General features: G+C 69.7%; 77 protein-coding genes and 1 pseudogene (1 of these 78 running past the window's edge). 53 read left to right on the plus strand and 25 right to left on the minus strand.

Going from position 1 to position 50,345, the window contains the following annotated elements; genetic code table 11:
• The 35 genes and pseudogenes from ACFZA0_RS35590 to ACFZA0_RS35760 all read left to right on the plus strand — a co-directional run.
• Positions 1-412 (plus strand): annotated as a pseudogene (locus ACFZA0_RS35590) (DUF721 domain-containing protein); the annotation flags it as partial.
• Positions 413-717: 305 nt separating this feature from the next.
• Complete coding sequence (locus tag ACFZA0_RS35595; RefSeq protein ID WP_391024701.1) at positions 718-1,296, plus strand: hypothetical protein; 579 nt, start codon at positions 718-720, stop codon at positions 1,294-1,296.
• A gap of 96 nt (positions 1,297-1,392) precedes the next feature.
• Positions 1,393-1,542: a hypothetical protein gene (locus tag ACFZA0_RS35600; protein ID WP_391024702.1), complete on the plus strand. Its 150-nt coding sequence runs from the start codon at positions 1,393-1,395 to the stop codon at positions 1,540-1,542.
• Complete coding sequence (locus tag ACFZA0_RS35605; RefSeq protein WP_391024704.1) at positions 1,539-1,730, plus strand: hypothetical protein; 192 nt, start codon at positions 1,539-1,541, stop codon at positions 1,728-1,730. Before ACFZA0_RS35600 ends, ACFZA0_RS35605 begins: the two co-directional genes overlap by 4 nt.
• 172 nt (positions 1,731-1,902) lie before the next feature.
• On the plus strand, positions 1,903-3,183 hold the full coding sequence (locus tag ACFZA0_RS35610; RefSeq protein ID WP_391024706.1) for an AAA family ATPase: 1,281 nt from the start codon (positions 1,903-1,905) through the stop codon (positions 3,181-3,183).
• Entirely contained in the window at positions 3,180-4,265 is a 1,086-nt protein-coding gene (locus tag ACFZA0_RS35615; protein WP_391024708.1) for a ParB/RepB/Spo0J family partition protein, read from the plus strand. The genes ACFZA0_RS35610 and ACFZA0_RS35615 overlap by 4 nt, the downstream gene beginning before the upstream one ends.
• Before the next feature lie 744 nt (positions 4,266-5,009).
• The gene (locus ACFZA0_RS35620; RefSeq protein ID WP_391024710.1) at positions 5,010-5,375 is read left to right on the plus strand and encodes a hypothetical protein; all 366 of its coding nucleotides are present in this window, start codon (positions 5,010-5,012) and stop codon (positions 5,373-5,375) included.
• Positions 5,376-5,608: 233 nt separating this feature from the next.
• Positions 5,609-6,148 (plus strand): hypothetical protein, encoded by a 540-nt coding sequence (locus tag ACFZA0_RS35625; RefSeq protein WP_391024712.1) that lies wholly within the window; start codon positions 5,609-5,611, stop codon positions 6,146-6,148.
• A gap of 144 nt (positions 6,149-6,292) precedes the next feature.
• Complete coding sequence (locus ACFZA0_RS35630) at positions 6,293-6,568, plus strand: hypothetical protein (protein ID WP_391024713.1); 276 nt, start codon at positions 6,293-6,295, stop codon at positions 6,566-6,568.
• A 166-nt stretch (positions 6,569-6,734) separates the two neighbouring features.
• The gene (locus ACFZA0_RS35635) at positions 6,735-7,070 is read left to right on the plus strand and encodes a hypothetical protein (protein WP_391024715.1); all 336 of its coding nucleotides are present in this window, start codon (positions 6,735-6,737) and stop codon (positions 7,068-7,070) included.
• A 74-nt stretch (positions 7,071-7,144) separates the two neighbouring features.
• Positions 7,145-7,576: a hypothetical protein gene (locus ACFZA0_RS35640; protein ID WP_391024717.1), complete on the plus strand. Its 432-nt coding sequence runs from the start codon at positions 7,145-7,147 to the stop codon at positions 7,574-7,576.
• 15 nt (positions 7,577-7,591) lie between these two features.
• The gene (locus tag ACFZA0_RS35645) at positions 7,592-7,918 is read left to right on the plus strand and encodes a hypothetical protein (RefSeq protein WP_391024719.1); all 327 of its coding nucleotides are present in this window, start codon (positions 7,592-7,594) and stop codon (positions 7,916-7,918) included.
• Positions 7,915-8,373, plus strand: coding sequence for a hypothetical protein (locus tag ACFZA0_RS35650; protein WP_391024720.1), 459 nt, complete (start codon positions 7,915-7,917; stop codon positions 8,371-8,373). The genes ACFZA0_RS35645 and ACFZA0_RS35650 overlap by 4 nt, the downstream gene beginning before the upstream one ends.
• Before the next feature lie 24 nt (positions 8,374-8,397).
• Positions 8,398-8,778: a hypothetical protein gene (locus ACFZA0_RS35655; RefSeq protein WP_391024721.1), complete on the plus strand. Its 381-nt coding sequence runs from the start codon at positions 8,398-8,400 to the stop codon at positions 8,776-8,778.
• A 120-nt stretch (positions 8,779-8,898) separates the two neighbouring features.
• Positions 8,899-9,525, plus strand: a complete 627-nt coding sequence (locus tag ACFZA0_RS35660; RefSeq protein ID WP_391024723.1) for a hypothetical protein — start codon at positions 8,899-8,901, stop codon at positions 9,523-9,525.
• A complete protein-coding gene (locus ACFZA0_RS35665) occupies positions 9,522-9,914 on the plus strand; it encodes a hypothetical protein (protein WP_391024724.1) in 393 nt (130 codons plus the stop codon). The genes ACFZA0_RS35660 and ACFZA0_RS35665 overlap by 4 nt, the downstream gene beginning before the upstream one ends.
• Positions 9,907-10,857: a DUF5131 family protein gene (locus ACFZA0_RS35670; protein WP_391024726.1), complete on the plus strand. Its 951-nt coding sequence runs from the start codon at positions 9,907-9,909 to the stop codon at positions 10,855-10,857. Before ACFZA0_RS35665 ends, ACFZA0_RS35670 begins: the two co-directional genes overlap by 8 nt.
• Positions 10,850-11,092 carry a hypothetical protein gene (locus ACFZA0_RS35675; protein ID WP_391024728.1) on the plus strand — a complete coding sequence of 81 codons (243 nt, stop codon included), beginning with the start codon at positions 10,850-10,852 and terminating at the stop codon, positions 11,090-11,092. Before ACFZA0_RS35670 ends, ACFZA0_RS35675 begins: the two co-directional genes overlap by 8 nt.
• Positions 11,085-11,522: a hypothetical protein gene (locus ACFZA0_RS35680; RefSeq protein ID WP_391024730.1), complete on the plus strand. Its 438-nt coding sequence runs from the start codon at positions 11,085-11,087 to the stop codon at positions 11,520-11,522. Before ACFZA0_RS35675 ends, ACFZA0_RS35680 begins: the two co-directional genes overlap by 8 nt.
• Positions 11,519-11,983, plus strand: a complete 465-nt coding sequence (locus tag ACFZA0_RS35685; RefSeq protein ID WP_391024731.1) for a WhiB family transcriptional regulator — start codon at positions 11,519-11,521, stop codon at positions 11,981-11,983. Before ACFZA0_RS35680 ends, ACFZA0_RS35685 begins: the two co-directional genes overlap by 4 nt.
• Positions 11,980-12,897: a hypothetical protein gene (locus tag ACFZA0_RS35690; protein ID WP_391024733.1), complete on the plus strand. Its 918-nt coding sequence runs from the start codon at positions 11,980-11,982 to the stop codon at positions 12,895-12,897. Before ACFZA0_RS35685 ends, ACFZA0_RS35690 begins: the two co-directional genes overlap by 4 nt.
• Entirely contained in the window at positions 12,894-13,406 is a 513-nt protein-coding gene (gene ssb, locus ACFZA0_RS35695) for a single-stranded DNA-binding protein (RefSeq protein WP_391024734.1), read from the plus strand. Before ACFZA0_RS35690 ends, ssb begins: the two co-directional genes overlap by 4 nt.
• A 138-nt stretch (positions 13,407-13,544) precedes the next feature.
• Positions 13,545-13,991 carry a hypothetical protein gene (locus ACFZA0_RS35700; RefSeq protein WP_391024736.1) on the plus strand — a complete coding sequence of 149 codons (447 nt, stop codon included), beginning with the start codon at positions 13,545-13,547 and terminating at the stop codon, positions 13,989-13,991.
• A 123-nt stretch (positions 13,992-14,114) separates the two neighbouring features.
• A complete protein-coding gene (locus ACFZA0_RS35705) occupies positions 14,115-14,984 on the plus strand; it encodes a hypothetical protein (protein WP_391024737.1) in 870 nt (289 codons plus the stop codon).
• A 40-nt stretch (positions 14,985-15,024) separates the two neighbouring features.
• Positions 15,025-15,483, plus strand: coding sequence for a hypothetical protein (locus ACFZA0_RS35710; protein WP_391024739.1), 459 nt, complete (start codon positions 15,025-15,027; stop codon positions 15,481-15,483).
• Entirely contained in the window at positions 15,480-16,037 is a 558-nt protein-coding gene (locus ACFZA0_RS35715; RefSeq protein ID WP_391024741.1) for a hypothetical protein, read from the plus strand. Before ACFZA0_RS35710 ends, ACFZA0_RS35715 begins: the two co-directional genes overlap by 4 nt.
• Positions 16,038-16,051: 14 nt before the next feature.
• Entirely contained in the window at positions 16,052-16,624 is a 573-nt protein-coding gene (locus ACFZA0_RS35720) for a DUF1643 domain-containing protein (protein WP_391024743.1), read from the plus strand.
• A complete protein-coding gene (locus ACFZA0_RS35725) occupies positions 16,621-17,127 on the plus strand; it encodes a helix-turn-helix domain-containing protein (protein WP_391024744.1) in 507 nt (168 codons plus the stop codon). Before ACFZA0_RS35720 ends, ACFZA0_RS35725 begins: the two co-directional genes overlap by 4 nt.
• 78 nt (positions 17,128-17,205) lie before the next feature.
• Positions 17,206-17,475: a hypothetical protein gene (locus tag ACFZA0_RS35730; RefSeq protein WP_391024746.1), complete on the plus strand. Its 270-nt coding sequence runs from the start codon at positions 17,206-17,208 to the stop codon at positions 17,473-17,475.
• Positions 17,472-18,113: an NERD domain-containing protein gene (locus tag ACFZA0_RS35735; protein ID WP_391024747.1), complete on the plus strand. Its 642-nt coding sequence runs from the start codon at positions 17,472-17,474 to the stop codon at positions 18,111-18,113. The genes ACFZA0_RS35730 and ACFZA0_RS35735 overlap by 4 nt, the downstream gene beginning before the upstream one ends.
• 171 nt (positions 18,114-18,284) lie before the next feature.
• Positions 18,285-18,911: a hypothetical protein gene (locus ACFZA0_RS35740; protein WP_391024749.1), complete on the plus strand. Its 627-nt coding sequence runs from the start codon at positions 18,285-18,287 to the stop codon at positions 18,909-18,911.
• 83 nt (positions 18,912-18,994) lie between these two features.
• Complete coding sequence (locus tag ACFZA0_RS35745; protein ID WP_391024751.1) at positions 18,995-19,240, plus strand: hypothetical protein; 246 nt, start codon at positions 18,995-18,997, stop codon at positions 19,238-19,240.
• Positions 19,240-20,247, plus strand: coding sequence for a hypothetical protein (locus ACFZA0_RS35750; RefSeq protein ID WP_391024752.1), 1,008 nt, complete (start codon positions 19,240-19,242; stop codon positions 20,245-20,247). Before ACFZA0_RS35745 ends, ACFZA0_RS35750 begins: the two co-directional genes overlap by 1 nt.
• A 215-nt stretch (positions 20,248-20,462) precedes the next feature.
• Positions 20,463-20,792, plus strand: a complete 330-nt coding sequence (locus ACFZA0_RS35755) for a DUF6233 domain-containing protein (RefSeq protein WP_391024754.1) — start codon at positions 20,463-20,465, stop codon at positions 20,790-20,792.
• Between the two features lie 70 nt (positions 20,793-20,862).
• Positions 20,863-21,075, plus strand: coding sequence for a hypothetical protein (locus ACFZA0_RS35760; protein WP_391024756.1), 213 nt, complete (start codon positions 20,863-20,865; stop codon positions 21,073-21,075).
• A gap of 15 nt (positions 21,076-21,090) precedes the next feature.
• On the opposite strand, the gene ACFZA0_RS35765 is transcribed toward ACFZA0_RS35760, so the two are convergent.
• The 14 genes from ACFZA0_RS35765 to ACFZA0_RS35830 all read right to left on the minus strand — a co-directional run bounded on the left by ACFZA0_RS35765 (position 21,091) and on the right by ACFZA0_RS35830 (position 28,675).
• Positions 21,091-21,636, minus strand: coding sequence for a hypothetical protein (locus ACFZA0_RS35765; protein WP_391024757.1), 546 nt, complete (start codon positions 21,634-21,636; stop codon positions 21,091-21,093).
• Positions 21,637-21,738: 102 nt separating this feature from the next.
• Positions 21,739-21,915 (minus strand): hypothetical protein, encoded by a 177-nt coding sequence (locus tag ACFZA0_RS35770; RefSeq protein WP_391024759.1) that lies wholly within the window; start codon positions 21,913-21,915, stop codon positions 21,739-21,741.
• Positions 21,916-22,068: 153 nt separating this feature from the next.
• A complete protein-coding gene (locus tag ACFZA0_RS35775) occupies positions 22,069-22,482 on the minus strand; it encodes a hypothetical protein (RefSeq protein WP_391024761.1) in 414 nt (137 codons plus the stop codon).
• A gap of 113 nt (positions 22,483-22,595) precedes the next feature.
• Entirely contained in the window at positions 22,596-23,645 is a 1,050-nt protein-coding gene (locus ACFZA0_RS35780; protein ID WP_391024763.1) for a PhlD, read from the minus strand.
• 128 nt (positions 23,646-23,773) lie between these two features.
• Entirely contained in the window at positions 23,774-24,595 is an 822-nt protein-coding gene (locus tag ACFZA0_RS35785; RefSeq protein ID WP_391024765.1) for a helix-turn-helix domain-containing protein, read from the minus strand.
• 327 nt (positions 24,596-24,922) lie between these two features.
• Positions 24,923-25,294, minus strand: coding sequence for an HIT domain-containing protein (locus ACFZA0_RS35790; protein ID WP_391024766.1), 372 nt, complete (start codon positions 25,292-25,294; stop codon positions 24,923-24,925).
• Positions 25,295-25,305: 11 nt separating this feature from the next.
• Positions 25,306-25,734: an SLOG family protein gene (locus tag ACFZA0_RS35795; RefSeq protein ID WP_391024768.1), complete on the minus strand. Its 429-nt coding sequence runs from the start codon at positions 25,732-25,734 to the stop codon at positions 25,306-25,308.
• Positions 25,734-26,042 (minus strand): DUF6011 domain-containing protein, encoded by a 309-nt coding sequence (locus tag ACFZA0_RS35800; RefSeq protein ID WP_391024770.1) that lies wholly within the window; start codon positions 26,040-26,042, stop codon positions 25,734-25,736. Before ACFZA0_RS35800 ends, ACFZA0_RS35795 begins: the two co-directional genes overlap by 1 nt.
• Positions 25,967-26,311, minus strand: coding sequence for a hypothetical protein (locus tag ACFZA0_RS35805; RefSeq protein WP_391024772.1), 345 nt, complete (start codon positions 26,309-26,311; stop codon positions 25,967-25,969). Before ACFZA0_RS35805 ends, ACFZA0_RS35800 begins: the two co-directional genes overlap by 76 nt.
• A 25-nt stretch (positions 26,312-26,336) precedes the next feature.
• Positions 26,337-26,558, minus strand: a complete 222-nt coding sequence (locus ACFZA0_RS35810) for a hypothetical protein (RefSeq protein WP_391024774.1) — start codon at positions 26,556-26,558, stop codon at positions 26,337-26,339.
• Entirely contained in the window at positions 26,555-26,848 is a 294-nt protein-coding gene (locus tag ACFZA0_RS35815) for a hypothetical protein (RefSeq protein WP_391024776.1), read from the minus strand. The genes ACFZA0_RS35810 and ACFZA0_RS35815 overlap by 4 nt, the downstream gene beginning before the upstream one ends.
• Positions 26,845-27,009: a hypothetical protein gene (locus tag ACFZA0_RS35820; RefSeq protein WP_391024778.1), complete on the minus strand. Its 165-nt coding sequence runs from the start codon at positions 27,007-27,009 to the stop codon at positions 26,845-26,847. Before ACFZA0_RS35820 ends, ACFZA0_RS35815 begins: the two co-directional genes overlap by 4 nt.
• Positions 27,006-28,172, minus strand: coding sequence for a ParB N-terminal domain-containing protein (locus ACFZA0_RS35825; protein ID WP_391024780.1), 1,167 nt, complete (start codon positions 28,170-28,172; stop codon positions 27,006-27,008). Before ACFZA0_RS35825 ends, ACFZA0_RS35820 begins: the two co-directional genes overlap by 4 nt.
• Positions 28,169-28,675: a hypothetical protein gene (locus ACFZA0_RS35830; protein WP_391024781.1), complete on the minus strand. Its 507-nt coding sequence runs from the start codon at positions 28,673-28,675 to the stop codon at positions 28,169-28,171. The genes ACFZA0_RS35825 and ACFZA0_RS35830 overlap by 4 nt, the downstream gene beginning before the upstream one ends.
• A 279-nt stretch (positions 28,676-28,954) precedes the next feature.
• On the opposite strand from ACFZA0_RS35830, the gene ACFZA0_RS35835 reads away from it, so the two are divergent.
• Positions 28,955-29,521 (plus strand): hypothetical protein, encoded by a 567-nt coding sequence (locus ACFZA0_RS35835; protein WP_391024783.1) that lies wholly within the window; start codon positions 28,955-28,957, stop codon positions 29,519-29,521.
• Positions 29,522-29,582: 61 nt separating this feature from the next.
• Here the strand turns inward: ACFZA0_RS35835 and ACFZA0_RS35840 are convergent, their stop codons facing one another.
• Both ACFZA0_RS35840 and ACFZA0_RS35845 read right to left on the minus strand, forming a co-directional pair.
• A complete protein-coding gene (locus ACFZA0_RS35840; protein WP_391024785.1) occupies positions 29,583-30,893 on the minus strand; it encodes a hypothetical protein in 1,311 nt (436 codons plus the stop codon).
• Between the two features lie 105 nt (positions 30,894-30,998).
• The gene (locus ACFZA0_RS35845) at positions 30,999-31,163 is read right to left on the minus strand and encodes a hypothetical protein (protein WP_391024787.1); all 165 of its coding nucleotides are present in this window, start codon (positions 31,161-31,163) and stop codon (positions 30,999-31,001) included.
• Between the two features lie 211 nt (positions 31,164-31,374).
• Between ACFZA0_RS35845 and ACFZA0_RS35850 the strand changes: the two genes are divergently transcribed.
• The gene (locus ACFZA0_RS35850) at positions 31,375-31,656 is read left to right on the plus strand and encodes a hypothetical protein (RefSeq protein WP_391024789.1); all 282 of its coding nucleotides are present in this window, start codon (positions 31,375-31,377) and stop codon (positions 31,654-31,656) included.
• A gap of 90 nt (positions 31,657-31,746) precedes the next feature.
• Here the strand turns inward: ACFZA0_RS35850 and ACFZA0_RS35855 are convergent, their stop codons facing one another.
• The 4 genes from ACFZA0_RS35855 to ACFZA0_RS35870 all read right to left on the minus strand — a co-directional run bounded on the left by ACFZA0_RS35855 (position 31,747) and on the right by ACFZA0_RS35870 (position 34,835).
• Positions 31,747-32,421, minus strand: a complete 675-nt coding sequence (locus ACFZA0_RS35855; RefSeq protein ID WP_391024791.1) for a DUF6225 family protein — start codon at positions 32,419-32,421, stop codon at positions 31,747-31,749.
• Positions 32,418-33,344, minus strand: a complete 927-nt coding sequence (locus tag ACFZA0_RS35860) for a hypothetical protein (RefSeq protein ID WP_391024792.1) — start codon at positions 33,342-33,344, stop codon at positions 32,418-32,420. The genes ACFZA0_RS35855 and ACFZA0_RS35860 overlap by 4 nt, the downstream gene beginning before the upstream one ends.
• 237 nt (positions 33,345-33,581) lie before the next feature.
• Positions 33,582-33,887, minus strand: a complete 306-nt coding sequence (locus tag ACFZA0_RS35865; RefSeq protein WP_391024793.1) for a hypothetical protein — start codon at positions 33,885-33,887, stop codon at positions 33,582-33,584.
• 159 nt (positions 33,888-34,046) lie between these two features.
• Complete coding sequence (locus ACFZA0_RS35870) at positions 34,047-34,835, minus strand: GntR family transcriptional regulator (RefSeq protein WP_391024795.1); 789 nt, start codon at positions 34,833-34,835, stop codon at positions 34,047-34,049.
• A gap of 249 nt (positions 34,836-35,084) precedes the next feature.
• On the opposite strand from ACFZA0_RS35870, the gene ACFZA0_RS35875 reads away from it, so the two are divergent.
• The 16 genes from ACFZA0_RS35875 to ACFZA0_RS35950 all read left to right on the plus strand — a co-directional run bounded on the left by ACFZA0_RS35875 (position 35,085) and on the right by ACFZA0_RS35950 (position 46,453).
• Entirely contained in the window at positions 35,085-35,423 is a 339-nt protein-coding gene (locus ACFZA0_RS35875; protein ID WP_391024797.1) for a hypothetical protein, read from the plus strand.
• Positions 35,423-35,602: a hypothetical protein gene (locus ACFZA0_RS35880; protein ID WP_391024799.1), complete on the plus strand. Its 180-nt coding sequence runs from the start codon at positions 35,423-35,425 to the stop codon at positions 35,600-35,602. Before ACFZA0_RS35875 ends, ACFZA0_RS35880 begins: the two co-directional genes overlap by 1 nt.
• Positions 35,602-36,435 carry a hypothetical protein gene (locus ACFZA0_RS35885; protein WP_391024800.1) on the plus strand — a complete coding sequence of 278 codons (834 nt, stop codon included), beginning with the start codon at positions 35,602-35,604 and terminating at the stop codon, positions 36,433-36,435. Before ACFZA0_RS35880 ends, ACFZA0_RS35885 begins: the two co-directional genes overlap by 1 nt.
• On the plus strand, positions 36,432-36,650 hold the full coding sequence (locus tag ACFZA0_RS35890) for a hypothetical protein (RefSeq protein ID WP_391024802.1): 219 nt from the start codon (positions 36,432-36,434) through the stop codon (positions 36,648-36,650). Before ACFZA0_RS35885 ends, ACFZA0_RS35890 begins: the two co-directional genes overlap by 4 nt.
• Positions 36,647-37,120, plus strand: coding sequence for a hypothetical protein (locus ACFZA0_RS35895; protein WP_391024804.1), 474 nt, complete (start codon positions 36,647-36,649; stop codon positions 37,118-37,120). Before ACFZA0_RS35890 ends, ACFZA0_RS35895 begins: the two co-directional genes overlap by 4 nt.
• 104 nt (positions 37,121-37,224) lie before the next feature.
• On the plus strand, positions 37,225-37,440 hold the full coding sequence (locus ACFZA0_RS35900; protein ID WP_391024806.1) for a hypothetical protein: 216 nt from the start codon (positions 37,225-37,227) through the stop codon (positions 37,438-37,440).
• Complete coding sequence (locus ACFZA0_RS35905) at positions 37,440-37,613, plus strand: hypothetical protein (protein WP_391024808.1); 174 nt, start codon at positions 37,440-37,442, stop codon at positions 37,611-37,613. Before ACFZA0_RS35900 ends, ACFZA0_RS35905 begins: the two co-directional genes overlap by 1 nt.
• A 41-nt stretch (positions 37,614-37,654) precedes the next feature.
• Positions 37,655-38,848: a hypothetical protein gene (locus ACFZA0_RS35910; RefSeq protein WP_391024810.1), complete on the plus strand. Its 1,194-nt coding sequence runs from the start codon at positions 37,655-37,657 to the stop codon at positions 38,846-38,848.
• Positions 38,849-38,874: 26 nt separating this feature from the next.
• Positions 38,875-39,414: a hypothetical protein gene (locus ACFZA0_RS35915; RefSeq protein ID WP_391024811.1), complete on the plus strand. Its 540-nt coding sequence runs from the start codon at positions 38,875-38,877 to the stop codon at positions 39,412-39,414.
• Positions 39,411-39,638, plus strand: coding sequence for a hypothetical protein (locus ACFZA0_RS35920; RefSeq protein ID WP_391024812.1), 228 nt, complete (start codon positions 39,411-39,413; stop codon positions 39,636-39,638). Before ACFZA0_RS35915 ends, ACFZA0_RS35920 begins: the two co-directional genes overlap by 4 nt.
• 121 nt (positions 39,639-39,759) lie before the next feature.
• Positions 39,760-41,967, plus strand: a complete 2,208-nt coding sequence (locus tag ACFZA0_RS35925) for a hypothetical protein (protein ID WP_391024814.1) — start codon at positions 39,760-39,762, stop codon at positions 41,965-41,967.
• A 5-nt stretch (positions 41,968-41,972) separates the two neighbouring features.
• Entirely contained in the window at positions 41,973-42,464 is a 492-nt protein-coding gene (locus tag ACFZA0_RS35930; protein ID WP_391024815.1) for a conjugal transfer protein TraB, read from the plus strand.
• Positions 42,465-42,523: 59 nt separating this feature from the next.
• Positions 42,524-44,761 (plus strand): hypothetical protein, encoded by a 2,238-nt coding sequence (locus ACFZA0_RS35935; protein ID WP_391024817.1) that lies wholly within the window; start codon positions 42,524-42,526, stop codon positions 44,759-44,761.
• A 19-nt stretch (positions 44,762-44,780) separates the two neighbouring features.
• The gene (locus tag ACFZA0_RS35940) at positions 44,781-45,278 is read left to right on the plus strand and encodes a hypothetical protein (RefSeq protein ID WP_391024819.1); all 498 of its coding nucleotides are present in this window, start codon (positions 44,781-44,783) and stop codon (positions 45,276-45,278) included.
• A gap of 151 nt (positions 45,279-45,429) precedes the next feature.
• Complete coding sequence (locus ACFZA0_RS35945; RefSeq protein ID WP_391024821.1) at positions 45,430-45,864, plus strand: hypothetical protein; 435 nt, start codon at positions 45,430-45,432, stop codon at positions 45,862-45,864.
• A gap of 424 nt (positions 45,865-46,288) precedes the next feature.
• Entirely contained in the window at positions 46,289-46,453 is a 165-nt protein-coding gene (locus tag ACFZA0_RS35950; protein WP_391024823.1) for a hypothetical protein, read from the plus strand.
• Between the two features lie 222 nt (positions 46,454-46,675).
• On the opposite strand, the gene ACFZA0_RS35955 is transcribed toward ACFZA0_RS35950, so the two are convergent.
• The 5 genes in view from ACFZA0_RS35955 to ACFZA0_RS35975 are tightly spaced (at most 32 nt apart) and all read right to left on the minus strand, a layout consistent with a single transcriptional unit that may run on beyond the window.
• Positions 46,676-47,029: a hypothetical protein gene (locus tag ACFZA0_RS35955; RefSeq protein ID WP_391024825.1), complete on the minus strand. Its 354-nt coding sequence runs from the start codon at positions 47,027-47,029 to the stop codon at positions 46,676-46,678.
• Positions 47,026-47,433, minus strand: a complete 408-nt coding sequence (locus ACFZA0_RS35960) for a DUF6221 family protein (RefSeq protein WP_391024827.1) — start codon at positions 47,431-47,433, stop codon at positions 47,026-47,028. Before ACFZA0_RS35960 ends, ACFZA0_RS35955 begins: the two co-directional genes overlap by 4 nt.
• 17 nt (positions 47,434-47,450) lie before the next feature.
• On the minus strand, positions 47,451-49,169 hold the full coding sequence (locus ACFZA0_RS35965) for a hypothetical protein (RefSeq protein ID WP_391024828.1): 1,719 nt from the start codon (positions 49,167-49,169) through the stop codon (positions 47,451-47,453).
• Between the two features lie 32 nt (positions 49,170-49,201).
• Positions 49,202-49,354, minus strand: coding sequence for a hypothetical protein (locus ACFZA0_RS35970; RefSeq protein ID WP_391024830.1), 153 nt, complete (start codon positions 49,352-49,354; stop codon positions 49,202-49,204).
• Between the two features lie 22 nt (positions 49,355-49,376).
• On the minus strand, positions 49,377-50,345 hold the 3' portion of the coding sequence (locus ACFZA0_RS35975; protein ID WP_391024832.1) for a PBSX family phage terminase large subunit. It continues 291 nt past the right edge of the window; 969 of the gene's 1,260 nt are visible here — the last part of the coding sequence; the start codon falls outside the window, past its right edge; the stop codon is at positions 49,377-49,379.

The following is a 50,345-nucleotide window of genomic DNA, read 5'->3' on the forward strand; positions in this document are numbered from 1 at the left end:
TGTCCGGGCCCTGAAAATCCTGCCGCCCGGCGTGCCGCCCAAACCAGCCCACCACGAGGACCGCCCCGAGCCGGCACCCGCGGCGCCAGCAGCACCACCGCCTCCCGTACGGACCCGGGAGACCGCGCACCCCGGCTACCGGGCAACCCTCGATGCAGTACGCAACAACCGGCCGAGCCCAGGGCGCCCCGACAATCCCTACGTCGAGGAAGCCATCGCCCGCCAGGAAGCAGCCCTACGCCGGTCACGGCCCCCGGAGACCGAACACCGGGACGCCCAGTGGGAAGTCGACCGGCTGACCGGCCCCGCCCTGGACCCGGTGGAAGCGTCGTTGCAGGCCGCCCGCCGGCGAGCCCGCATGGAGCGTGCCAACGGCCCGATGCCTGCACGCCGTGCCTCCGACGTCGCCTGAACCGTGCAGGGCAGCAGACCCGTCCGATCCGTAGGACGGTTTACCGCGGTAAACCACCACAGCCCAGCGTCGCCCCACCGGAGCGCAAGCATGACTGCCGAAGACGACCTCCGAGCCCACACCCGCGCTGCGCTCAAAGCTGCCGGACTTTCTCAGGCCGAGGTTGCACGCCAACTCGGTTGCTCCACCAAGCACCTGAACCAAATGCTCATGGGCGGCGCAACCCTCACCCTGACCTGGGCCGAGGGCATCCTCGGCCTCGCCGGGCACCGCCTCGAACTCCGCACCCAACCCGACGAGGAACGATGACCGACCCCAACCAGGCCGACCCCGAAGACACATGCCGCCCCGTCACCATCGACGGCGAGACGATCCGCGTCCGAGGAAGCGGCGACCTCGCCGAGGAGGACCAGGAAGCGCTGACGGCCCTCGTGCGGGCGGCGAAGGCGAAGATGACCGCCGAAGCACCGGACCAAATCGGCGCCCTTCAGAATCGGCTCCGTCTCGCCCATGAGGCCCGCCGGGAGAAGGAGCGCCACCTCGACGACATCCGACGGGCACTCTGCAACGCCGGCTCCATGCAGGACGACGACCCGTACGGGCACGCCGACCTGGCAGACGTCATCCGACAGGTCGCAGCCGCAGACGAGGAGATGGTCGGCGAGCTCAACGAACGGGTCACCGGGCTCGACCGTCGGGCCGCCCGCGCTGAAGCCGCGCTCGACCGGGTCCGGGCGTTCGCGGACCGCCTCAACGAGTACGCGGAGAGCGCCCTCCGCACCGAACACCGGACCATATACGCGGCCATCGCCGCCGACGTACGGGCCAAGGCTGCCACCGAGCCTGTTCCCGCAGCCGAGACGGCTTCAACTCCCACCGACTGATGATTGGCAGCGCCGTCAACCGTGCAGGGCAGCGGGCTCGACGTTCCTGGGGCACCGTGTACGCGATCACCCGCACCACGGAACGGAGCCGCAACCATGCAGTACACGCCCGCCTGGCACGCACACGAAGAGGCCGAGGAACGGGCGTGGCTGGACCAGTGGGCGCAACTCCACCTCATCCCCAACACCGAACCGCCCGTGCCTGTCCCGGGCCCCGAGCTCGCCACCGCAGGATGTGCCTCATGACCGCCACCGCCACCCTCACCGGCAACCCCCGCCAGGCTGCCGCCATCGGCACTCAGTCCGCCCGCACTCTCCGGCCGGCGCCGTCGGTACGTCCGCAAGTGCCGTGGCAGGGACTGTTCGTTGAGCCGGTCTACACGGACGGGCAGCCCTACCAGCTCGAGGACGACAGCGACGACACGGACGACTGAGCCGGTGGATTATCACGGCGTGATAATCCAGCACCTGCCCGTCTAGGTAGGCGACCCTCGCCCGTGATTATCACGGCGTGATAATCCCCTGCCGCCCACGGAAGGATGAAACTGGGTCAGAACATGCCCACCACCTCACCGCTCCGACCACAGGAGTCAGTAAGGTGACGCCATGGCCTCTCCATACCCCGACGGAGACCGGGAAAAGGTGGCGTCCAAGCTGCCCTCCGGGCTCCAACAGCAGCTCAAGGTCCGCGCCGCCGAACTCGGACTGGACATCCAGGAAGCCGTCGAAGCAGCCATCACCATCTGGCGGGCCAGCAACCGGCCGTCAGACGAGATCGACACCGCAGGAGCCAAGTCGTTCTCAACCTGGCTTCCTCCAGGCTTCTACGACGACTTCAAGACCACCTGCGCCGATCGCAACGTCTCCTACACCCAGGGCCTGGCCCAGAGCATCCGTCTCTGGCTCACCACCAACCCTTCGCCGAAGGACCGCCACGCACACGAAGTTCGCCGCGTCATCATCGCCAACCAGAAGGGCGGGGTAGGCAAAACCACGATCACCCTTGGAATGGGCCAGGTATTGGCCGAAGACCCGGCTTCAGCCGAAGCCAACCTCCGAGGCTTCATCGAGAACCTGCCCTTCAGCGACCTGAAGCGGATCGGCGCCATAAAGGCAACCCTTCTCCAGGAACTAGAAGGAGCCGAGCTGGGCGGTCTTCGTGTCCTAGTTGTCGACTACGACCCGCAGAGCCACCTCACCAAGCAACTCGGCCTGGACCAGATCCGTCCCGGTCAGGAGAGCCTCATCAAGCACATGGTCGGGGACGGTGAGAAGACGCTACGAGAGGTCATCGTCAACGTCGACGTCCCGGGCTTCACTGGTCGGCTCGACGTCCTGCCTGGAGCCCACGACGGGTTCCTCCTCGACTCACGGCTCGCCATCACAGCCTCGCAATCCCGCGGGTTCCAGAAGGAAGTCGCTCTCGAACGTGCCCTGCGCACCGTCGAAGACGACTACGACGTTGTCCTCATTGACTGCCCTCCCAGTCTGGGCCTCGCGATGGACGCGGCTCTCTACTACGCCCGACGCCGTCGCAACGAACTCCCCAACCGGTCCGGTGTCATCATCCCGGTGCAGGCCGAGGACTCCTCCGCCGACGCCTACGAGATGCTCATCGAGCAGATCGATGTTCTGTGTAAAGACCTCGCCCTGGAGATCGACTACCTCGGAATCGTCGTCAACCAGTACGACGCGCGTCGCGGCTACGTCGCAACGTCGTCCCTGGACAGTTGGAACGACATTGAGGGGCAAACGGTCCTTGCTGTCCTCGACGACCTCAAGGAACAGCGGGAAGCCGTCCGGACCAAGCGACCCCTCCTTGCGTACGCCCCTCACAGTAAGCAGGCCAACACCATGCGGCTCATCGCTGCAAGGGCAGGATCATGAGCAAGGCAGACGAACTCAGGAAGAGCTCATCCTTCGGTGCGGCAGCTACCGCGCTCAGCTCTCGTCGGGCAGCCATCGAGGACGCGATCAGTGGCGGCCAAGGCGGACCTGCACCCACCGTTCTTCCTGTCACCCTCATCAGCGAGAACCCCGACAACCCGCGCAACCACATGCGCAACCTGGAGGACTTCGTCGAAACCATTCGCGGTGTCGGCGTCATCCAGCCCATTACCGTCGGTACCGTTGAGGCGTACCTTCGCGAGCGCGCCGACCGCAGCGACGATCTGGACCGCGGCGCACAGTACGTCGTTGTTGACGGTCACCGCCGGCTCGAGGCGTCCCGCAGGTTGGGCCTGGCTACGATCCCTGTTTACGTCGACGACCGGCGCCTCACCGACGACGAGACACTGCTTGAGGCTGCGTTCATCGCGAACTACCACCGCGATGACATGACGGACCTTGAAGAAGCCCACGCGATCCAGCAGCTCGTGGAGCACTACGGTTCGCAGACCAAGGTTGCGAAGAAGCTCGGAATCCCACAAGCCACGATCTCCAGCAAGCTGTCTCTGCTGAAGTTGTCGCCGCAACTCCAGAAGGATCTCCAGACTGGCGCGAGGAGCGTGGAGCACGTTCGGAACCTGGGGAAGCTTTCGCCTGACGAGCAGAAGGCGAAAGCCGACCAGCGTGCCGCAGCGGCCCGATCGGACAAGACAGGGGACTCGCCAGCTTCGGAGGCGGCGCCCGACCGCTCATCGGGTCCTGCGAATTATCACGCCGTGATAATCACGGAGGCGCCCCAGCAGCCCGAACCGGAGGCTCTCGTACCTACCGCTGAGCCGGCTTCTCGGACTGCGGAGACGGGGCAACAGGCCCCTCCGGAGTCCCCTGCTGCAATCCCAGACCCGAGAGGCCAAGCGGCACCCTCAGGGAGTGAGGAACTGAAGGGGTTGAAGAGGTTCCCGTACGAGGACTCCACCGGTGCCACGCTTTTGCTCACCGGGAAGATGCCGCGCGATGTCCTCGTGGAGACGTTCCGCGGCATCGGCGCCTTCCTCGGAGTGGACGTACCGGCCGCGAAGTAGAGCCGCCATACGGCAGTTGGGCCCCGCACCTCGCCAGGTGCGGGGCCCTTCCCGTGTCCGGCCCGGGGTGACGGCCCGAACCTGAACATCGGTCAAATTGTGGAGATTGCCGGGGTTTCCGCGTCACCCGCACGGGTGATCCCCTCCCGGACCCCTACCGCCAGTAAACGGGCGGGGGTTGGCTGGCGGTGCTGGCCGCCTCGGGATAGGCGGACAGCCAGTGGGGGCCGGCGGCCTCTGGATCGCAGCCCAGACCGCCGGACCCTCACCCCGGTCCATGCTCCGCACCGCCCACTCTTCCGTGGACAACAGCCCCGCGGATGCGTTCCGTTGAACCCCTCCCGCGTGGTGACCCTGCGGGCTAGACTCCCGTCATCTGACGGGCACCATGCCCCGAGGTCTCGAGGCCCCCTGGCTCGTGGACGCGTGTTGTCGGCAACACCGCCCGTCCACCCCGCCCGGGGGTTTTCTCATGCCCATTCCGTCCCACGGGCGCCGCCCGAACAGGGGTTTCACTCCCTGCGCACGTATTTCACACGGTGTGTGATTTCGTGGCCAGAAATGGTCGCGATGCGGTGACGAAGGCCGCTCAGATTCCTGACATGCCTATCCCACGGACAGGGCGGGGTGTCACAGTGGCATCCCGTGCCTCGGACTGGCAGCCGGACGCGGGGCCGGGCTGGTGCTGCGAACACCAACTGCACGAGGAACCTTCCCGATCTGCCGGAGGAGCGGAGACGCCCCATGTCCGCAGAGCCTGTCCACCAGGACCAGGACCGCACAGGTGCTTCACAGGAAGCGCCGGGTTCCGTGCTGCCCTTCCGCCGGCGCCCGCGGCGCGGTGTCGGCCCGCAGCCCCGCAAAGCCGCCGCCCCCGCGCCGGAGCTGTCGCCGCATCAGCAACTCGCCGCACTGATCGAGGCCGCGTTCAACGGGGTGGACCGCACCCTGCGTGACGACCGCACGGCGACGGACTTCCGGGCGACGATCGGTGTCGTGCGCACCATGGTCGACGGGGCCCGCGCCCGCAGCATCATTACTGACCAGCAACATACGGAACTCGACGCCATGCTCGAGGGGATGCTGTCGGCTCCGGCGATGCTCGCCTGACCCGGATACGGCATATGCCCGGCGACTTGTCGACTTCGTAATGTGACGCTCAGGCAACAGTCTGCAAGTGACAATGATCCTTTGTCGCATACCGTTCATCGCCCGTCACATCCATGCCACTATGGGGCGTCCGGAGACCACCGGGTAGTGACATCCGGCCAACCCGGCGCGCACGAACGCCCCTTGACGGCTCCCGTACGCCCCCGGGACAGCCCACGAGGGACGGGGACATCATGGGCATCAACCAGGCAGACGCCGCCGCACGAGCCCTGCGGATGCTGGACCACCCGGACATGCGCATTCCCGGCCGCCGCCCCTCGGACGGCATCCGCACCACCGGCAGCACCCCCGCGGCCCCCCTCGACATCAGCCTCGTCGACTACCTCAGCACCCAGGTTGACGAGATGATCGAGCACACCCGGGCCGCGGTCGACACGACCACCCCGGTCCCCGCCCGCCCCCACCAGGTGTACGACTGGGCACTCAAGAACACCGAAGGCGCGAGCCACGCCGTCCAGGTCGAACGCGACATCCTCATCGAGCGGCAGGGCCTCGAGCACGCCATCCGGCTCGGCGACATCAACGTGGTCCGCCGGCACCCCTGCCCCGCCTGCGGCTCCTGGTCCCTGATGTGGGACACCAGCAGCACCAAAGCCCGGTGCACCGACCGGGGATGCAAGGACGACCGCGGCCTCGCCTCCACCTGGACCCTGGGACGGCTCGCCGCCCAGAAAATCCGCGGCACAGAAATCTGGCGCCGCAACGCAACCTGATCCCGATCCCGCGGGTCTACACACCAGCAACACAACTCCATCACCACCGCTACACATGGGTACCGACTGACCCCGGCACCCGCACCACCAGACCCGTATCGGCCGCCGGAGCTGCGAACTGTGGCCGCCGTCATGGGAGGCCACATGGCCGCGTACGCCGCCCACCCGTCCACCACGACAGCAGCCAGGCCGGCCGCACCCGCCGCGGCCCAACGTCCGGTCCCCGACGACCTCGTGACGTTCGCCGAGGCCGTGGCGCTCCTCCAGCCCACCGGGCACCCCGTAGCGGACACGACACTGCGCCGCTGGATCCGTGAGGCGGGATCGCACGTCTACGGGTCCCGGGTGTCGTGGACCGACGTGGTCCGTGTTCACCGTGACCGGACCGCGGTGAAGTTGCGCGCCTCCGCCGCCTGGTAGCCGTACCGCCCGCCTGCCGGGCCTCCCATGAGCCCTGCCCCCGAGACCCCGGGGCGGGGCCTTTTGCATTCCAGACCCTCGTAAGTATTGCATCGCCATACCTGAGGGGTTAGTTTGATGGGGCAGGGGAGACCACCGGTCCCCGCCACCACCCCAAGGAGCCCCCGTGGCCGTGCTCACCCACACCCAAAACCGCCCGGCCACCACCCCCGCCCACTACGACACCCGCCTCGACCAGCTCCTCGAAGCCGCCGACGAGGCCCCCAACGACGACGCGTTCCTCGCCGCCATGACCCGCATCGCCGGACTCGTCGGACAGCCCCTCCCCGCCTCCGGCTACCTCGCCCACTGCGCCTGCTCCTGCTACGGCGCCGCCCGCTGCGAGACCTGGTTCGACGCCACGGCCCCCGGCACCCGCGTCATCGAGAACGCCGACGCCGGTTACAACCTCGCCCGCATCCAGTGCCCCTGGTGCGCCGACCAGCACCCCGAAACCGCCTGACCCCCTCCAACTCCCCGGCCGCGCACGACAACCGCTCTGCGCGGCCGGGTGAACAACCCCGTCAGGAGCAGCCGATGCCCACCACCGCACAGATCCTCACCACCATGGCCGGCCTCATCGACGAGTACGGCCTCCACACCGGCGAACAGTTCGCCGCCCACAGCTACCAGGCCCCGCTCCTGGACATCTGCGCCCACGCCTACCTCGCCGCCGAAGGACGCGTTCCCGCCGCCTTCTACACCGACGAGGCAGCCTCCCTCGCCCTCATCGAGGCCAGCACCGGCGCCATGGACGCGATCCGCGCCATCAGCACCAGCCTCGACCCCGACCCCACCGACCCGACCCCGCCCTGCACCACCAACGGCCGACCCGACCCCATCGAGCACGTCTCCAACTGGGCCCGCACCCCGGCCGTGTTCGCCACGCAGCCCCCCACCGCCAGCGAGGTCATCGGCCGCATCCTCCGCGCCGCCGACACCCCCACCATCCACACGTCCGCCGCCTGAAAGGCCCCCCACACCATGACCTCTCCCACCGTCACCACCGACGACTACATGACCGACCCGTTCTACTGCCTCGGCCGCGCCGACGCCTACGACGAGCACAAGGACGGCGTCAGCGTCCACGACCTCCGGGCCCGCGCCGAACTCCTCCTCGACAACGCCCCGCGCACCGAACCGATGAACCTGTACGCCGCCGGCTACGGCAACACCGTGATCGGCATCTTCAACAACCACATGGCGCAGATCCGCGCCCAGGCCGAGGTCGCCCAGACGTCGCACGCCCGCAAGCAGGGCCGCGAACTCTCCACCCGCCACCAGCGGAACCAGCCCCGGCGGCCCGCATGAACAACCTGCCCCCGCGGACCAACACCCCGGACCTCGTCACCGTCAAGGCCGACGGCCGCAAGATCACCACCGGGAAGCTCAAGCGCGCCTGCAACGGCTGCGGAACCCTCCTCGGCGACATCAACGACCGAGACGTCGACCAGCACGGCAACCTCACCGACGTCCGCGTCGAATGCGACCACTGCCAGCCCCTCGTCGAAGCCGAGAACGCCGGCTGCAAGACCTGGCAGCTCACCCCACGCAACATCGCCCGCATCGACAACGAAGTCGACCGCGACGGGCACTACGCCAAGGGCTACTACGCCTGGGACCTCACGACCGAGAAGACCATCTGCGTCGGCCTGCGGATCGGCACAGGCGAGTCCCGCATCGTCGCCCGCTACGGCGACCACCTCATCCGCCACCCCGACGGCACCTGGACCGTCCACCCCGCCCGCCAGGAACCGACCTCCTGATCCAGCACCGAACCGGAGAACCCCATGACCGACCAGCCGAACACGCCCCGCCCGAACGGCCTGAGCGACCTGCTCGCCGCGGTCGCCGAGCACCTGCCGCAGAACGATCCGGACCGCTGTACCGAGACCCTCGCCTCCATGCCGGTCACTGCCCCTCAGCCCCTGACCCCCGACGAGGTCAACGCGATCGTCCGCGACATGGACGACCCCCGCTACCCGTCCCGGATCACCGTCTTCTGCGACCGCTGCGGTGTCGAGAACACCGGCGAGTACATGGTCCGCGAGGGCATGACCAGCCGCGAACGGCTCGCCGTCGCTCGCAACCACCTCGTGAACAACGAGGGCTGGGAGCACGACGAGTTCGGCAGCGACTTCTGCCCCGCCCACGCCGGATCCCGCGACTGAGACCCGCCACCGCGCGGCCACCCCCCACCGGCCGCACCCGGGCGTCCCGCCCCCCAACGGGGCGCCCACCCCCGAACAGCACGGAGCACCACTCACGAACCCACCACCAGGGGAGCACCCATGGCCACCCGAACCCGCACCGCGAAGAAGACCACAGCCAAGAAGACCACCGCGAAGCCGTCGGCCAAGCCCGCTGACCCGACCCGCCCCCGGGTCGACCTCCGCCACCCGCTCCCCACCCGAACCCCCGTCGGCACCCTCACCCTCTCCGAGCAAGCCGCCTGCCGGGCCGCGATGGCCGCCGTCAGCATCGGCATCCCCGTCCCCGTCCGCCTCTGGCGCGGACCCACCGCCGTCGTGGACGGCACCACCATCACCCACCTCTACCCCCACACCACCCGCCCCGAGTTCACCGTTCAGGCCCGCTGCCCGCATGGCGGCCCCCACACCGCCACCGTGCGCACCGCCCGCCAGTGGCACACCGTCATCCGCCGCACCGCAACCTGCACCCAGCAGCACACCCAGCCCGTCGACGCCATGGACTGGCCCACCACCGGGATACGCCCCGCAGACGCCCGGGTCACCGGCCCCGTGCCCCTCCAGGACGGCCTCGCCAAGGCCCGCGCAGCCACCGCCGAAACCCAGCCCCTGTCCACCGCCGACATCGCGGCCGGCCTCAACGCCCGCCGCCCCGGCTGGGCCCGCCCCGACGACACCGACACCGCGAAGGAGCACCCCGCGCCGTGACCAAGACACCGCCCGACTGGCACCGAGCCGTCATCGAACGCTCCCGCATCGAAGCGTCCGCTGTGCCCTCGGCCACCGTCCGCGCCGTCGAGTTCACCGTGAACTGCGTCCCCGGCGACGACCTCGACCAGCACCTCTTCGAACTCCGTGTCCAGTACCGCGGCAACGACCGCTACGCCGTCATCAGGGGCGGCGACATGTGCCTCGGCGTGGACGGCACCTGGGACTACGGCGTCAAGGAGTACGACCGCGGCGACGCCTGGCTGAACGCACACCGCTTCGACCTCGACACCGCCCTCCGCCTCGCCCGCGAACACGCCCCCCTCGTCACCGTCAACGGCCACACCGTCACCGACGCCATCACCGCACGGAGGAACCGCAGTGTCTAGCCGAACGAAGATCGAATGGACCCAGGGGGACGACGGAGCCCCCGGCCAGACCTGGAACCCAACAACCGGCTGCGACCGCATCAGCCCCGGATGCGACCACTGCTACGCCCTGACCATGGCCAAGCGCCTCAAGGGCATGGGCCAGGCCAAGTACCAGAACGACGGCGACCCCCGCACCAGCGGGCCCGGCTTCGCCCTCACCACCCACCCGGACACCCTCACCGAGCCCCTGCGGTGGAAGAAGCCCCGCAAGGTCTTCGTGAACTCCATGAGCGACCTCTTCCACGCCCGGGTCCCCCGGGAGTTCCTCGCCCGCGTGTTCGCCGTCATGGCCGCCACCCCGCAGCACACCTACCAGATCCTGACCAAGCGCCCGCAGCGTGCCGCCCGCATCCTCACCGACCTGTGCACCTGCGGTGCCGGCCACACGCCCGGTGTCCACTTCCGCTCCGACATGGAATGGGCCGCCACCCCCCACAGCCCCACCTACGTGCCCGGCCTGGAGCACGGCATCTACCACCGGGCCGGCTGGCCCCTGCCCAACGTGTGGATCGGCACCAGCATCGAGTCCGACAAGTACGCGAGGCGTGCCGACCACCTCCGCAACACCCCGGCCGCGGTCCGGTTCCTCTCCGCCGAACCCCTCCTCGAAGCCCTCCCGTCCCTCGACCTCGCCGGAATCAACTGGCTGATCCCCGGCGGGGAATCCGGGCCCGGCGCCCGCCCCTTCAACCCGGCCTGGGCCGCCGACCTCCTCGACGACGCCCGCCAGGCCGAGACCGCACCGTTCGTGAAACAACTCGGCACCGTCTGGGCCCGCGACACCACCTGGGGCGGGAAGACCATCGCCGCACACGGCGACACCAAGGGCGGCGACCCCACCTACTGGCCCACGCACCTCCGGGTCCGGGAGTACCCGCGGACGGCGGTCGCCGATGCCTGACCACGACCCCGCCTACGTGCACCAACTCGCCGACCAGCTCCTCCAGCAACGCCCCGACCTAGCCGCCCTCCTCAACAACGCCGAAAACGAACTCGTCCTACGCCGCGCCCAATTCGCCATCGTCGGCACCTGGATCAACAACCCTCGCTGGGACCACACCGCCCGCGAAGCCCTCGCCCGCGAACTCGGCCTTCCTGCCCCCACCCGCCCCAGCCCGGAGACCACCCATGGCTGACACCCCCCGTACCTGGCGTGTCGAACTCCCCGCCGAAACCACGCTGATCAACGCGAACGACCGCATGCACCCCGCCCGCCGCGCTTCCTTCATCAAGGTCATCCGCCAAGCGGCCTGGGCCATGGCCCGCTACAACAAGGTCCCCGCCCTCCAGCGCGCCCACATCTTCTACGTCGTCCACCCCGACACGAAGGAACGCCGCCGCGACCCCGGGAACTGGTCCCCGTCCGCCAAGGCGGCAGTCGACGGACTCGTCGATGCCGGAGTCCTCCCCGACGACAACCACCACCACCTCCTCGGCCCCGACCCCCGCATCGGAGAACCCGTCAAGGGATCCCAACTGGTCCTGGTCATCACCGACCTCGACGAGGCCACCCCCGACCACCTCGTGCACCTCAACCCGCCGACCCTCACCGGAGCGAACGCATGACCGCCATGACCCGCCGCGCCACGAATCCCGCCGCGAGCGACCACACCTGGCGCGACCTCGCCGCCTGCCAGAACGAGGACCCGGAACTGTTCTTCCCACCAGGTGAAGGCGCCTCCTCCCAGCACCAGATCAACCAGGCAACGAGCGTCTGCGCGCGCTGCCCCGTCCGGGAGGCCTGCTTGCAGTGGGCGCTGGACACCCGTCAGGACATCGGCGTGTGGGGAGGCCTCTCCGAGGGGGAGCGGCGCAGCATCCACCGGCGGGCGAACCAACTCGGCGGATACACGAGGCGGTCCTCGGTGGTGGATCAGATCCTGACGTCCCGGCTGGAGGAGTTCCGTGCCGCGGCCGGTGCGGGCCTGGACTCGGCCGGGATCGCGAAGCTGCTGGGCACGAACGTGATCACGGTGAAGAAGGTCGAGGAGCGCTTGGCGCAGCAGGACATGGCGGTGACGGCATGAGCACCTCGGTTCAGGCGGCGTCCGCTCGCTGGCAGAGCCGCAGGCGGCGCCTGATCCGGGCAGGGGAGTGGGAACCGTTCGTGGACGCGGCACCCGTCCGCGAGCACCTGAAAGCCCTGCTTGCCGCAGGGATGCCGCTGCGTTCGGTGTGCGAGCAACTGGGCTTCGCGCACGGCTCGTCGCTCCAGCACGTGATGTACGGGCGAGGAAAGTACGGGCCCGGACAGCAGGTACGCCGGGAGACCGCCGAGGCGGTCCTGTCGTACTGGCCCAGCCTGGCCGACTTCCCCGACGCTGCCCGAATTGACCCGACGGGCACGCGCCGGCGGGTGCAGGCGTTGGCAGTTCGCGGCTGGTCTCGGCACGTCATGGCCGCGGAGATCGGTATGGGCGAGACATCGTTCAAGAAGGCGCTCCACAAGGAGCGGGTGACAGCTCGGCTGGCCCGGACGGTTGCCGACCTGTACGACCGCTGGTGGAACCTGGATCCGCTGGAGTTCGGGGTGTCACGGAACTCGGTCGGCAGGGTGCGTGCGGACGCTGCACGATCCGGTTTTCACGGTCCGTTGGCGTGGGACGACGACACGATCGACGACCCGAACGCTGTCCCACAGACAGACGCTGTGCCGCCCCTCCAGACGGACGGGGACAACGCGGTCGCCCGGTGGTTGCTGGGGGAGTCCGTGATCCTCGGTCGTGAAGACCGCCGTGAGGCCCTTCAGTACCTGTTCGAGTGGACGACATCCACGACGGCGGAGATCGCAGCCCGGTTGGAGATGACACCGGAGAACGCGGACCGGCAGTGGCATCGGATCAAGGCGCAGGCGAAGGCGGACGGCCGGCGCTTGTGGCGGCGGGTGTACGTGCCGCGTGAACGGACCTTGCAGCAGAACGAGATGGGAGAAGCGGCATGAGTAGCACGATGACGTTGACGGGCCGCCTGACCGGGGTGCCTGAGCTGCGGTACAGCCCGTCGGGCGTAGCGGTTGCGGCATTCACGATCGTCACGTCCCGGCGGGTGAAGGACCCGGCCACGAACGAGTGGGCAGATGCGGACACGACGTTCTGGGACTGCAAGGCGTTCAAGCAGCTTGCCCAGAACGTCTGCGAGTCCCTCGACAAGGGGATGGAGGTGATCGCGGTGGGGCGGGCGGTACAGGAGTCGTGGGAGGACAAGCAGACCGGGCAGAAGCGGTCGAAGATCGCCGTGCGTATCGACGCGATAGGCCCGTCGTTGCGGACCACGACGGCGAAGGTCACGAAGAACATCCCGGCGGGTGGTGGCCAGCAGGCGTACGTGCAGGCGCGGCAGGCGTCCTCGCGGGAGGGGTTGGAGGACCCGTGGGCGGGTGTGCCAGCGTCGGGTGGTGGGCGTGCTGGCGGGTGGGGGCCGCAGGGTGGTGGTGAGGAGCCGCCGTTCTGAGGTGGCGGTTGGTGGGGTTAGGGGTCTGGCCTGTGGCTGGGCCCCTCTTCTCATTCCATGACCCCCGTAAGTATTGCTAAGCCATACTTACGGGGTTAGAGTTTCCGTATCGCATCCCACCACCCCGCGGAGGAACCCGTGATCGACCAACTCGGATACCACGACACCCGGGACCTCCGCGCCGAACTCACCGCCCTCGACGCCCAGATCGCCCGCACCCGCGCCTACGACACCCAGCAGACCCTCCTCCGCCGCAGGCCCGTCCTCGTCCGCGAGGCCGCCATGGAGGACCAGCGCCTGCACCGCCTCGCCACCGCCGTCCACCAGGCCGGCGACCTCGACCTCGGAGTCCTCGCCTACATCGTGTACGGGCCCAAGGCCCTGCCCGTCGCGCCGCTCTACGAGGTCCGCTTGATCGACGAGAACGGCTACACGGTCCCCGGCGCGGTCCGCACCAACCTCCCCGCCGACCGGGTGGAGAAGGCGCGCACGGAGCTGATGACCGTGGACGGCCCGAAGTGGGCCCGCATGTACGGGCACCGGTGGGTGCCGTCCCGGCACCGGGTGCAGACCACCGCGTTCTGACCATGGCCCACCCCCAGGGCCATCCCCGGCCGCGCCCCGCGACGCGGCCACGAGGCCCGCACCCACCCCCGGGTGCGGGCCTCACCCCATCACCCGCCCAGCTCAGACTGAAAGGCCCAGCACGTGACCGTGTACGCCCTGCACCACCCCGACGGCCGCTGGCTCTACCACCTGCCCAAGCTGGCCGGCCGCGACTGGCAGGCCAAGACCACCGGCATGCTCGCGGACGGCCAGCCCATGGGGGCGCTCCCCGCTGACTGGTGGTCGGCCCCCGCGGAGGCAAGCCGGCTGACCGCCGTCGTGCAGCCCGCCCCGAAGACGGTCAGCTACAAGCTCCGCGACATCGCAACGGAGTCCGTGCGCTACCCCGCGACCCTCACCGTGACCGAGTTCAACGACCGGGACGACGACCACGACACCCTGTGGGAGCTGTACACCTCCGTGACGGAGGACCAGCCGCCCGTCGAGCACGTCTTCGAGGGCCCCATCGTGGTCCTGGAGGGACGGGAGCCCCCACAGCCCGGGGAGCCGCAGTGGGTGGCAGACCTGCCGCACTTCCTGACGCAGCGCCCCGAGTACCGGCACCTGTTCCCCGGTCACATCCCCGGCCTCGTCGTCCACATGATGCGGGCCTTCGAGGCGATGCCGCGCGTCAAGCATGTCTTCCTCAACTTCCAGAACCGGCCCGGGATCTACGTCGACGTCAGCGTGCCGTACGACGAGCCGCGCACCGAGTTCCGGCACGACACGAGCTGGCGCACCGGGAAGAAGTTGAAGTCCGGGCGGACTGTGCCCGTGACCGTGTCCCGCACCGTCACCCTCCCGATCCCCGACCGGGTTCCCGGCGCCACCTACGAGGAGGCCCTGTCCTCGTGGCACGAGCAGGCCGCGTACTGGACCGGTGTCGTGGAGGAGATCTCCGTCGCCGCGTGCCACCACTGCGACGGCAACGGCTACGTCCCGCAGGGCTCCGAGAAGTACAGCAACAACTGACCCGCCCCCAACCCCCGTTCCCTCCCTCTTGGAGACCCCTGTGCCCGTCCTGGCATCCGACATCGCCCTCGAACGCATGACCGCGGACCGCGTGTGGTCCGACTACGCCCGCCTCAACAACCTCCCCACCAGCAAGAGTTCCTGGCTGCGCGAGGACAGCCCGGCGGGGCCCCTGCTGTCCTGCCAGATCCACATCCCGAAGCCGATCCAGGCACTGGAGGGCTTCGCGGCCAGCTTGTCCTCCGGCGGTGACTCGAACCTGCGGGCTGAGCAGGCCCAGTTGGACTACACCCAGCCGGGGCGTGTCGCCTGCGTGTGGCTGTCGCACGGGGTGTGGCTGGAGTTGTGGGCTGACGACCGGCCGGAGACGCCCGCCGTCCGTCCTACGGCCCGTAGGGCGGCCCTGACGGCGAAGGTGCGCCCGGTCGGGCCTTCCGCGCCGCTGCCGACCCGACGCCGGAGCTTGTTCGCCCGACGTACGAAGGAGACCACCGCATGACCACCAGCACCCCGGCCAACCTGGACAAGGCCGTTGTCGGCCGCCGCGTCGAGTTCTGCTACCACCGGGACCTGGCCGCCCCGGTATGGCACCCGGGCGTCATCAGGAGCGTCGACCCCACCCCCGAAGGGTCCTGCACCCCCTGGATCCGTCTGGACGGGAGGCGGTACCGGTTCCACAGCAGGGTCGACTACGAGGGCCTGCGCTACCTCGACGAGGTCGGGCCCGTCCCGGACCTGCCGATGGGGTCCTTCACACCCGCCGTGGACCACCAGAACGGGTTCTGGGAGCAGGCCGGCGTCCTCTTCGCCACGATCGGGGAGGAAGGCGACCCGGTCGTGCTCACCACGGACCAGCAAGCGGCGGAGGCGGCCGTCCTCTCCTACGGGGAGGAGATCGGCTGGGACATGGAGGCGGTCGACCTGACGGCCATGCGCCCGCTGTGGGCGGTCTTCGAGTGGGGGCCGGAAGACGCCGACCTCTCCTGGACGGTTCAGCTCGACGCCAGCAAGGACGACGACCAAGCCGTCCACGTCTACCACCTGCCGATCTGAAGGGAGATCAGCCGATGACGGCGAACGTTCTTGCACTGTTGCCCGCCGATACCGAGCTGTCCGTTCACGTGGAGGAGGAGACCGGGGCGACCGGTGACCTGGCCGCGGCGGTGTTCGACAGCCAGCGCCGCACGTACCGGTACCTCCTGACCCGGATCTGGAACCCGGCCATGCCGCCCGCGGTGTTCGTGATGCTGAACCCGTCAACCGCGGACGCGTCCAGCAACGACCCCACGATCCGCCGCTGCCTCAGCTACGCGGTCCGGGAGCAGGCGGGCGGGATCGTCATCGCGAACCTGTTCGCCCTGCGGTCCACCGACCCGCGCGCCCTGACCCGGCATTCGGACCCGGTCGGCCCGTACAACGACGCGTTCCTCCGCCGTGCTGCGGCCGGCGCACACCGGGTGATAGCAGCCTGGGGCGGCGGCGGGTTCCAAGGAGGCCGTGCCGAGCGGGTGTTGGAGATGCTGGGCGGGATGAGGATACCGGTGTCGTGCCTGGGGGTGACGGCGACGGGGCAGCCGCGGCATCCGTTGTACCTGCGGAAGGACGCTGCACTGGTGCCGTACGAGGGACTGGCCTCGTGAACGCCCCGATGCATGCGGGCCCGTCGCCGGCTGGTGGCGGGCCCGACCCGTACACGGACTGGGATGACTACCTCGCCGACCTCGGCGACCGTGTCCGTGCCGAACGGCAGGCCCGGGGCTGGTCCCAGACCACGTTCGCCACCCTGGCAGGCTGGCACGTCGACCAGGTGAAACGCCTCGAGGCCGGCAGCCCCCAACTCCGGCTGCGGAACATGGCGGTGGCCGCTCACGTCCTCGGCGTGGACCTGGGGCACCTGTTGTCCCGGCAGTGGGTGGCGCCGGTGCGGCGGCCGTCGTTGACGGGCCGGCAGGCGGAAGTCCTCGCGGCCGCGGCGGACGGGTGCCCGTTGTCCGAGGTAGCGGTCCGGGTGGGGTTGCGGACGCAGGCGGTCGCGTCGCATCTGTCGCACGTGTACCGGCGGCTGGGGGTTACGGACGGGGTTCCGCCGGGTGCCCGACGTCGTGCGGCGGTGGAGGAAGCCCGCCGCCATCACCTCATTTGATGCACGCAGCGTCACGAAAGGCTCCGGTTCCCACGGGCCGGAGCCTACTCACCGTCACAACACGTTGAAGGAGTCCCTGTGTCCCGTCTTACAGAGCACCTCGTCACTGAAACCGTGCCGTTCCTCTTGGCCGGCCTCAGCCTGGGCCTGGTCTGGTGGTGGATCACCGGCAGCCCGGACATGACCCCATGGACAGCGGTCCTGTTCATCGCCGTGGTCGAGGTAGTGGCGCAACTGCTGGTGGAAGCCGTGCAGTACGTGCTGTGGCGGCGCCGGAGGATCCGAGGCGCGCCACGCCACCGCGCCCACGCCCGGCAAGTTACCGAAGCGACTGGAGATTCGAAGTGAGTACGGCGGGAGCGTCGGCGTTCCGGCAGGCCGCAGCGATCCGTGCCGCCGCCCGGAAGGGGCCGTGGCGGCGGCTCCTTGCCGCGCTCGGCTGGAGCGCTGTGGCACGGCGTGCGGATCAGGAGGCGGCCCGGTGGGAGCTGGGGGGGCGTGCGGAGATGGAGACGGCGCGCATCCTGGCCCCGCTGGAGGCGCAGGGGTGGCTGGTGTTGCACGACCGGGCGTTACCCCGCTCCCGGGCCAATGTCGACCATGTGGCGGTGGCGCCGGGCGGGGTGGGGGTTGTGGTGCTGGACACGAAACGGTGGCACGCCGGCTTCCCGACTGGGCTGGTGGGCGGCAGGTTGTGCTGCGGGACCCGGCCCAAGGACCGTGAGGCGGTGGCGGTGGTCGGGTACGCGGACCGGATAGCCGCCTTGGCGGGGCTTCCCGCGGGGGTGGTCGCGCCGGTGCTGGTGATTCACGGGTCCCCTGTGGTGGGCGGTGCGTTCATGGTGCGGGCGGCCGGCCGGGAGGTTCTTGTGGTCGGCGCGGAGTGCCTGGTGCCGGTCCTGGCGGGTTCCGTTCCCGCGCGTGGCGGTTGGGGGAGTGTCTCGTTGGCGGGGAGGTTGGAGGAACTGCTCCCGGTGTACCGGTGAGCGGGGCTAGGGTGATCGGACACCCGGGGAGGCGTGGGGCCCGTTGTCTGCATTCGTGCAGGCGGCGGGCCCTTCTCCCTTTTTCGGCACGGGAGTTGGGCTGAACCCCTTGCAACCTTGCCTCACTGTGAGGCATAGTTAAGTCATCGCCACCGGAGAAGGAGCCTCCAAATGGTCAACATCACCCTCTGCACCGAGCCCACCGAACTCTTCCGCCAGTACCACGGCCAGAACGAACCCCAGCCCGCCTACATCCAGCTCGACACCGAGGCCGGCACCCTCCACGCCGACTACGACGCGGAGATCGGCAACGCCGTCCCCGCCTCCGTCTGGCACGGCATCGACCGCCGCTACCGCATCCCGATCCTCACCGCCGACGCCGCGAACCGCGTCATGGAGGAGATCGCCCCGCTCGCCGACCGGATCGTCGCCGGCACCACCACCGAGTGGGACGGCAACAACCACGTCGCCGTCATGGACGACGACGCCATCGCCGCGGAGGAGGAGCTCGAAGAGGCCCTCGGCAACGGACCCAGCTCCCGCGGCGCTTCGGTCTTCTCGGAGTCGGACGTCGTGGCCGTGTGGGACATCGACGGCGCCGTCAACGGCTCCGAGGCCGACGACTACGACATCACCCCGGACACGACCGACGAGCGCCTGGAGGAGATCGCCAACGACATCCTCTCCAACCTCGCCGACTGCGCCGAGAGCGACGTCGCGGTCTGCGACGGCCTGCTGCCCTACCTCAAGGAGAAGCGGCAGGAAGTCATCGACGAGGCCGCCGAGCTCGACGACTGAGACCCGCATCCGATCATGCAGCGCCCCACGAACGGGATGGTCCCCCGGTCGTGGGGCGCTGCGGCGAGGAAGGAGCCCTCACCATGGGCGACGATACCGACGAGACGCTGTGCACGATCGACGAGGTAGCCGACCTGTTCGGCTACCAAGGGGCCTCCCGCACCGGCAGCGCCCGCAAGACCCTGTCCCGGCTCGGGGTGACCGCAGTGGACCGGGAGCCCGGCCGCGGCGGGAAGTCCCGCTACCGGCTGACCGATGTGAAAGCGGCCAGGGCCGGCATGCTCGGCCAGGGCGCCCGCACCGACAGGGCGACCGGGCAGGAGGGCTGATGGCGCAGCAGCTCACCGCCCGGCACCTGCCCGAGATCAGAGCGGAACTCGCCGCGTGGCTGGACGACAACGGGCCCGACGGCGGTCCGGCCGCCTGGTCGAAAGGGTTCGAGACCTTCGACCCGGCGACCGCGCAGAACGAACGGCGGGCCGCGAAGGACTGGGCGGTGTCCCTGCGGGCCGCGGAACTGTTCTTCGCGTCGAAGGACATGACAGAGCTCGCGGTGTCCGCGGGCCTGGCCCTGCCCGCCTACCGGCTGCACCCGGAGGATCTGCCTGCGCAGCACGGGCTGCTGTTGTGGGAGACCCCGGCGACGGACTCCTACGAGGGCGGCGAGTTCACGGGCTGCCCGATCATCGGCGTCTCCTGGGCGCAGCGAAGCCGCGGCGTGCAGATCCGGACCTGGTGCCTGCGGGACGACTGGGTGACGTTCATGGCTCAGGGGGACCAGCGGGCCGGACTCGCCGACTTGACGGCGGCACAGGTCCGGGCGCTGTATGCGCAGTACCCGCAGCAGATCGTGTGCATGTCGCGCGGGTTCCTGCCGTTCGGGAAGGTCCCGGGCTGGCTGTCGGACATGCCGGACGACACCAGCGAGATGACGCTCGCCGAGCTGGAGGACTACGCCCGCTCCGCCGGGAGGCAGCAGCAGGCGGAACGGGCGCTGATCGTGACGTGGCTCCTGATGGGGCAGACCCTGTCCTGGGGTGAGGACGTGCCCGCGCCGAAGTCGGCGGTGAAGGCGATCCGCCGACTGGACTCCTCGCTGCTGCTGTCCGCCCGGTACGTGCGGCTGCGGCGCAGTGTGCCGGTGGGCCGGGAGGCGGCCCCGGAGGGGGCGGGGCGGTCGTACCAGTACCGGTGGCTGGTGCGCGGGCACTGGCGCAACGCCTGGTACCCGTCGCGGCAGGCTCACCGCCCAGTATGGATCAGCCCGCACTGGAAGGGCCCGGACGGGGCGCCGGTCCTGGACCCGGAGAAGCTGGTGAACGTGCTGCGGCGCTGACCCGAGACAAGTGGGGCCCGCCCTGGAGAGGCACCAGGGCGGACCCCACCGTCGCTCCTGGCGCCACTTATGCGCCAGGAACGGTCCGTCCCGGCCGGCGGGAGGCCGGTCGGGACACGTGGCGAACATACCGATGGCGGCCCGGTCAGGTGCGGGGTTCGGCGCACTTCACCCTGCGGGTGGCGGTCCCGGACCCGGATCGTAGACTCGAACACATGTCCGATGTCGCCGATCGTCTCGCCGCACTCCGTTTCCTGGAGCGCGTGCAGATCCGCGACCTCGAACGGACCCGCCGGTGGATCGCGGACCTCGAACGGCCGGCCCCGACACCCGCCCCCGCCCCGCCTGCACCGGAGCCCGCGCGCCCGGCCCCGGACTGGTTGCTGGAGTACTGGCCGCCCGACCAGCGCCCGCACACCGTGCACGCCGGGGACTGCTGGACCTCACCCCGGTACACCCGGGCGGTGACGGAGGCAGAGGCGCGGCAGGCGATCGACGAGGGTGTTGAGCGCTGCGAGGCGTGCGATCCGGAGCCGGCCGGGTAGCGGTTGCGCGGTGTCGCCGGGGCGGCATGCCCCGCGTGCGCTGGCCCGGTCTGCGGGTGAGAGTGGGCGTATGGCCAGTGATCAGCCCGTGACTGTGTACCCGCCTGATGAGGACAACGCGCGCCGTGTCCGTATCGACGGCACAATCTCCGGGCGGGCGTTCTCCGTGCGGGACGTCGCCAGGTTCATGCAGGAGGCCGGCCTCCAGGGCTTCGACGAGATGGATGTCGTCCGGTCCTCGCTGATCCAGTGGCGGGGCGGCGGCCCTGAGACCTGGGACTGAACCGCCCCGGTCCGGTCAGGCGGTCTTCCGTGGCTGCGGGGTGGCCGCCAGGTCGAGGATCGCCCACACCTGCCGGCCGTCCTGGGTGAGCTCCGTGCCGCAGGACACCGCCCCCAGCTCCTGGAGCTGTGCCAGGACCGGGCTGTCGGGGGCCGCGCTGGTGGGCTGGTGGCTGAGGGCGAGGATGAGGGCCTGCCGGTCCTGCTCGGCAAGGTGCAGGGAGAGGTGGCGGCCGCCATCGGCGGTGACGGTGTCGACGAGGAGCCGCACCACTTCGTCCAGGCGGGCGGGAATCATCCAGCCCCACTTGGTGAGCCGCCCGCTGACCAGGGTGACGGCTTTCCCTGCCGCCCACGGCTGTGCTTCCAGCGACCAGGTGGCTCCGGCCCGGTTGGCCATGACGGTGCGGCCGCGGCGTGCGTCGATGCGTACGGGCAGGGCCGGCGCCTGGGTCTGCGGTGGGGGCGGGGACGGCGGTTTCTTCGGCGGTGGCGGGGTCTTGGGCGGGTAGCTGGGGTACGGCTTGACGTCCTCGGAGTCTGGGCTGCTCTCCGGGTCCATAGGGCCTCCCCGCCTCGTGGCTGTTCGGCTACCCATCGTAGGAGTCCGGCCCCTGGCGGGGGAGGAGTTCGCGCGGTGTCACCCGGGCGGTGCCGGTGGGGTCTACTCGGGTTCGTCGACCGGGCGGAGAGGCGGACGCTGGTCCTGCCACTGCTCGTACCTGGTGATGAGTTGATCGTCGCTCATCGCGTCGGTCTCCGGAGTGCGGTTCACGACGAGGATGGTGCTGCTGTCGTCCTCGGCGTCGTGTCGTACGACGCGGATGGTGTTGTCGGGCATGGTGCCTCCCCGGTGTGTTGGGGTTCAGGCTGCGCCCTGGGGACGTTTCCGGTCAATGAGGGCGGCGTTGCCGGGGTGTCGGGTGGGCCCGTCTCCCACCGAAGGGTGACGGGCCCTGCGCGCGCTCTGCCAGCGTGCCACCTGGCACTGACATCAGACGGGCAGCCAGCCGCCCTCACCGTCACCACGGAGAGCCGTCGGGCAGTCCTGACAGATCCCTGCCCCGGTACCCGGCTGGTCACCGAACTCCGCGGCCTCGATGACGTTCTGGTGCGAGCAGTAGCTTTCGAGTAGGTGCCACACGAGCTGCCCGTCCGGGGTGATGGCCGTGCCCTTGTGGCCGCCGGCGATATGGGCTCCGAGGTGGGCGGGGATGGGTTGTCCGGTACCGACGACTTGGAATGCGCGCCGCATGTGGTCGACGTCTGCGGGGCGTGCCTGGTACCAGACGTCCAGGTAGCCGTGGCGGCGGGAGGCGACGTGGAGGATGACTCCGGTGAGGTCGATGCCGTGGGGGCGGTCGTCGATGGGGAGTTCGACGCGGTGGATGACAGCCGGCTCGGTCATGTGAGTGCCTTGTCGATGGTGGGCATGGTCTCCACGGTGTCGCAGGATCGGGGCGGCTGCTGCCCTGCACGGGCGGTGGGCCGCAGGCGGGGCTGCGGCCCGTGCCTGTGGGGTCAGGCGTGCCACTGCCCGTGCAAGGCGGAGGCGGTGAACCCGGGTCCGTACGCGACGATCAGGGCGCCTGCGCCGTCGGCGGGCGGTGTCCCGTAGGTGCGCTCGAGGACCCGGAGAACAGACGGGCCGCCGAGGTTGCCCTCTTCGGTGAGGGTGTCGAGGGAGTGCCGGGCGTCCTGCTCGGTGAGGCCGAGGGCGTTCGCGGTGTCGTGGATGATCGGCCGGGACCCGGGATGGATGACGGGGACGGTGACGTCACGCCCGTCGAGCCAGTCGACGATGGCGGGCATTGCGGTTCGGGCGCCGCGGGCGGCCTGCTTCGTGGAGTCGAAGTGCAGGCCGGCGGTGTCGATGCGGCCCCAGTAGTAGTCGGTGCTGTCGGGGAGGACGTACTCGAACAGGCTGCCGGGGCCGGTGATGGTGATGCCGGGGCCGATCGGGTCGGACGACACGATCGTTGCCGCGGCGGAGTCGCCGAACAGGGCTTTGTAGATCATGTGCTCGATGCCGGTGTCCTCGTGCTGGTAGCTGGTGGAGAGGACTTCGGCGGCGATGACGAGGATGCGGGACCCGGGCCGTAGGAGGGCCTGCTCGGCGGCGCGGATGAGGGCGTGGGCTCCGCCGGCGCAGGCCGCGGTGGTCAGGGCGGTGCGCTGCACGGTGGCGGGGAGTCCGAGGCGGCCGGTGAGGTGGACGTCCAGGTTGGGGACGGCCCAGCCGGTGGCGTGGGTGGTGACGATGCCGGTGATGTCCGCAGGGGCCAGGTCGTGGAGGGTGAGGGCTTGGCGGGCGGCGGTTTCTGCCATGTCGAGGGCGTGGGCGAACGCGGTGCGGACCCGGTCTTCGACGGGGGCGGTGCCGTTGATGGTGGGTGAGTCGAGGGGCTGGGTGAAGTATCGGCTGTCGACGCCGCAGTTGTTGATGACGCGGAGGATCGCGGCGAGGCGCGGGTGGTCGGGGTGGTGGGTACGGATGTCGTCGGCTATCTCCGCCGTGGTGATCTTGTGGGCGGCGAGGACGGTGACGGGCTGGGCGATGTGAGCAGGCATGTGGGTCCCCCCTGGCCATACGGTCGTTGCCGGTCACCGTATGGCAAAGGGTGGCTGATTGTTGCCCTGGTGGGCGGGCTCATACCTGCGTCTAGGAGATCCACATTGCCTGTGCTGGTGGGGGAATGTCATCCCGCCTGGAGCATCGGCCGGTGCCGGCCGGTCTGCCGCGGTCCTGGCCGAAAGATCAGCATCATGAAGCGGGCGCCGGGGGCGGCGAGGGGCTGCGCCACGCACATCGTGACCCACCCGGCCCCCAACGCGGCGTGGTGGATGGGGCGTTCGTCTCCGTCGGGGTGGATGTCGGCGACGGTGCCCTCCCGGTAGAGGGTGCGGGCGCAGGGGTCGGCGCGGACTTCCTGCTCGAGCTGGGTGAGGATCGGGTCGCCGGGGCGGCGCCCGCACGCAATCCGCAACTGGGGGATCACGAACGGGGCCCAGGCGCGTTCCCAGTCGGTGAGCTGGTCCCGGCCGTCGAACAGCATCCACCGCATGGTGTTCGACGGCGGGCGGCCGTCCTTGAACATTTCGGCGAACGCGGTGTTGTGGGTGAGGAGTTGCCAGGACGCGTCCGTGACGTACGCGGGGTGCAGGACACCGTGGACGGCGTCCTCCCACGCCCCGGGCACGGCCCGCCCGCTGGAGTCCCACAGCGGGCCGGGGGGCTCCTCGTCACGCGTGTACCGGCACAGGGTCACCCACTCCTGCTCGGACAGGGCGAAAAGTCGGGCGATGTCGCGGAGGTAGTCGACCGGGGGGTTCGACCAGCGGCCCGACTCGAGGCGCTCGTAGGTGCCCGGGGCGCGGGAGGTGAGCTTGTCGACGTTGTGCTGGGTGAGGCCGGGGGCACGCCGGCCCTGCCGGGTGGGGCGGGGCAGGCCGTGCGCTGCCGGGTCTATTCGCCCGCGGCGGTCGACGAGCAGGGCTTTCAAGGCGGTTTGGTGCTGCATGTCCCCCGTGACTTTCTGACTCTGTGCAGAGTGCACACGTCGTCGGTGACTCGTGTCTACCTGGATTTGTTTTCTACTGAAAGATCGAACGTAGAAATCGCTCGTGCGGGTGGGGCATCCTCAGCGTGCGTGCACCGGCCACATCCATACGGTTTGTGGTCGGTCGCCCGGATTTCGTCCGGGGGAATGCACTCACAGGGGGAGGCCGTCACCCGGCCCTGGTCAGGTCGGGAATCGCAGCCGGCAACCCCTGTGCGTGCTGTGACGTGGGGCGTGTCCCGCCGGCCTGCCAGGGCCCCCGGGGTGCGCCCTTCGTCATGCCTGAGGTCAACCCTGCTGTCCGGTGGTCTTCCTGCTGCGCCCGCTGTACCAGGGCAAGGCGAGGCCGTCGTTCTCGGCGCGGGGCACCAGGTGCAGGTGGAGGTGAAACACGGACTGCGTGGCGGGCCTCCCCTTGCTGGTGATCAGGTTGTAGGAGCCCATGCCGAGGACGAGTTCGGAAGCGCGGTACATGGTGTGCGCGGACACGGCCGGGTCGTCGACGAAGTCGGTGACGTGCTCGCGGGGGATCACGAGGATGTGGCCACGCACCACGGGGTTGAGCGGGGTGATCGCGATGGCTTCGGGCCACGCCTCGATGATCTCGGCGGGGGCGCGTCCGGCGATGATCTCGCAGAAGGGGCAGGGCTGTTCGGTCACTGTGGCCTCATTCAGGCGGTGTAGCGGCGGACGGGGATGCCGGCCTGCTCGGCGAGGTCGGCGCAGCCGCTCGCCCCGTGCGACGGATGCGGGCCCGGCTTCCGGCAGCGGGACGACGTGCATGGGCCGATGAAAGCGAGGCAGAGGTCCGCGCCGAGATCGACCATGTGCCGGTTGCGGATCGGCCCGCAGGAAGGCCACGGCCCGAACCGCTCCGGGCGGTGGCTCTCTACGTCGACTCCGCAGCCCTTGCTGCGCATCCAGCGGGCGTAGTGGTCGGCGTGCCGGTCGGCGCCGCTGGGGCAGGCTCCGTGGACGACGAGGACGGTGCGGTCGCCAGCGTCGATGACGGCCTGCTCGATCGCGGCAGCGATGGTGACGACGTCGTCCCAGTCGCGGCTTCCGGTGACGAGCACGCGGTACGGGGTGGGATCGGGCATCACAGGCTCCAGAGGGTCGGCTGGTGCTCGAACAGGGGCAGGGCGTCCTGCCCCGGGACGGTGTCGGGCGGGTGCGGGACAGTCACGGGTCGAGGCCGCGGTGCCCGCCGGCGGGCGCGGGGGCGGCGGATGCCGCGCTTGCGGGCGCAGTCACGCCCGTATCCGATGGCCTGGGACTCGGGGTCCGTGAGAGGCCGATGACAGTCCCGGCACACCGACCATCCGGCTGCGGTCACGAGGGGTCCGGCCGGCTGCGGAGGAACTGCCGGGCGGTGACGAGGGCGCGCTCGACGAATTCGTTGGGCCATGTGAGCACGGCGGCGTTGGCGGCTGCGGTGTCGAGCCAGTCGGCGAGGGCGAGGCCGACGCCGGGGTGCATGGTGGCGATGTAATCGGCGTCAGCACGCCCCTCTTCGCTGTCGACGGTGTCTACGAGGGCGCTGGTGCTGCTGGAGACGGTCCATCCGTAGTCGCCGATGCCGGTCTGGGTCCAGGGGCCGGGGGTGGCTGCGGTGGCGAGGTTGCGCAACCGGTCGGCTGCGGCACGGAGTTCGTCGGCGGGGGTGTGGTCGGGCATCAGGTTCTCCGTGGGTGGGGTGGGGTCAGGCGGGGGTGAGTGGGCCGTAGAGGCGTTCGGCGTCGCGGCGGAGCATGAGGGGCAGGTCGCCCGGCCCGGGGAGCATCACGCGGTCGCCGTCGTGGGTGTAGTCGGTGAGCCACCAGACGTCGGTGTCGCGGTCTTCGTAACGGGGCCAGTCGGTGGGGCTGTTGCTGGCTTCGTAGATCTCGGCGGCGATGTCGTCGGGGATGCGGGTGGTGGTCATGCGGCTGCCTTCCAATCGCGTGGCGTTGTACGCCCGTCTGCGGGCTCGGGAGTGGTGTCGGTGGCGTGGGAGTCCCGCGTGGGGCTGTGGGGCCGGGAGACGGCCACGGAGACGGCACGGAGCGCCCGTCGTGCGGCACGCCACGCCAGCCGCAGCAGCAACACGGCGACGATGGCGCCGAGTTCGAGGACGATCGCGAGCGCGGCGGGGCCGAGCACGAGCCACCAGCCGAACGCGTTGCACAGCGCGGACCCCGCGTCGAGGGTGTCAATGAACAGGGCGGCGGTCATGCGTCGCACTCGTGCTCGTCGGGCTCGAAGGGCCGCCCGTGCTCGTCGTGCAGGACCAGGCCGTCGTCTTCGTCGTACCAGCCGTCGCCGGTGGCACCGCAACTGCCGCACTCCCATTGGCCGGCCAGGCTGATTCCGGTGAAGCCGCCGCTGATGCTCATGCCTGCGCCTCCTCGGTGGGCGCGGACGAGGAGGCGGCGCGGATGGCGCCGAGGTGCTGCCACATCCAGGACTCGACCCCCGCGAGCTGCTCGCCGAGGAGGTGCAGCGTCGTCACGTGCTCGCGCACGATCTGTTCCGGAGTCAGCGGCTTCTCCTCGGCCGCCTCGGCCTGCTGTGCCGCCTGTGCCATCCCGGCCGCACCGGGCAGGGCGGCCAGCACACCGGACACCGCCGCGTCAGACGGGACGGCAGCGTGCCCGCGAACCTGGGCCAACTCCTCGGCCACCAAGTCTTCGGCCCTGTCGCGGATGGCCTCCCAGTTCGCCCCGGTGCCGAGCCCGAGGGCCTGCGACAGGGCGAGCCGGTACGCCTCGGTCTCGTCCGTCGTGGTGGTGCCGGGCAGTTCTACCGGCACGTAGCCGATTCCTACTCGGACTGCGATGCGTAGCCGATGGTGTCCATCCCACAGGCGCCCGTCCGACCCGACCAGCACCGGTGTGGTGATGCCCCGAGCCCTGATCTGCCGTTCCAGGGTCTCCAGGTAGCCGTCCCCCGCGTGGCGCCGGTCGAGATCGGCCCACTCCTCCTCCCACGACCAATCCTCGGACCCGCAGCGCACCTCGGCCAGGAGGCGGGCAAGAGGCCAGACCTCAACACGGTCGCGGAGTGCGGCCCGGTCGGCGGGCACGGGCTGCGCCCCGGCGGCGTGTTCGTCGTCGTCCTCCAGCCGCGCCAACATCGCCCGCATGTCGGCCGCCCACTCAGCGGGGACGTGCAGGGGCACGTTGTCGCTGCGGCAGGCAGTCGCCGCGAGGTGGCCTTCACCAGTGCCGCGCCAGCACCACCAGCCGACGTGCACGAGCGACGGCACGGGCTGCGACACGGCGGCAGTCGGCTTGGCGGGAACGGCGAAGGCGATGCACCCGCAGATCTCGACCTGGCAGCCCTCGGCGGTGTGCCAGTTGTACGGGTGCTTGCATACGACGCACGGCGTGGCGAGCGTCAAGGGACGTTGATCGGCCTCGCGGAGCACGGCGGACCGCAGCCCTGCCTGCCCGGCGGCCAGCTCCTGCGCGTGCAGGCAGAGCGCGCCGTCGATGACGTCCTCGGGCAGGCCGTACCGGTACAGCAGCGCACGGGCGGTCTCGGTCGGGTCGGTCATGACTGCGCCCCCTCGGCGGCCGGCTGCTCGGGCTCGTCGTAGCCCGGCTGTCCAGCGGCGAGCCATTCGACGTAGCGGGCGAGGTGGACCGACTCGTCCTCGTCGCCGTCCCAGCGGTCGGGCTCGGTCATCGTCTGCTCGATGGCCGTCCGGAGGCTGCGGTACATCTGCGCGGCCTCGGAGACGGTCTCGCGGTCGTCGGGGCCCTGCTCTCCCAACTCGGCCAGACGGAAGCGCAGTCGGCGGACCTCGGCGAGGAGCGCGTCCCCGTCCTCGCGGGCGTGGACCATCAACTCCCAATCCCCACGGGGAAGGTCAACGAGTTCCGTAGCCGGTCCGGCCCCCGTGTTGATCCGCGACACGTACATGCCGTGGCCGCAGTTCTCGGAGCAGTCGCAGTACTTGTAGGACAGACCCCACGGCCCCTTGCTGGCGGCCTTCTGGCGCGCTTCGATCTCCTTGAGCTGCTGCTCGGTGAGGGGCTGGCTGGTCTGGTCGGTCATGTTGACTCCAAGTCAGTTGGCTGGCGGGTGGTCAGGCGGCGGTGGGGTGGGCTGCCAGTGGTCGGAGGTCAGGATTACGTGGTTGTGGGGGGTCTGCTGGGGTGCTGTTCCCCTGCGTGCGTGGCGTCCCGAGAGGGCTCATTCTAACCCTTTTAAGTATGGCGAAGCCATACGTATTTGGGGTTGAAATGGGCCCGCGTCGGTTCCCGCGCCTCTTACGCCCCGTCAGTCCCGTCGAACCCGCCACACCAGCAAGGCAGTCCCGGCAGGATCAGCGCCATGAACGAAGCGTGGGCCGCGATCATCGCCGCAGTCGCCGCAGGAGTGTTCGGGATCGCCGGCATCCTCCTCGGCATCGTCGTCGGCCGGCGCCAGACCGTCGACCAGGCCACCGTGGAGCACGGGCAGTGGCTCCGCGGGCAGCGGCAACAGGCATACGCCGACGTCCTCACCAAGTGGGACGTCTTCTTCGACGCGGCAGACGACTACCGGCGCCGGTACGAGTACGGCATCCCGGAAGGCATGACCTTGCGTGACGTCGTGCAGCACTGGACCGAGCTGCAGGGCCCCAGGAGTGAGGCGCAGGAAGCACTGGAAACGGCGATGCTGCTCGGCCCGCAGCCGATGGTGGTCAAGGCTGGTGGCCTGCGCGAGATCATGGACGCCGTGTTCTTCGCCATCCCAAGGCCGGCGGCGCTCTCAACGGAGATTGAGAACATGAGTGCGGAAGCACGGTGGACGAATGCGCGGCGGGAGTCGGAACGTGCACGGACTGTGTTCCGCGAGGCGGCGATGCGGGTGCTGCGGACCCCGCCCGCGGTGTCGACGGAGGACGGGCTGCTGTAGCCCGTCCTCCGTCTGCGGGGCGCCTTTTCTACGCCTGCGGGGCGGGCTGGTCGCGAAGCCGTCAGTCTGCGTGGTGGACCCGGCGAACAAGTGCTCCGCCCTGGAGATGCCCGCGCAGGTGTTCGGCGAGCGCGTACAGGACCATGCCAGGCTCTTTGGGGGGTGCCTCCACGATACGGACGTTGCCACGGCGGCCGCGGCGGGTTGGGGCAGGCCCGCGACGCTTGAGGGGGGTTCCCACGGCAGCCGCGTGCAGCTTCACGGACTCGGCGTCGATGGCGTTGATACCGGTCTCCACGGGAGCCGCCAGGGGCGGCTCGTCCCAGGTGTTCGGCTCAACATCGGGCGAAGCCATGTCCTCGAGAGGGTTGGTGCCGGTGACGGCCGCACGGAAGGCGGCGAGCGCTGTGACGGCGTAGGCGCGTGCAGCGTGCTCGGCCCGGATACGGAGGCCGTCGGTGTGCTCAGCGGCGAGCACAGCCCGCTGCTGCGCTGTCTCGCACCACAGTTTGTGTCGCGCCTCGTACTGCGCGACGACCGGAGCAGGAAGGCCGGCCGGGACTTTGGGTGCGGCGGCGGACGCTTCCGCCGCAGCGGTCTTCCGGGCCCCGTCCGCGGTCTTCCAGGCGGTCAGCAGGGCCCGGTACAGGTGCTGGTGCTCTGCGAGGAGTTGATCCGCTGCGGGCGGCCACGGCTCCGCGGTGGTCCCGTCGGGGTGAGGGGCTTGGACGTCGGGGTGCGCGGCTGTCTGGGCGGCGTAGTGCTCACGGTAGAAGTCGCGACCCCTGTCGGTGATCTCGTAACCGCCGTGTTCACGGGCCTGGGCGAGAGGGGGCACGTGCTTGTCGATCAGCGACCGCTCGATCGTCACGGAGTACCCCCACTTCAGGTACTCCCCCCGCTGGTCGGCCGACCACAGCAGTGCCAGAACCTCCCACGACCGCAGACCGAGCGCTGCTTTGCGGGGGCCGCCAGGGTTCAGGCTGGTGCCTGCTTTAGCCGCAGCACGCCCTTCCCGGGTCAGCCGAACGGTCCGCATGAAGCCGAACTGGGTGGGCCGGCTGTCCCGTGTGATCAGGCCGCGTCGCTCCAGGGCCGACATGGTGGAGCCGTTGCCCTGGTTGTCCCAGCCTCGCCACATCAGCCGTTCCTGCAACGTCGTCCAGCCGAACACGTCCCGCAGTGCGGGCTCGTGCGCGAAGTCGATGCTCCGCCACGCGTCTGCCGGACGGTTGTCGTACACCCCGCTGGCGGCGGCCTTCCGTCTGCCGGTGTCGGCGGCCTGGTCCAGGTCGTAGATGACGGCGAGGGTTCCCTGCTGACGGTCGTTGAGATCGTTCCAGGTCTGGAGCGCCTTGGGAGTGCCTGGCATGGGCGAAGTCTTTCAGACCGGGGTGACAACGGGAGGGAAGTACGGCAAGGCCCGGCCCGCCAAGGGGGTTGGCGGCCGGGCCGGCGGGCGGAGGACGGGGTGAGGTCACCTCCCCGTGAAGTAGAAGAGGACGCTGGGGTAGAGGACGGTCAGGGTTTCGGTCTGGTCGGGGGTGAGGTGGAAGGTGAGGTAGAGGGCGGCGAGGAGGGCGAGGAGCTTGTGGTGAGGGCTGGGCGGGTTCTGGTCGTTGGTGGACGGGATTTCGGACATGACGGGGCTACCTTCCGGGCGGTAGTGGGGAGTTGGTGCAGGCTGTGAGCGCACTACCGCCCTATAGAAGGTTGGGTGGGCCGGACTCCGTAGGGCTTCGCAGGTGCTGTGGAGTCCGGCGCCAACAAGAAGATAACCCCGGTAAGTATGGCTACGCAATACCTATCGAGGATTGTCTGGGGGTGAAGAGGGCGGGCCGTACCCTTCTCGCATGCTGTCGACCGACGAACGCCAACTCCTTAAGCTGATCTCCCAGGCCAAGGAGCCAGTCGCACCATCCGACTTCTTCCACACCATCCACCCGCCGAACTTCGACGCCAATGCCGGTGAGGACGATCCCACCCGTGAGGCGTGGACGGAGCTCCAACTCGGCCTGTACGGGGCGATGCTGCGCCTGCACGATCTGGGGCTGATCCGAGTGGTGGTGCCGGCGGATGGCGCTAACCCGGACCGGATGGAAGCCACCCCTCAGGGCATCAGCGCGCTCGACTGACGGACGTTCGAAAGCCCGGCTGCCGGTGGGTGGCAGCCGGGCCGGGTCGAGTCTGGCGAACTTACGCACGAATGGGGTGGTTACCTGCCCCTATTCTTCTGCGGTCACCTTTCCCCTGCTTGAAGGCTGGTTGGCCAGGCGGGCGCTGATCAGAGCGTCGTCCGGAAGGTCTTTCATCGCTTCCCGGAGTTCCGCCACCGTCCAAACCAGATACGCCCTTCGGAGGGTCCGGCTCTCCTGCTGCTCCGTGCGCAGTCGGTCGAACTCCTCCTTGGACGGCCCCCTGGAGACGCCGTACCTACCGAAGTGCCGGTATTCAAGCAGGCCACGCTCTTGAAGGAGACCCATGGCGTTCGCTGCTGTAGCCCGAGAAACGTTGAAGCGTTTTGCCACTGCTCCAGACATCAGCACCCGCCCCATCCAGTGCTGACCCTGTTCGATCTCCGCCGCGAGCTGGTCCACCACTGACTGTTGGCCAACTGGGTCAAGCCAAGCAGGCTTCTCGCCAGTCCCCGTTTTCCGCCAGGAGCTGTCATGCCGCGGCTTCTCTGCCGCCGTCGCCGCCTCTTCCGCCGCTAGCGCTTTGACCCGCGTTGGGTACCACTCGACAGTCCGGCGAGCCACCTGATGGGCCCAGTGCTTGTCGTTCCGGTGCTGTTCCCAACGGACATCAGGGTTGAAGGAGATGCCCAGGTACAGAAGGTTGTCGTCTGCGTCGTAGAGGCGGTACAGGGCTGTCGGTTCGTCGTTGGGCCGGTGGCTCATGCGCTGGCGTCCTCTCGGCAGTCGGTGCAGAGGATGTCCTCGGCGGAGTTTCGCAGCGGCCTGTGACACTCGGGGCACTGCCCACGCTTGATCTCGGAAGACCGCGGGCTGGGCAACTGCGGGGCCGACGGAAGCTCGGACGGATCCAAACGATGCCGGTACACGGCGGCCAATGACTTCGCCGAATCCGTCTCCGACGTCAACTGCGCCCGCAACGCAACTTCCGTCCAACCGGCTGCCAGGGCGCTGGCGACGCTGGAAACCAGATGGTTGCGCTGCCGTGGGCCCGGGACGCGACCTCGGTACGGAAGCTGGTCAACGAAGGCGGCAGCAGCACCTTCCGGGGATGCCTGCTGCGGAGCATTCCCTCCCCCTCCTCCCTGGCGCTCAGCCCCCGGCGACACCAGCTCCAGCAGGGGACGGGAGGGGGAGGTGGTGTTCTCACCCTTGGTGTCATTGGAACTGGTCTTCTTATGCGGGTGATTAGCCGCTGGCGGATTAGCCGCTGGCGGATTTTCATCCACCGGTTCCGACCTGCGGGAAGACCCTTCAAGGACACCTCGCGAAGCGTTTTCGCAGGTCATGGCCGGTGGGTGGAAACCGTCCACCGGCTCTGAGCTGGGAATATCTGTGATTCGGTACACCACGGGCCCCATCGTTCCGCTGGCCCTCCGGGCCTGGGACCGCACCAGATAGCCGAACGCTTCCAGCTCTCGCAGGCCGGCCTTGACGGCAGACACCCCGTCTCTCATGGCTGCGGCGATCGACTCAGGGGTAAGCCCCCAGCCGTCGCGGTGCGTTGAGATGAACCCGAAGATGCCCTTCGCCTTCGCTGACAGTCGGGGGTCACGGAAGAGGGCGTTGCTGATTTGCGTGAAATTGTCGGCCGCCATCGGCCCACGTTCGATCCGCCCGTAGCTCACCGCGCGGGCACCTCCGCGTGGAGGATCATGCCGGGGCTGCTTGTCTTGCTACCGGGGTGTGCGGGTACGCTCAACATGAGCTACTTCCTTTGACGGGTAGTGAAGCTCAGCTCATCAGCGGGCGGGAACCCGCTGTGACCTGCATGGAACGGCCGGTAGAGGTGCTGCGACCTCGATGATCCGGCCGTTCTGCGTTTCCGGTCCGGGGCTGCGATCCCAGGCGTAACGCCGTGCCGCTCATTGCTCTGGCGCTTCGGTTGCGCCGGGCTTCCTCGCAGGCCCGCGCCCACGAGGAGGGTGCTTGCGCAGGTACGCCAGCAGGAGTTCTGTGCGCATCATCCTGGTGCGCCCTGCGGAAAGGTACGGCTCCTGGTAGGGAGCATCGCCGAAAGGCCAACGTTCCCTTTCGGGCATCTCGAGACTTGTACGGGCGCGCGCCATGTAGCGCAGGCCGTGCGAGGTCATGCTGCTGGCGATCCCGTGCTCAACGATCAGGGCGGCGGCAGTGGTGAACGAGACGTAGTCGGGTACGCGCTGAGTCATCGGCGCGCTCCCAAGTGACTACTTCCGCTCAAGGGAAGTAGCGATAGGCTCATGGCGAATCTCCTTCGAGAGGTTCTCCCTACCGGCGCCGATTTCGCAGGTCATCGCCGATAGGGGCGGCCGGCTGGTCCCTCGGGACTGGTCGGCCGTACTGGCGTTCTAGGCTGCGCCCTCCTCCCCGTGCCACTCGGCGGATTGATCTCGTCGCACAACGTACGAGACCGCGAACTGGGCTGCGGCCATACGCGTCTCGTTAACCTCCGCGACCACTACCTCGTCACCGCGTCGGATCCGGGCCTCCCGAGTCACGACAAGCACGGGGCTTGAAGCTGGCACCCCAAGTGCTGACTGCTCCTCGGCATTCGACTGCCGGGCCGACACGGTCTCGTGCCACTCCAGAGGGGCGCGGAAGTGCTCCTCCAGGCGGTCGTAGATCCCACCGGGGCCGGTGTCTGCGGCACCCAACGAAGGGATCTCAGCGACGAGGGCCATCGGGATGTAGCTGGTGGCAAGTTGATGGGCCACCTTCGCTGAAGGTGGCCCCATCTTGCGGACGCGCGCAAAAACGTCCTGGTCTCTCGGGACCTCAAGCAGGTCGGCGACGTGCTCAGGGGGCACGGCGAGACCGCGGGTGGGGGGCGCAAGCGCCCTCCAGTCCTGGGCGTTCTTGTCGAAGAAGTAGCCGATGTCGTCCCGGTAGACGCTGCGGTCGCGAACGACCGTCAAGTGCCGTGGGCGCTCCCTGACGACTGGCGGATGCCGGCGAGTGATGGACACGTAGCCCTCGGCGGCCAGTTGGCGCACCGCCTTCTGGGCGGTGTTCCGGTGGACGTCGTACTCCCTCGCCAGCTCCTCGCTGGACGGCAAGCGCGCTCCCGGCGGGTATTCGCCCGCGTCAATCGCGCGGCGGAGGGCGTCCGTCACGCGGTCTTGGGTCGCGCCTGCCATCTGACCTCCTCACGGGTATGGCTCATGAACTTCCTTCCATCGTAGCCTATTCCACCAGTGGTGGGCTGTGCTACCGTTCCTGTAGTCCGAATGACAACGGCCCTGAGCAAGGTGTGTCAGCACCAAGCCCAGGGCCTCGGATCCCACCTGTAAGCCCAGGAGGAGTGATCCTGAATGAAGCCTAATACCGCAAGTGCTGGTAGCACACGCCAAGCATCCCTGGACGGTTCCACCGTCGCGGTCATCCCGATGCCGGGCAGGTTGCCCGTCGCCTACCGCGACGCCGCCGCCCGTATCTCCCACACGGACGTGCCCCTCGCCGACGTGCCCACCGACACCGTCGTCACCGCGGCCGGCACCATCACCACGGTCCGCCACCTCGACCCGTTCGCCGGACGCGTCATGGTCGTCATCACCGACGACCACGGCGACAGCGCGCACGTCTCCCTCGACCCCGACATCGCCCGCACGGTCGGCCACGCCCTCCGCACGGGAGCCCGGATGACCGTCCGCGGCACCGTGACCCGGACGACGACGGTGCAGCCCGCCGGGATCGACGCCCTCGGTATCCGGGTGGTGAACCTGTGATGGCCCACCAGACGACCCCCCAGCCGCAGGGCACCGTCCTCGCGACGTTCACCGCCGGCCACCCCCGGGGCTCCCGCCCGGCGGAGGAGGCCGCGAACGCCTACCGCGCCGCCGGCCAGCCCGCCACCGTGATCATGAACCTCGCCTCCGACGAGTACGTCGTGAAGGCAGGTGCCTGATGCCGAACGGATTCCAGCCCACCTACCTCGCCAACCCGTTCGCCGCGCACCCCGGCGAGCGCCGGCTCTCCGGAGTCGACCAGGGGCGCCTCGGGATGGTGGCCGTCGCGGAAGCCGCAGTGCTCCGCACGGCCCGCGAACTCGACAACCTCACCCGCGAGTACAACCAGGCCCTCACCCGCCTCAACCAGGCGCGGACCGCCCTGAGCCTGCCGTCCTCCCCGTGCAAGGAGCAGCCCGACCTCGACTGGGTCGCCGCCGCGGAGAAGGAAGTGCAAGCGCTCCAGGTCGTGGTGTCGAAGAAGTTCACCGAGCAGCCCCAGTACGTCACCCTCCTCGGCCGGGTCACCTCCCGGCACCGCCTCACGGACCTGACGAAGGTCCGCGGCACGTTCACCCTGCACCCCTCCGGCGAGCAGATCGAGTGGGTCACCTCGGCAACGTTCGTGGACATCCTCGACGACCTGTTCGAGGGAGCCGCGACCGTCGCGAACGCAGCCCAACGCCCGGACGGAGTGTGGGTGTTCCAGGGCGTTGCGGCAGCGACCCCGCAGCAGTGGGGGACCGGCGCCGACCAGGTCCGCTTCGCCAGCCTCGACGGCCCCGCCTGGTTCGTCATCGCCGCCCGGAAGGACCTCCGCCGGGCCCTGGTCCGCGAACACGGACCGGCTTGCATGCAGTGCCACCGGGCCTTCTCCCAGCACTCGCTCCTGTCCGTCGCCATCGACCAGGACGGGGACACGGCACTCATGTGCCGGAGCTGCAAGGAGGACTGGCGTACCGCCGGCCGCCCCGCCGTCCGCCACCTCACCGCGGGGGAGGCGGCGGCATGATCCAGCAGCCCGCCCTCGAGGCGATCCCCTCCGGGCTCTACTCCGACGCCGCCGTCGCCCAGAACGAGCCCGACCTCTACGCCGACGTCACCGACCTCTTCCACGACGTCGACCCGTGGTCCTACCTCGACGACGTCCTCGCCTCCGCCGACCCCGAAGCCGCAGCCGCGGCCTACGAGCAGATCGTCACCGGCGAATGGGACGGCGAACTGTGAACAGCGCGACCCCGCTCCAGGACACCCTCGACGACCTGTCCGGCTACGACTGGATTCCGGGCGTAACGCAGATCGTCGACGGGATCCGTTCTGCCCAGCACGCGGTCGCGGCCGGCCAGTTGAGCCTCGACGCCACCCAGACCCTGCTGTCCCTCCTCGGGAACCCCAACGGCCCCGACCTGCTCACCGCCCTCGCGCATCTTGTGCAGCACGTGACCAGCCCCGCCAACCCGTCCCTCGGAGCCCTGCCCGACGACGTCCGTAAGACCGTCCAGCACTGCGGTGAGGCCCACGCCTACGAGACCGCGGAGTACGCCCCCCGCGACCAGCCCAACGAGGCCGCCGGCCTGATCTTCGAGCACACCCCGACCGCTGGAAGGGGGTGCAGCACGGTGACCGAAACCGACAGGAAGGAGCTCAGCGACAAGGTCAGCAAGGCGAACAAGCAGTCCGCCAACCGCCCCAAGTAGCCCAGCCCGGCTCTGGCCGTAGCCCTCGGCCCACGTCCCCGGACGCGGGCCCTGGAGAACGACCAGCACCCAACCGCCCGCCCACCGACCAGAAAGGAAACCTCGTGCGGAACCCGTTCAAGCTCACCGACCAGGAGAAGGCCGACATCGCCGCCCTCCGCGCCGCCGACACGGCCCTCCACAACCACTCCCGCCAGGAGCACGCCGCCGGCATCCACGACGAGACCCCCGAGTACCAGCGCCTCAACACCGCCGCCAACCAGGCCGCCGCCAAGGTCTCCCCCTGGCGCGGCGGCACCCGCGGAAGGAAGACCACCTGATGACCGGCCGCGAGTTCCTCACCCTCCACGGCGACCCCGCCGCCTGGACCGACCGCGAGTTCGAGGACTTCGAGCAGGTCGCCACCACCGGCGACCCGACCCGTGCCCGCGATGTCCTCGCCCGCCTCGCCAAGACCCCGCCCACCCAGGCCGACCACACGCCCGCCGCCTGACCCGCCCTCGCCGCCCGCCTCACATCAGGAAGGACCCGCCCATGCTCACCCACACGCAGAACGCGGTCGCACAGGTGCCCGTACAGGCATGGGCCGCCCTCCTCGCCGTGCTCGCCCTCGCCACCGGCTACCTCATCGCCAAGACCCGCAGCACCCGCCCCGAACGCCAGCCCGCCGACAAGCAGAAGCGCCGCACCCTCACCGGCTTCCTCGGCATGGGCCTCGTCGCCGTCGCCGGCCTCGCCCTCTCCACCAACACCTCGGCCCGCTTCGCCGAGAAGCGCCTCCACATGGAAGCGCCGTTGAACATGACCGTCGGCCTCGTCCTCGAAGCGATCGTCCTCGGCCTGTCCCTCTACGCCTGGGCGTTCAACGACAAGGGCGCCACCCGCACCGCCTACCTCCTCGTCTTCGCCCAGGCAATCGGCGCCATCGAGGTCGTCCGCCAGGAACACGAGGACATCGGCACCGCCCTCGTCCGGATCGTCGGCCCCGTCATGCTCGCCTACGGCCTCCACAAGCTCCTCGGCCTCGAAGCGAAACTCGGCAAGATCGAGATCCGGTCCGACGGGATCCTCGCCCGCTGGTGGCGCGACCGCCTCAAGCGCCTGGAGAGCCAGCTCGGCATCGGCTCCCGCGGCGCCGACGTCCAGGCCATCAGCCGCCGCAACGCCCAGGACAAGGTCGTCTCCCTCGCCACCCTCGGCAAGCCCTGGTACCTCAGCACCCGCTCCTACAAGCGGGCCCTCATGCGCGCCGGCGACGCAGCGTTCCACGGCCTCGACGACTCCCTCGACGAACTCGGCACCGAGATGCAGATCACCACCCGCATCGACCGCATGGGCGCCTTCAAGAACCTCCCGGCCCGCACCGAGAACTACACCCTGCGGTCCCTGCGCCCCACCACCGGCCCCCAGGGCGCACCGGCGACCGCCCCCGACGACATAAGCGCTCTGACCAGCGAGGGCGCAGCAGGGCGCACCACAGGGCCCGTCCCGGGCGCGCTCGAGGCGACCCCCGGCGAGGCGCAGGCGAACAACAGGCGCGACGGGGGCGACACCGACCGCCGCAGGCTCGCCTTCGACCTCTACTTCGACCTCCGCGGCACCGGCTCCGCCCCCTCCCAGAACGCGTTCGAGAGGGCCTGGCGCGACGCCGGCTACGGGCTGAAGACCGACGACATCCGCGCCCTCTACAAGGAAATCCACACCAAGGTCACCGGCAACAACGCCTGACCGGACCCGAGACAAGGACCAGCCCCATGGACATCAACGCCCTGTTCACCAAGGACGGGATGCGAGCCTTCACCGCCGAACAGCGCGACCTGTTCATGAACGACGGTCGGGAACTCCGGCAGATGGAACAGATCGTGCAGGCCCGTCTCGCCCAGCTCACCGTCGACGGCGACCGCCCCGGCGCCGCCGGCCGCCGCGCCCGCAGGATCGCCCGCAAGCTCGGCAGGATCGCCGCTTCCGTGGAGAAGGCCGCCGCCCAGGCCGAGGCCCTCAACGCCGCCTACGTCCACGACATCGTCGAGCTCCCCGAACGCCGTGCCCGCCAGCTCGAGGCGAAGGCCGCCCGCAAGAACCGTCTCGGGATCGCCGCCACCACGGAAACCCTGGTCACGAACTCCCTCACGAAGTCCGTGCACGGCCTCCACGGCACCACCCCCGTCGGAAACCCGCAGGTCACGACCGCACCGCAGCCGCAGTACGTCCACCCGATGAACTTCCCCGCCCCCCAGGCCGGCGGGCAGTCCTTCCCCAGCATCACCGACCTCTTTGACCAGGAGGCCATGTGAACGCGGCCCAGACCCGTGCCGCCCAGGTCCGCGCCGCGAACCAGGCCGAGCACTACAACACCGAGCAGGCCAAGGCCGCGGAACGAGGCCCCCTGCACCTGATCACCTTCTGGCAGAACGTGTGCCGCAAGCTCGCCAAGGACGCCCTCACCAACGGCGACCCGACCGTTGCGAACGCGCTGGCATCCCACCTCAACGACTTCTACCAACGCCACGCACAGTGACCGGCGTTGTCATCATCACCCGCCGAATCCGGGGTGATGAGAGGCCCAACGCGCGTGCGCAACGCGCACGCGCGAGGATCACCGATCCGACTACCCACTGTCAACCCCGGGAGGGGGCGAAATGAGCGACAACACCACCAGCAACAGCGGCGACGGCCCCGGGGCCCGGGTCTTCAACTTCCCCCGCATCGGCTTCCGTCCGGCCGCCACCCAAGCCCCCAACACCACCCCGGCCCCGGCCCCGGCCCCAGCCACGGCGCCGGCGTCCGACCCGGCGACACTCACGCTGCCCGCCCAGAGGGTTCGCCGCAGCCCCCTCGACACGATCGCAGCGCTCCCCGACCTCGGCATCACCCAACCCCTCACCACCACCCCCGGCAGCCTCCAGCCCGGCCACGTCCCCGCCGCGTTCCGCAACGAACCCGCCCCCGACCACGGGCAGATGGCCGGACGGCGCCTCGGAGCCCTGTCCCTGGCCGCCGTCCTCGCCGTCGCCGTCGCAGCCCTCAACGGCACCGCCCGCACCCTCCAGGACCGCCGCCAGCGCCGCCTCGCCCAGGACGCCGAGAACGCACCACTCCGCAAGGCCCGCCTCAAGCAGCAGGCCGCCCTCGCCGCCGGCAGCACCCCACCGGGCAAAAACCGGCGGGTCCCCTCCAGCACCGAGTGGGGCAGCAAGACCGTCAGCAAGAACCGCAAGCCCTCCACCGGCTCGGGCCCCGGATCGAAGAGCACCGGCACCCCGGCCGCCAAGAAGCCCGCCCCCAGCAAGCCGGCCTCGCGCTCCTCCGGTAAGCCGGGCGCCTCCCACACGTCCAGGACCACCAGCAGCGGGCGGAAGAACACCGGCCCGAAGACCACCTCCGCGAAGAAGCAGCAGCCGAAGTCTCAGGACGCCTCCCGCCGGCACTCCAAGGGCAGCCCCAACACCCCGGCAGGCAAGGGCGGAAAGGGCGGCAAGCAGCCGAGCACCGCCCGCACCGCCCTCGACCGCATCCGCAACCGGAAGAACCCCCACCCCGCGCCCAAGCCCGGCAAGGCCCCGAGCGTCCCCCGCACCGTCAAGGACAAGGCCCGCGACGCCCGCATCAAGGCGAAGGCCGCCCGCAAGGAGAAGGTCCGCGCCGACCGCTTCAACACCAAGCAGAAGGCCCGGAAGACCGCCCGCCTGGAGAAGGAGCAGCAGAAGAAGGCCCGGAACGGTCACACCCTGTCCCAGGCCACGGTGAAGGAGGCCCGCCGCCGGCTGAAGAAGCGCCGCAAGAACCTCCAGCCGCCCGTCCTGTCCAAGGCGGCGCGGAAGCCCAAGCAGAAGCCCGCACCCAGCGGCCAGAACACCAAGCCCGCCTCCGGTCCCGCGGCCGGCAAGAACACCGGTACAGCGAAGCCGTCCGGCCCCAACGGCACCCCGGGCGCAGCCAAGACCAGCACAGGCGCCACTCCGAAGACCCCGCCCACGGGCAGCACCAAGACCAACGGCACCAAGACCAACGGCGGCAAGACCGGCAAGCACAGCCGGTGGTCCAAAGCCCGCGCCTACGCCCGCCGGAACGCCGGCACCACCGGCCCGAACCCCGCCAGCACCACCCCGGGCGGCAACAACACCGCAGGGAGCTCCGGAACGAGCGGCACCACCGGCCCGGCCGCAGGCAACACCCCCAACCCCGGCCCCGGCCCAGGCCCTGGTACGGGAGCAGGGTCCCGGCAGCGGCGCAGCCCCTTCCAGAACGCCGGCCAGGCCACCAGCGGCGGCTACACCGTCACCATCACCCGCGATGACCAGCCCACCCCCGGCCATTCCTCGGCCGCTATCCCCACCAGGCGCCCCGCCCTCGGCCCCGCACCCGTCCCGCACACCGCCCGCCCCGGCACCACCCGCATCCAGGAGGCCCGCACCATGGCCGCGCACGTCGCCCAGCAGCACACGGGCCGCCACATGGACGCCCAGCACGCCACCGAGATCACCCTCGACGACGCCCTCGACGAGTACGGGGACTTCACCGCCGACGCGTTCGCCACGAACGCCCAGTCCCACAAACTCGCCGGCCGGGCCCGCAAACTCCGCGACGTCCTCGCCGACTTCGCCGAAGACCTCGCCATCAACCACAACCTCATCGGCCCCCTCTTCTCCGCGGCGATGGCACGCATGTCCGAGTCCATGGACCTCGTCGCCCGCATGGCCGACGAGATGGAGACCGCCTCCCTCCAAGCCGCGGAACAGGCCGAGAGCGCCGACAACGACCTCAACGACGCCTACCGGCCGTACAACACCGCGACCGCCGACGCAGGCCTCAGCACCCCGTCCGCCCCCATCCACAACGAAGGCTGACCTCCATGGCCGACAACGCGATCGAGCCCACCACTGTCCAGACCGGCGCCGAAGCCTCCACCACCCCCACCCCGGCCACCGGCAGCAACCCGAAGCCGGAGAAGCCCAGTTGGGGCGGTGTCATCGCCGGGATCATCAACTTCGTCACCCTCACCGCCCGGATCACCGCCCTCGCCGTGGCCGCCGCCCTCCTCAAGGAACAGCTCCACCTCCTCAAGGCGCGCATGCACCACGACGCCGAACGCGGCCGCCGCCTCGCCGACCACCTCCGCCAGGCCCGCGTCGACGAGCACTTCCAGGCCCAGACCCTCGAGGTCGCCGCGGCGTTCGAACGCGTCGCCGCCGCCTCCGGTGAACTCGCCGACGCCGCCGACGGCATGGAAGCCAACGCCAGCGCGGTCCGCGACGCCCACCAGGCCGAGTACGCCGGCATCTACGAAGTCCGCCAAGCCTCCCCGTACGCCCAGCCCAGGCCCGGCTTCAACCAAGTCCGCTGACCCCACCTGCCTCGGTCGCACCCGCGACCCGGCACTGACCCGACACGAAAGGGAACCCGATGGCCGTCACCCAGCCCACCACCGTCGCCGCCCCCGACGGCCCCCGCTACCTGCCCGCCGCGAGCATCCGACGACGGGCCCGCCTCGAACAGACCGTGTACGGGGCCACCGCCCTCGGCATGACCATCACCCCCCACCTGGCCGGCCAGCCCGCACCCCTCACCCTCACCGCCGGCGTCATCGCCGCCGGCACCCTCTACCGCCTCTACACCAAGGCCAGCGACACCCTCGGGCTCATCAAGTCCGCACAGAAGGCCCTGCCCGCCCTCACCGGCACCGGCGTCTACCTCACCAACACGTTCCACCCCGGCACCACCTGGTGGGAGTACCTCCTCCCCGCCGGATGGGCCATCACCATGGCCGCGATCACCCCCCTCACCCACGCCGCGAACCTCCACACCCTCCACCCCACCAGCGACGGCGACCAGGCCATCCCCGCCCTCCAGGAAGCCCCCACCACCGCACCCGCCGCCAGCGTGCCCACCACGTACGCCGAACACCGCACCCACCAGTGGGCCACCGCCCGCCCCACCGGCACCACCCAGCTCACCACCGTCCACCAGTACCAGGACAACGCCCCCGACTTCTGGGGCATCGTCGTCGCCGAAGCAGGCGAGACCGTCCCCGACCTCAACCCCACCACCCTCGCCGGGATCTTCGACCTGCCCGTCGGCACCGTCACCCTCCACCTCATCGACGGCTCCGGCCCCGGCCGCAAACTCCTCCAGGCCCGCCCCACCCTCGACACCGAGGCGGCCACCCAGCAGGACCCCATCCACCGCCTGTTCACCGAGAAGCTCGCCCGCCCCGGCGGCGGCGCCGACGGCATGCACCTCACCGCCCACCGCACCGAACGCAACCGCATCGCCCTCCGCGTCACAGCCCCCGACGCCCAGATGATCCGCCTCAACCAAAAGCAGATCGCCCGCTCACTCGGCTACAAGGACCACAGCCTCGTCATGGTCGAAACCGACGGCCTCGGCGACGGCATCGTCTCCATCTACAAGAACCACCCTCTCCAGGACGTCCGCGAAGCCACCGTCGACGACCTCACCATGCGTCCGGACGGCACCGTCCAGATCGGTGTCCGCCACGACGGCCGGCCCGCGCGCATGCCCCTCTACGACCCCGAAATGGGCGCCGTCACCGACCTGTTCGTCGGAGCACCCGGCGCCGGGAAGTCCGTCGCCCTCCTCACCGTCCTCGTCGCGGAACGCCTCTCCGGAGTCGTCTCCATCGTCGCGGACGCCCAGAACGGCATGTCCCTCCCCGAAGCCGACGGCAGGGTCTACCACTTCGGCAAGGGCATCGCCGCCACCGGCGCCACCCTCGCCGCGTTCAACGAACTCGGCGCCTACCGCGAGAAGATCTCCGCCGCCAACGGATGGGGATCCTTCGAAATCGGACAACCGTGGGCCCTCGTCAACGGCACCTTCGACGAACTCAACCGCATCCTGTCCTCCGACGCCGACGTCCCCCGCCCCTTCCGCGCCTGGGTCTCCGGCCTCGTCTCCGACGGTCAGGCCACCGGCCGGAAGCTCGGCAAGGGCATCCGCTTCGCCGCCCAGAACATTCACCTCGCCGAACTCGGCGACAAGGACAAGATCCGCGCCAACGCCAAGAACGGCACCGTCTGGCTCGGCCGAACCAACAGCAGCACCACCCAGCACATGGCCACCGACGGTGTCCTCCCGCCCGGCGTCACCCTCGACCCCATCCAGCGCTACTTCAAAACCGGCAGCGACATCGACGCCGCCTTCAGCGGCCAGGAAGCACAGAACGGGCCCATCACCGCCGGCATGGCCAACATCATCCAGGGCGGCGCCCTCTTCCTCTCCCGCGTCTTCCGCGCCCGCAAGGAGAACAAGACCTACCCCCACCTCATCGCCCTCATGGAAGCCAAGCCCATGACCGTCCTCACCCCCGAAGAGGACCAGGTCTTCCAGGACGCCTACGCCCGCTGGCTCCCGCACGCCGAAGCCCTCCTCGCCGGAGACACCGACGACGAACCCGACTACGAAACGGCCGGCCTCGACGACGAAGACGACGAGCCCACCCCCGGCAGCATCAAGGACCGCATCCTCGACCTCCTCGCCGACGGCCCCCAGGCACTCAAGGACATCCGCCACCGCATGCCCGACGTCGCCCCCGGCAGCGTCAACAACGCCATGGCCGAACTCAACCAGGCTGGCCACGTCACCCCCGTCAACCGCGGCACCTACCAACTCGCCAACTAACCCCAGGAGACCGACGACCATGAACCACCTGCCCGGAACCCCCGCGCGGCAGCCCCACGCCCCCCAGGCCGGGCAGCCCACCGAACACGCCGCCGCCATCATCAACGCCGTCGAAGAGATCTACGCACCGACCTCCTACCGCGACCCCAACCCGACCCCCACCGTCGGCCCCACCCCGCCCGTCACCCAGCCCGGCCGGCCCCCGATGAGCCAGAAAGCCACCGACGCCAGCGCCCTCATGCTCTCCGGCAGCGTCCTCACCATCGCCGCAGGCGGCGCCACCAGCGCCATCCTCTGGGCCTCCGGCCACGCCGACCCCACCGTCGTCGCCATGATCTGCGGCGCCCCCGCCGTCCTCGCCCTCGCTCTGGCCCGACTGGCCCGCCACAGCCGCGACGCACTCCACGCCATACAGCCCGTCCACCACCACTACGACGGCGCAACCCTCTACCAGGACAACCGGACTGCCCGAACCGAGACCCGAGCCGTCTGGGCACGCAGCACCCACAACCACTGACCCCCGCACAACGCGTTGGGCCCGGCCTCCCCACACGGAGACCGGGCCCAACGCCGTACCAGGGGACAGGGGATAGCAGCCCAGACAGACCCCGCACCCCCTGCCAGCATCAAACCCACCCCCTCCCACCGCCCAGGAAGCCGCCCCGCCCATGAGCAGCACCTACCGCATCCTCTGCCTCTCCCACGACCCCGCCGTCGCCACCGAAACCCCCGACACCCCCGAATACCACCGCCCCGAACAAGCCGAAGACGCCATACACAACGGCATCGAAGGCCACACCACCTGCGACCTCGCCATCGGCCGCTACAGCTACCCCCTCGTCGAACTCGGCTGCCCCCCATCACGCGACCAACCCGCCGACCTCCCCTGCTGCCACGGCACCACCATCTGGACCGACACGAAGTGGCTGATCCTCCTCGCAGCCGCCTACCAATCCGACGAACCAGCAATACAGCAGGCACTCAGCGCAGGTCACCACGGCTGCCATCCCTGGGAACGCCTCCAACGCCTCCGCAACGAACTCAACCTCCCCAACCACGCCGCACCAGCTGGGGACCGGTCCGGGGGCAACTCGCGCGCGTGAAGCGCAGGTAGGGAGCACGTCATGCCGATCTCGCGGCGGGCCCGTACGGTCCTGCTCGCTATCGCCGCGCACCCGGATCCGTGGGGCGTCACGATCTGTGCTGCGTCCGGGTACGAGGTTGGTGTCGTGTACCCGTTGCTGGCGCGGTTCGCGGAGGCGGGGTGGGTGGCGTCGGAGCCGCATCCGGTTCGTGAGGGGGCCCGGCTGTACCGGTTGACGTGGCGTGGGCGTTCCGCCGCTGGGCTTGTTGATGCGGCCGGCGCCCGGGGGGCTGGGTGCGCAACTGAGCCGTAAGTTACCGGCTGGTTCGGGTACGACCTGCGGAAACACGACACCTTCCGACCGAACAGGCGTAGCTCACGCCAGCCACCCATGCGTCGGCTCAGGCCGGACGGGCATCCTGAGGGGGAGGGGAGGTGATCACATGCCGAGCAAACGGGGAAAGGTCCGGAGCCAGAAGCAGTGGCGCTGGATGTTCGCGGCCAAGAAGCCCTTCGCCCATCGGTGGGCCCGCTCCAGGAAGCGCACCTACGGGCCCAAGACGGGCTACAGAACACTCCCCGTGCGTAAGGGCGTCCGCCGACGCTGACAGCCCCTGCGAGCCCCCGCCCGCCCTACCCACCGTCCACGTCGAACCCTGGGCACTCGCACGGCAGATCGTACGAGTCGAGCCCCATGCACGGCCCAGGGGACGCGTGCGCCATGGCGATGTGCCCGCACGTGCAGACAGCCACGAGCCGCTCATCAGGCCCCAGATGGGACGGCTGCACTGCACCGCCAGCAGCCCGACCCTGTAGCCGGGGGAGACGCTTCACGGCCGCCAGCTCTCCCCGTCGCGGTCCCAGTGCAGCCGGTCGCTCGGATCCCCGTACTCGGGATCGTTCTCCTGGCAGAGATCGCACAAGGCGGCATGCTGCTCAGCAGGGTCATGCCCCGACGGCAGACCGCATACAGCGGTACCGTGCGCGTGTGTCAGCTTCGCGCCGCACAACCCACCAGGGATGAAGTCAGCGGTTCCCTCGATGCCGCAGCCCACCACACCAGTCTGATCGGCGACAGCGCCCCGGACCAGAGCAACAACCCGGTGGAGCGACTCCTCCCGGTCCTCGCTGCCGTCGACCTCGACCTGCACCACAAGGGAGACACGCTTCCGGCGGTGGCTCACGGCCGCCACTCCTTGCGGTAGCCGGGCCGGCCAGCGTACGGCAGAGCCAGCAGGCGCAGTGTCCGGCAGGGAAGCCGTTGCGGCGTACTGCCGCCGTGCGTCGGGTACCCCCACTGGCCATCGACGCAGGCCGCGCAGTCCCCGTCGTTCGTGTCGTGGTGCTCATCGAGCAACTGCCGCTTGGCGTCGATTTCCCGCAGCGCGCGCGCCGGATCATGCGCGGCGATGAACGCCGCGTCACCCGGCTCCAGCGGGCCGACGGTCCGGTGGTGGTAGCCGGGCGGTGTCACAAATTCCCGACTCCACACCCACTCACCTTGCGTCGCCGCCCTCGCGATCCGCTCGTCCTCGTCGAGCTGCTGCCCGAGCCACGCGATGAAGCCGTCCATGGGGTCTGCAGTCATGCCCGCCATTGTCCCGCTCAGGCCGCCTTCTGCCGGGGCTGCTTCCCCTCACCCGCATCGGCGGTCTTCGGGTCGTCGCCCTGGCCGTCCTTGGCGCCGTCCGGGGCTTCGCCGGCTGCCGGGTCCTCGCCCTCGGCCGGTCCGCCGCCGTGGGCGCCGAAGGGGTCGCCGACCGGGAGCGGGTTCTTCGCCGCCTGGTCCCCGCGGATCCGGGCCACCTCCGCCTGGACGTCCTCCTCGTCCCACTCCGGGCGCAACGTCTTCACCTTCATGTACGTGGAGATCGCCCCCGCCGTCTCCAGGAACGACAGGGTGCGGCCCACCGCCTCCGGGTCCGGCTGTACCGCCTGCGGCCACACCGCGGTCAGTTCCGCCGCGGGGTCGATGCCCTTCGCTTTGCAGTGGGTGACGTCGACGTGCATCGTCGTCGTGATCAGGTCCAGGAGCGCCGGCCGCTGGTACAGGATCTTCGTGCCCCGGGTCGTGAGGGACTCCTCCTTCCGGGCAACAACCTCCGTCGCCGTCGCCGCAACAGTGCCCTCCTCACCGAACGACTGCGCCGAGTACCCGGCGGACGACAGGATCTGACGGCGCAGCGCCGCGGTCGTCCGCTCGTGCTCGTCAACCCGGATCGCGAACTGGTTCATCGCAAGCGCCGACGCCCCGGTGCCCTCGTCGAGCATGTTGAGCTGGACGAACACCTCCCGGTCCAGGTCGAACATGCCGCCCGACCCCGGGCCGTCGGTCTCCAGCATCGACTGCGGCAGCATGATCCGCGCCTTGCCCAGGCGGAGATCCCGCATCCACGACGTCCACGCCTCGTCCAGGGCGCCCATCATCGGCTCGATGCCCGCGAAATCGGAGCGCCCGAACGGCTGGGCGTCCTCGATGTGGTCCCACATGCGCTGCGGCCGAATGTTCGGCACGTAGTGCACCAACAGCCGGTTCACCCTCGTCGCCTGACGGCCCTTCGCGTCGACACGGCCCACCAGCCCCGCGGTGTCCGGGTGGTCGGCCAGGCCCATCATCATGCCCAGGACGTCCGGACTGCCCTTGTACAGCCCGTACTCGATACTCCCCGACTCGTGCCGCTCCAGCAGCCGCCACACCTCCGCACCCCCCGTCGGGGACGGCACCTCCCGCCACACCGTCGCCGCGGTGAGGATCCCCCACCGCCACTCCGGGATCACCGCGTCCGGACCCAGCAGGTCCCACCACGGGCGCGGGCGCAGCGCCGTGTCCCACACCACCCGCACGTACACCCCGGACTGCGCGGCAGCCCGTTCCGACCCCTCCCGCATCGTGGCGTGCCCACGGTCGTCCAAGTAGCGTTTGATCTGAGCCGTCGTTGCAGTCGCGGTCGTCTTGTCCGTAGCGGAGTCCGAGTCGACGGTCACCGACGGGACATCCGCCCACAACAGGTTCGCCGACAACTCCGCAATGTCCGCAGCCAACGGCACGTGCAGCTTCGCGGCCGGCTGCCCGGGGGTGATCGGCTCCCCCCAGAACATCCGCGCCAGCCCGCCCACCAGACCACCCCGGAACTGGGACGGCTTGTTCAGGTCGAAGAACTCCCGAGCCCGCGGGTTCTGCGCGTACGACTCCGGGCCCCCGTACACCTGCGCCAAATGCGCTGTGTCGCCCCCGTACCAGGCACGCCACACCTCCATGTCATGGAACGGCTCCTCGAACTGGACAGGCGGCCACGGGGTCTTCCCGGACAGCGGCAACGTCATGACAACTCTCCTTCTAACGGATGGGTGGATGGCTAGCAGGACGTGCTGCCCGGCTGAGGTGTCGTGCCGTTGGGGTTGCAGGCCGCAAGCCGTTCCTTGGCCACGGCCAGGCAGGCCGTGTAGGGCTTACCGGTCTGCGCCTGGAGTTGTCGGGCGAGCTTCTGTGCGGGGGTTCGCTTGGTCATTACGGTCTCCTCTGACTGGGGGTTAGGCGGCGAGGGCGAGATGCCGCTGCCACAACGCTCGGGTGGTGAAGATGCCGTAGCGCATCGCGTCGACACCGTGGTCGGCGACCTTCAACGGCTGCTCGACACCGCGAAGGGCAGCCTTGTCGTCCCACGAGTAGCCGCCGATCTCCTGGATCAGCGCCTTGCACGACTCGTGCACCAGCAACTTGTTCGCCGCGAGGAGCGACGACACGGTGCGGATGCCGTCCATGACGTCGTTCTTCGCCGGCGTCGGCGTCAACTTGTCCCGCCGCAACTGCGCCGAGAACGACGCGGCGGACGGGTCGACCGTCACGAACTGGGGGCGCACCGCACCGATCGTGGGTACGTCCTGCAGCCAGGCCCGCAGCCGCTCGGAGTACTCGGTGTCCGTGAGCTGCCTGCGAGTCTGCCTGGCCTCGTAGCGCCACTCCGCCGCCGCGTACAGGCGCCGGTCGCGCCCCAGACCGAGGAGCACCGCGTGGAACGGGTTGCTGGTGCCGTAATCGACGCCCAGGCTGATCCACCGGTGAATGCCCTCCCGCGGCAGATCGTTGACGATGTGCCGGTCCCGGTCCCACACGTCGTAGATCGCACCCTCCGCGGCGACCCACTCCCCGAGGATGAACCGCCGGTAGAAGAGGCCCTCGTGCATGGCCTTGATGTCGGCGACGTAGTCCGGGTCGAGGAACGGGTTGTCGTCGATGGTGAAGGAGAAGCGGCGCAGCGGCTTCTTGCCCTCCTGCGACAGCCAGTCCCGCATGAACCAGTGCGCCGGGTTGTCGGGGTTGGTGGTGCAGAACAGTTGTGCACCACGCACCGACATGCGGCCGAGGAGCTGTTCGAAGAAGACCTGCGGGACCAGGGTGACTTCGTCGACGTACGCCCCGCACAGGGTCATGCCGCGGATCTTCGGCTCCGACTTGGCGTCGTTCGCCCCGATCACGTGCACGGTGCGCCCCAGGATCAC

It is taken from the genome of Streptomyces sp. NPDC008150 (genome assembly GCF_042956945.1).
GTDB lineage: Bacteria > Actinomycetota > Actinomycetes > Streptomycetales > Streptomycetaceae > Streptomyces.

Coding starts and splice junctions, on each gene's coding strand:
- ACFZA0_RS35595 (WP_391024701.1), top strand. CDS start 718: ATGACCGACCCCAACCAGGCCGACCCCGAAGACACATGCCGCCCCGTC.
- ACFZA0_RS35600 (WP_391024702.1), top strand. CDS start 1,393: ATGCAGTACACGCCCGCCTGGCACGCACACGAAGAGGCCGAGGAACGG.
- ACFZA0_RS35605 (WP_391024704.1), top strand. CDS start 1,539: ATGACCGCCACCGCCACCCTCACCGGCAACCCCCGCCAGGCTGCCGCC.
- ACFZA0_RS35610 (WP_391024706.1), top strand. CDS start 1,903: ATGGCCTCTCCATACCCCGACGGAGACCGGGAAAAGGTGGCGTCCAAG.
- ACFZA0_RS35615 (WP_391024708.1), top strand. CDS start 3,180: ATGAGCAAGGCAGACGAACTCAGGAAGAGCTCATCCTTCGGTGCGGCA.
- ACFZA0_RS35620 (WP_391024710.1), top strand. CDS start 5,010: ATGTCCGCAGAGCCTGTCCACCAGGACCAGGACCGCACAGGTGCTTCA.
- ACFZA0_RS35625 (WP_391024712.1), top strand. CDS start 5,609: ATGGGCATCAACCAGGCAGACGCCGCCGCACGAGCCCTGCGGATGCTG.
- ACFZA0_RS35630 (WP_391024713.1), top strand. CDS start 6,293: ATGGCCGCGTACGCCGCCCACCCGTCCACCACGACAGCAGCCAGGCCG.
- ACFZA0_RS35640 (WP_391024717.1), top strand. CDS start 7,145: ATGCCCACCACCGCACAGATCCTCACCACCATGGCCGGCCTCATCGAC.
- ACFZA0_RS35645 (WP_391024719.1), top strand. CDS start 7,592: ATGACCTCTCCCACCGTCACCACCGACGACTACATGACCGACCCGTTC.
- ACFZA0_RS35650 (WP_391024720.1), top strand. CDS start 7,915: ATGAACAACCTGCCCCCGCGGACCAACACCCCGGACCTCGTCACCGTC.
- ACFZA0_RS35655 (WP_391024721.1), top strand. CDS start 8,398: ATGACCGACCAGCCGAACACGCCCCGCCCGAACGGCCTGAGCGACCTG.
- ACFZA0_RS35660 (WP_391024723.1), top strand. CDS start 8,899: ATGGCCACCCGAACCCGCACCGCGAAGAAGACCACAGCCAAGAAGACC.
- ACFZA0_RS35675 (WP_391024728.1), top strand. CDS start 10,850: ATGCCTGACCACGACCCCGCCTACGTGCACCAACTCGCCGACCAGCTC.
- ACFZA0_RS35680 (WP_391024730.1), top strand. CDS start 11,085: ATGGCTGACACCCCCCGTACCTGGCGTGTCGAACTCCCCGCCGAAACC.
- ACFZA0_RS35685 (WP_391024731.1), top strand. CDS start 11,519: ATGACCGCCATGACCCGCCGCGCCACGAATCCCGCCGCGAGCGACCAC.
- ACFZA0_RS35690 (WP_391024733.1), top strand. CDS start 11,980: ATGAGCACCTCGGTTCAGGCGGCGTCCGCTCGCTGGCAGAGCCGCAGG.
- ssb (WP_391024734.1), top strand. CDS start 12,894: ATGAGTAGCACGATGACGTTGACGGGCCGCCTGACCGGGGTGCCTGAG.
- ACFZA0_RS35715 (WP_391024741.1), top strand. CDS start 15,480: ATGACCACCAGCACCCCGGCCAACCTGGACAAGGCCGTTGTCGGCCGC.
- ACFZA0_RS35720 (WP_391024743.1), top strand. CDS start 16,052: ATGACGGCGAACGTTCTTGCACTGTTGCCCGCCGATACCGAGCTGTCC.
- ACFZA0_RS35740 (WP_391024749.1), top strand. CDS start 18,285: ATGGTCAACATCACCCTCTGCACCGAGCCCACCGAACTCTTCCGCCAG.
- ACFZA0_RS35745 (WP_391024751.1), top strand. CDS start 18,995: ATGGGCGACGATACCGACGAGACGCTGTGCACGATCGACGAGGTAGCC.
- ACFZA0_RS35750 (WP_391024752.1), top strand. CDS start 19,240: ATGGCGCAGCAGCTCACCGCCCGGCACCTGCCCGAGATCAGAGCGGAA.
- ACFZA0_RS35755 (WP_391024754.1), top strand. CDS start 20,463: ATGTCCGATGTCGCCGATCGTCTCGCCGCACTCCGTTTCCTGGAGCGC.
- ACFZA0_RS35760 (WP_391024756.1), top strand. CDS start 20,863: ATGGCCAGTGATCAGCCCGTGACTGTGTACCCGCCTGATGAGGACAAC.
- ACFZA0_RS35765 (WP_391024757.1), bottom strand. CDS start 21,636: ATGGACCCGGAGAGCAGCCCAGACTCCGAGGACGTCAAGCCGTACCCC.
- ACFZA0_RS35770 (WP_391024759.1), bottom strand. CDS start 21,915: ATGCCCGACAACACCATCCGCGTCGTACGACACGACGCCGAGGACGAC.
- ACFZA0_RS35775 (WP_391024761.1), bottom strand. CDS start 22,482: ATGACCGAGCCGGCTGTCATCCACCGCGTCGAACTCCCCATCGACGAC.
- ACFZA0_RS35780 (WP_391024763.1), bottom strand. CDS start 23,645: ATGCCTGCTCACATCGCCCAGCCCGTCACCGTCCTCGCCGCCCACAAG.
- ACFZA0_RS35785 (WP_391024765.1), bottom strand. CDS start 24,595: ATGCAGCACCAAACCGCCTTGAAAGCCCTGCTCGTCGACCGCCGCGGG.
- ACFZA0_RS35795 (WP_391024768.1), bottom strand. CDS start 25,734: ATGCCCGATCCCACCCCGTACCGCGTGCTCGTCACCGGAAGCCGCGAC.
- ACFZA0_RS35800 (WP_391024770.1), bottom strand. CDS start 26,042: ATGGCCCAACGAATTCGTCGAGCGCGCCCTCGTCACCGCCCGGCAGTT.
- ACFZA0_RS35805 (WP_391024772.1), bottom strand. CDS start 26,311: ATGCCCGACCACACCCCCGCCGACGAACTCCGTGCCGCAGCCGACCGG.
- ACFZA0_RS35810 (WP_391024774.1), bottom strand. CDS start 26,558: ATGACCACCACCCGCATCCCCGACGACATCGCCGCCGAGATCTACGAA.
- ACFZA0_RS35815 (WP_391024776.1), bottom strand. CDS start 26,848: ATGACCGCCGCCCTGTTCATTGACACCCTCGACGCGGGGTCCGCGCTG.
- ACFZA0_RS35820 (WP_391024778.1), bottom strand. CDS start 27,009: ATGAGCATCAGCGGCGGCTTCACCGGAATCAGCCTGGCCGGCCAATGG.
- ACFZA0_RS35825 (WP_391024780.1), bottom strand. CDS start 28,172: ATGACCGACCCGACCGAGACCGCCCGTGCGCTGCTGTACCGGTACGGC.
- ACFZA0_RS35830 (WP_391024781.1), bottom strand. CDS start 28,675: ATGACCGACCAGACCAGCCAGCCCCTCACCGAGCAGCAGCTCAAGGAG.
- ACFZA0_RS35835 (WP_391024783.1), top strand. CDS start 28,955: ATGAACGAAGCGTGGGCCGCGATCATCGCCGCAGTCGCCGCAGGAGTG.
- ACFZA0_RS35840 (WP_391024785.1), bottom strand. CDS start 30,893: ATGCCAGGCACTCCCAAGGCGCTCCAGACCTGGAACGATCTCAACGAC.
- ACFZA0_RS35845 (WP_391024787.1), bottom strand. CDS start 31,163: ATGTCCGAAATCCCGTCCACCAACGACCAGAACCCGCCCAGCCCTCAC.
- ACFZA0_RS35850 (WP_391024789.1), top strand. CDS start 31,375: ATGCTGTCGACCGACGAACGCCAACTCCTTAAGCTGATCTCCCAGGCC.
- ACFZA0_RS35855 (WP_391024791.1), bottom strand. CDS start 32,421: ATGAGCCACCGGCCCAACGACGAACCGACAGCCCTGTACCGCCTCTAC.
- ACFZA0_RS35865 (WP_391024793.1), bottom strand. CDS start 33,887: ATGACTCAGCGCGTACCCGACTACGTCTCGTTCACCACTGCCGCCGCC.
- ACFZA0_RS35870 (WP_391024795.1), bottom strand. CDS start 34,835: ATGGCAGGCGCGACCCAAGACCGCGTGACGGACGCCCTCCGCCGCGCG.
- ACFZA0_RS35875 (WP_391024797.1), top strand. CDS start 35,085: ATGCCGGGCAGGTTGCCCGTCGCCTACCGCGACGCCGCCGCCCGTATC.
- ACFZA0_RS35880 (WP_391024799.1), top strand. CDS start 35,423: ATGGCCCACCAGACGACCCCCCAGCCGCAGGGCACCGTCCTCGCGACG.
- ACFZA0_RS35885 (WP_391024800.1), top strand. CDS start 35,602: ATGCCGAACGGATTCCAGCCCACCTACCTCGCCAACCCGTTCGCCGCG.
- ACFZA0_RS35890 (WP_391024802.1), top strand. CDS start 36,432: ATGATCCAGCAGCCCGCCCTCGAGGCGATCCCCTCCGGGCTCTACTCC.
- ACFZA0_RS35905 (WP_391024808.1), top strand. CDS start 37,440: ATGACCGGCCGCGAGTTCCTCACCCTCCACGGCGACCCCGCCGCCTGG.
- ACFZA0_RS35910 (WP_391024810.1), top strand. CDS start 37,655: ATGCTCACCCACACGCAGAACGCGGTCGCACAGGTGCCCGTACAGGCA.
- ACFZA0_RS35915 (WP_391024811.1), top strand. CDS start 38,875: ATGGACATCAACGCCCTGTTCACCAAGGACGGGATGCGAGCCTTCACC.
- ACFZA0_RS35925 (WP_391024814.1), top strand. CDS start 39,760: ATGAGCGACAACACCACCAGCAACAGCGGCGACGGCCCCGGGGCCCGG.
- ACFZA0_RS35930 (WP_391024815.1), top strand. CDS start 41,973: ATGGCCGACAACGCGATCGAGCCCACCACTGTCCAGACCGGCGCCGAA.
- ACFZA0_RS35935 (WP_391024817.1), top strand. CDS start 42,524: ATGGCCGTCACCCAGCCCACCACCGTCGCCGCCCCCGACGGCCCCCGC.
- ACFZA0_RS35940 (WP_391024819.1), top strand. CDS start 44,781: ATGAACCACCTGCCCGGAACCCCCGCGCGGCAGCCCCACGCCCCCCAG.
- ACFZA0_RS35945 (WP_391024821.1), top strand. CDS start 45,430: ATGAGCAGCACCTACCGCATCCTCTGCCTCTCCCACGACCCCGCCGTC.
- ACFZA0_RS35950 (WP_391024823.1), top strand. CDS start 46,289: ATGCCGAGCAAACGGGGAAAGGTCCGGAGCCAGAAGCAGTGGCGCTGG.
- ACFZA0_RS35960 (WP_391024827.1), bottom strand. CDS start 47,433: ATGACTGCAGACCCCATGGACGGCTTCATCGCGTGGCTCGGGCAGCAG.
- ACFZA0_RS35965 (WP_391024828.1), bottom strand. CDS start 49,169: ATGACGTTGCCGCTGTCCGGGAAGACCCCGTGGCCGCCTGTCCAGTTC.
- ACFZA0_RS35970 (WP_391024830.1), bottom strand. CDS start 49,354: ATGACCAAGCGAACCCCCGCACAGAAGCTCGCCCGACAACTCCAGGCG.